Source organism: Rhodococcus sp. TAF43, assembly GCF_052113525.1.
GTDB lineage: Bacteria > Actinomycetota > Actinomycetes > Mycobacteriales > Mycobacteriaceae > Prescottella.
In genome coordinates this window covers 1-57,671 of record NZ_JBFRDL010000016.1, presented here as the reverse complement: position 1 = coordinate 57,671, position 57,671 = coordinate 1, and the positions used below count along the sequence as shown (strand labels likewise).

51 protein-coding genes and 1 pseudogene (1 of these 52 running past the window's edge) are annotated in these 57,671 nt (G+C 67.6%); 17 read left to right on the top strand and 35 right to left on the bottom strand.

Going from position 1 to position 57,671, the window contains the following annotated elements; all coding sequences use genetic code 11:
* The 6 genes from AB4Z09_RS13030 to AB4Z09_RS13005 form a co-directional block, all read left to right on the top strand.
* A protein-coding gene (locus AB4Z09_RS13030) for a coniferyl aldehyde dehydrogenase (protein ID WP_442239894.1) crosses the window boundary here: on the top strand, nt 1–1,405 show its 3' portion. 41 nt of this gene lie to the left of the window's left edge; the window shows 1,405 of its 1,446 coding nt (coding positions 42–1,446); its start codon lies beyond the left edge, outside the window; the stop codon is at nt 1,403–1,405.
* 67 nt (nt 1,406–1,472) lie between these two features.
* Entirely contained in the window at nt 1,473–1,925 is a 453-nt protein-coding gene (locus AB4Z09_RS13025; RefSeq protein ID WP_429516988.1) for a nuclear transport factor 2 family protein, read from the top strand.
* A 198-nt stretch (nt 1,926–2,123) separates the two neighbouring features.
* The gene (locus tag AB4Z09_RS13020) at nt 2,124–2,762 is read left to right on the top strand and encodes a TetR/AcrR family transcriptional regulator (protein ID WP_442239893.1); all 639 of its coding nucleotides are present in this window, start codon (nt 2,124–2,126) and stop codon (nt 2,760–2,762) included.
* 146 nt (nt 2,763–2,908) lie between these two features.
* On the top strand, nt 2,909–3,418 hold the full coding sequence (locus AB4Z09_RS13015) for a nuclear transport factor 2 family protein (RefSeq protein ID WP_442239892.1): 510 nt from the start codon (nt 2,909–2,911) through the stop codon (nt 3,416–3,418).
* 75 nt (nt 3,419–3,493) lie between these two features.
* The gene (locus AB4Z09_RS13010) at nt 3,494–4,018 is read left to right on the top strand and encodes a nuclear transport factor 2 family protein (protein ID WP_114723207.1); all 525 of its coding nucleotides are present in this window, start codon (nt 3,494–3,496) and stop codon (nt 4,016–4,018) included.
* Between the two features lie 8 nt (nt 4,019–4,026).
* On the top strand, nt 4,027–5,193 hold the full coding sequence (locus AB4Z09_RS13005; RefSeq protein ID WP_442239891.1) for an oxidoreductase: 1,167 nt from the start codon (nt 4,027–4,029) through the stop codon (nt 5,191–5,193).
* Nucleotides 5,194–5,252: 59 nt separating this feature from the next.
* Here AB4Z09_RS13005 and AB4Z09_RS13000 read toward each other — a convergent pair whose 3' ends face one another.
* The 6 genes from AB4Z09_RS13000 to AB4Z09_RS12975 form a co-directional block, all read right to left on the bottom strand.
* On the bottom strand, nt 5,253–6,284 hold the full coding sequence (locus AB4Z09_RS13000; RefSeq protein ID WP_442239890.1) for an NAD(P)-dependent alcohol dehydrogenase: 1,032 nt from the start codon (nt 6,282–6,284) through the stop codon (nt 5,253–5,255).
* Complete coding sequence (locus AB4Z09_RS12995; RefSeq protein WP_442239889.1) at nt 6,262–7,233, bottom strand: alpha/beta hydrolase; 972 nt, start codon at nt 7,231–7,233, stop codon at nt 6,262–6,264. The genes AB4Z09_RS13000 and AB4Z09_RS12995 overlap by 23 nt, the downstream gene beginning before the upstream one ends.
* Nucleotides 7,230–7,868 (bottom strand): TetR/AcrR family transcriptional regulator, encoded by a 639-nt coding sequence (locus tag AB4Z09_RS12990; protein WP_442239888.1) that lies wholly within the window; start codon nt 7,866–7,868, stop codon nt 7,230–7,232. Before AB4Z09_RS12990 ends, AB4Z09_RS12995 begins: the two co-directional genes overlap by 4 nt.
* A 38-nt stretch (nt 7,869–7,906) precedes the next feature.
* Nucleotides 7,907–9,256, bottom strand: coding sequence for a flavin-containing monooxygenase (locus AB4Z09_RS12985; RefSeq protein WP_442239887.1), 1,350 nt, complete (start codon nt 9,254–9,256; stop codon nt 7,907–7,909).
* A 135-nt stretch (nt 9,257–9,391) separates the two neighbouring features.
* Nucleotides 9,392–9,787, bottom strand: coding sequence for a pyridoxamine 5'-phosphate oxidase family protein (locus AB4Z09_RS12980; protein WP_442239886.1), 396 nt, complete (start codon nt 9,785–9,787; stop codon nt 9,392–9,394).
* Nucleotides 9,699–10,472: an enoyl-CoA hydratase-related protein gene (locus AB4Z09_RS12975; protein ID WP_442239885.1), complete on the bottom strand. Its 774-nt coding sequence runs from the start codon at nt 10,470–10,472 to the stop codon at nt 9,699–9,701. The genes AB4Z09_RS12980 and AB4Z09_RS12975 overlap by 89 nt, the downstream gene beginning before the upstream one ends.
* A 190-nt stretch (nt 10,473–10,662) precedes the next feature.
* Here AB4Z09_RS12975 and AB4Z09_RS12970 point away from each other — a divergent pair, with 190 nt between their 5' ends.
* Both AB4Z09_RS12970 and AB4Z09_RS12965 read left to right on the top strand, forming a co-directional pair.
* Nucleotides 10,663–11,274: a TetR/AcrR family transcriptional regulator gene (locus AB4Z09_RS12970; protein ID WP_442239884.1), complete on the top strand. Its 612-nt coding sequence runs from the start codon at nt 10,663–10,665 to the stop codon at nt 11,272–11,274.
* A gap of 177 nt (nt 11,275–11,451) precedes the next feature.
* Nucleotides 11,452–12,000, top strand: a complete 549-nt coding sequence (locus tag AB4Z09_RS12965; RefSeq protein ID WP_258558048.1) for a TetR/AcrR family transcriptional regulator — start codon at nt 11,452–11,454, stop codon at nt 11,998–12,000.
* A 53-nt stretch (nt 12,001–12,053) separates the two neighbouring features.
* Here AB4Z09_RS12965 and AB4Z09_RS12960 read toward each other — a convergent pair whose 3' ends face one another.
* The 6 genes from AB4Z09_RS12960 to AB4Z09_RS12935 all read right to left on the bottom strand — a co-directional run bounded on the left by AB4Z09_RS12960 (nt 12,054) and on the right by AB4Z09_RS12935 (nt 17,631).
* A complete protein-coding gene (locus tag AB4Z09_RS12960; protein ID WP_114723212.1) occupies nt 12,054–12,704 on the bottom strand; it encodes a CoA transferase subunit B in 651 nt (216 codons plus the stop codon).
* Nucleotides 12,701–13,447, bottom strand: coding sequence for a CoA transferase subunit A (locus AB4Z09_RS12955; protein WP_442239883.1), 747 nt, complete (start codon nt 13,445–13,447; stop codon nt 12,701–12,703). The genes AB4Z09_RS12960 and AB4Z09_RS12955 overlap by 4 nt, the downstream gene beginning before the upstream one ends.
* Nucleotides 13,444–14,628 carry a fumarylacetoacetase gene (gene fahA / locus AB4Z09_RS12950; RefSeq protein WP_442239882.1) on the bottom strand — a complete coding sequence of 395 codons (1,185 nt, stop codon included), beginning with the start codon at nt 14,626–14,628 and terminating at the stop codon, nt 13,444–13,446. The genes AB4Z09_RS12955 and fahA overlap by 4 nt, the downstream gene beginning before the upstream one ends.
* Complete coding sequence (locus AB4Z09_RS12945; protein ID WP_442239881.1) at nt 14,625–15,572, bottom strand: hypothetical protein; 948 nt, start codon at nt 15,570–15,572, stop codon at nt 14,625–14,627. Before AB4Z09_RS12945 ends, fahA begins: the two co-directional genes overlap by 4 nt.
* Nucleotides 15,545–16,744, bottom strand: a complete 1,200-nt coding sequence (locus AB4Z09_RS12940; RefSeq protein WP_429517009.1) for a homogentisate 1,2-dioxygenase — start codon at nt 16,742–16,744, stop codon at nt 15,545–15,547. The genes AB4Z09_RS12945 and AB4Z09_RS12940 overlap by 28 nt, the downstream gene beginning before the upstream one ends.
* 311 nt (nt 16,745–17,055) lie before the next feature.
* Complete coding sequence (locus tag AB4Z09_RS12935; protein WP_114723217.1) at nt 17,056–17,631, bottom strand: MarR family winged helix-turn-helix transcriptional regulator; 576 nt, start codon at nt 17,629–17,631, stop codon at nt 17,056–17,058.
* A 233-nt stretch (nt 17,632–17,864) separates the two neighbouring features.
* Between AB4Z09_RS12935 and AB4Z09_RS12930 the strand changes: the two genes are divergently transcribed.
* The 4 genes from AB4Z09_RS12930 (at nt 17,865) to AB4Z09_RS12915 (ending at nt 23,466) form a co-directional block, all read left to right on the top strand.
* On the top strand, nt 17,865–18,557 hold the full coding sequence (locus AB4Z09_RS12930) for an IclR family transcriptional regulator (RefSeq protein WP_442239880.1): 693 nt from the start codon (nt 17,865–17,867) through the stop codon (nt 18,555–18,557).
* 314 nt (nt 18,558–18,871) lie between these two features.
* A complete protein-coding gene (locus AB4Z09_RS12925) occupies nt 18,872–21,205 on the top strand; it encodes a cytochrome P450/oxidoreductase (protein WP_442239879.1) in 2,334 nt (777 codons plus the stop codon).
* 40 nt (nt 21,206–21,245) lie between these two features.
* Nucleotides 21,246–22,586 (top strand): MFS transporter, encoded by a 1,341-nt coding sequence (locus AB4Z09_RS12920; RefSeq protein WP_442239878.1) that lies wholly within the window; start codon nt 21,246–21,248, stop codon nt 22,584–22,586.
* Between the two features lie 118 nt (nt 22,587–22,704).
* Nucleotides 22,705–23,466, top strand: coding sequence for an alpha/beta fold hydrolase (locus AB4Z09_RS12915; RefSeq protein ID WP_442239877.1), 762 nt, complete (start codon nt 22,705–22,707; stop codon nt 23,464–23,466).
* 80 nt (nt 23,467–23,546) lie between these two features.
* On the opposite strand, the gene AB4Z09_RS12910 is transcribed toward AB4Z09_RS12915, so the two are convergent.
* The 6 genes from AB4Z09_RS12910 to AB4Z09_RS12885 all read right to left on the bottom strand — a co-directional run bounded on the left by AB4Z09_RS12910 (nt 23,547) and on the right by AB4Z09_RS12885 (nt 29,160).
* On the bottom strand, nt 23,547–24,035 hold the full coding sequence (locus AB4Z09_RS12910; protein WP_442239876.1) for a nuclear transport factor 2 family protein: 489 nt from the start codon (nt 24,033–24,035) through the stop codon (nt 23,547–23,549).
* Between the two features lie 73 nt (nt 24,036–24,108).
* Nucleotides 24,109–25,458, bottom strand: coding sequence for an MFS transporter (locus AB4Z09_RS12905; protein WP_442239875.1), 1,350 nt, complete (start codon nt 25,456–25,458; stop codon nt 24,109–24,111).
* Between the two features lie 46 nt (nt 25,459–25,504).
* On the bottom strand, nt 25,505–26,965 hold the full coding sequence (locus AB4Z09_RS12900; RefSeq protein WP_442239874.1) for an FAD-dependent oxidoreductase: 1,461 nt from the start codon (nt 26,963–26,965) through the stop codon (nt 25,505–25,507).
* Nucleotides 26,962–27,768, bottom strand: a complete 807-nt coding sequence (locus tag AB4Z09_RS12895) for an SDR family NAD(P)-dependent oxidoreductase (protein ID WP_442239873.1) — start codon at nt 27,766–27,768, stop codon at nt 26,962–26,964. The genes AB4Z09_RS12900 and AB4Z09_RS12895 overlap by 4 nt, the downstream gene beginning before the upstream one ends.
* Before the next feature lie 10 nt (nt 27,769–27,778).
* A complete protein-coding gene (locus AB4Z09_RS12890) occupies nt 27,779–28,615 on the bottom strand; it encodes an SDR family NAD(P)-dependent oxidoreductase (protein ID WP_442239872.1) in 837 nt (278 codons plus the stop codon).
* Between the two features lie 77 nt (nt 28,616–28,692).
* Nucleotides 28,693–29,160 (bottom strand): nuclear transport factor 2 family protein, encoded by a 468-nt coding sequence (locus AB4Z09_RS12885; RefSeq protein ID WP_442239871.1) that lies wholly within the window; start codon nt 29,158–29,160, stop codon nt 28,693–28,695.
* Nucleotides 29,161–29,289: 129 nt separating this feature from the next.
* Here AB4Z09_RS12885 and AB4Z09_RS12880 point away from each other — a divergent pair, with 129 nt between their 5' ends.
* Nucleotides 29,290–30,030 carry an IclR family transcriptional regulator gene (locus tag AB4Z09_RS12880; RefSeq protein WP_442239870.1) on the top strand — a complete coding sequence of 247 codons (741 nt, stop codon included), beginning with the start codon at nt 29,290–29,292 and terminating at the stop codon, nt 30,028–30,030.
* A gap of 15 nt (nt 30,031–30,045) precedes the next feature.
* Here the strand turns inward: AB4Z09_RS12880 and AB4Z09_RS12875 are convergent, their stop codons facing one another.
* The 5 genes from AB4Z09_RS12875 to AB4Z09_RS12855 all read right to left on the bottom strand — a co-directional run bounded on the left by AB4Z09_RS12875 (nt 30,046) and on the right by AB4Z09_RS12855 (nt 37,116).
* Complete coding sequence (locus tag AB4Z09_RS12875; protein WP_442239869.1) at nt 30,046–31,272, bottom strand: MFS transporter; 1,227 nt, start codon at nt 31,270–31,272, stop codon at nt 30,046–30,048.
* Nucleotides 31,265–33,190: an FAD-dependent oxidoreductase gene (locus AB4Z09_RS12870; RefSeq protein WP_442239868.1), complete on the bottom strand. Its 1,926-nt coding sequence runs from the start codon at nt 33,188–33,190 to the stop codon at nt 31,265–31,267. The genes AB4Z09_RS12875 and AB4Z09_RS12870 overlap by 8 nt, the downstream gene beginning before the upstream one ends.
* Nucleotides 33,191–33,193: 3 nt before the next feature.
* A complete protein-coding gene (locus AB4Z09_RS12865; RefSeq protein ID WP_442239867.1) occupies nt 33,194–34,528 on the bottom strand; it encodes an MFS transporter in 1,335 nt (444 codons plus the stop codon).
* 164 nt (nt 34,529–34,692) lie between these two features.
* Nucleotides 34,693–35,604, bottom strand: a complete 912-nt coding sequence (locus AB4Z09_RS12860; protein WP_442239866.1) for a LysR substrate-binding domain-containing protein — start codon at nt 35,602–35,604, stop codon at nt 34,693–34,695.
* 81 nt (nt 35,605–35,685) lie between these two features.
* Nucleotides 35,686–37,116, bottom strand: coding sequence for a DUF1254 domain-containing protein (locus AB4Z09_RS12855; protein WP_442239865.1), 1,431 nt, complete (start codon nt 37,114–37,116; stop codon nt 35,686–35,688).
* Nucleotides 37,117–37,303: 187 nt separating this feature from the next.
* On the opposite strand from AB4Z09_RS12855, the gene AB4Z09_RS12850 reads away from it, so the two are divergent.
* Entirely contained in the window at nt 37,304–39,286 is a 1,983-nt protein-coding gene (locus AB4Z09_RS12850) for an acyl-CoA dehydrogenase family protein (protein ID WP_442239864.1), read from the top strand.
* A gap of 13 nt (nt 39,287–39,299) precedes the next feature.
* Here the strand turns inward: AB4Z09_RS12850 and AB4Z09_RS12845 are convergent, their stop codons facing one another.
* The 7 genes from AB4Z09_RS12845 to AB4Z09_RS12815 all read right to left on the bottom strand — a co-directional run bounded on the left by AB4Z09_RS12845 (nt 39,300) and on the right by AB4Z09_RS12815 (nt 46,746).
* Nucleotides 39,300–40,250: a DUF808 domain-containing protein gene (locus AB4Z09_RS12845; RefSeq protein ID WP_442239863.1), complete on the bottom strand. Its 951-nt coding sequence runs from the start codon at nt 40,248–40,250 to the stop codon at nt 39,300–39,302.
* Between the two features lie 260 nt (nt 40,251–40,510).
* The gene (locus AB4Z09_RS12840) at nt 40,511–41,434 is read right to left on the bottom strand and encodes a ketopantoate reductase family protein (protein ID WP_442239862.1); all 924 of its coding nucleotides are present in this window, start codon (nt 41,432–41,434) and stop codon (nt 40,511–40,513) included.
* 208 nt (nt 41,435–41,642) lie between these two features.
* Nucleotides 41,643–42,530, bottom strand: a complete 888-nt coding sequence (locus AB4Z09_RS12835; protein ID WP_442239861.1) for an STM4011 family radical SAM protein — start codon at nt 42,528–42,530, stop codon at nt 41,643–41,645.
* A gap of 2 nt (nt 42,531–42,532) precedes the next feature.
* Nucleotides 42,533–43,897, bottom strand: coding sequence for an STM4012 family radical SAM protein (locus AB4Z09_RS12830; protein WP_442239860.1), 1,365 nt, complete (start codon nt 43,895–43,897; stop codon nt 42,533–42,535).
* The gene (locus AB4Z09_RS12825; RefSeq protein ID WP_442239859.1) at nt 43,894–44,718 is read right to left on the bottom strand and encodes an STM4013/SEN3800 family hydrolase; all 825 of its coding nucleotides are present in this window, start codon (nt 44,716–44,718) and stop codon (nt 43,894–43,896) included. The genes AB4Z09_RS12830 and AB4Z09_RS12825 overlap by 4 nt, the downstream gene beginning before the upstream one ends.
* On the bottom strand, nt 44,702–45,796 hold the full coding sequence (locus AB4Z09_RS12820; protein ID WP_442239858.1) for an STM4014 family protein: 1,095 nt from the start codon (nt 45,794–45,796) through the stop codon (nt 44,702–44,704). Before AB4Z09_RS12820 ends, AB4Z09_RS12825 begins: the two co-directional genes overlap by 17 nt.
* Nucleotides 45,793–46,746 carry an STM4015 family protein gene (locus AB4Z09_RS12815; protein ID WP_429517036.1) on the bottom strand — a complete coding sequence of 318 codons (954 nt, stop codon included), beginning with the start codon at nt 46,744–46,746 and terminating at the stop codon, nt 45,793–45,795. Before AB4Z09_RS12815 ends, AB4Z09_RS12820 begins: the two co-directional genes overlap by 4 nt.
* 126 nt (nt 46,747–46,872) lie before the next feature.
* Between AB4Z09_RS12815 and AB4Z09_RS12810 the strand changes: the two genes are divergently transcribed.
* Entirely contained in the window at nt 46,873–47,646 is a 774-nt protein-coding gene (locus AB4Z09_RS12810) for a hypothetical protein (protein WP_442239857.1), read from the top strand.
* On the opposite strand, the gene AB4Z09_RS12805 is transcribed toward AB4Z09_RS12810, so the two are convergent.
* Entirely contained in the window at nt 47,634–48,053 is a 420-nt protein-coding gene (locus AB4Z09_RS12805) for a hypothetical protein (protein WP_442239856.1), read from the bottom strand. The genes AB4Z09_RS12810 and AB4Z09_RS12805 overlap by 13 nt on opposite strands.
* Nucleotides 48,054–48,575: 522 nt before the next feature.
* On the opposite strand from AB4Z09_RS12805, the gene AB4Z09_RS12800 reads away from it, so the two are divergent.
* Together AB4Z09_RS12800 and AB4Z09_RS12795 are read left to right on the top strand one after the other, a co-directional pair.
* Nucleotides 48,576–49,193: a cutinase family protein gene (locus tag AB4Z09_RS12800; protein ID WP_442239855.1), complete on the top strand. Its 618-nt coding sequence runs from the start codon at nt 48,576–48,578 to the stop codon at nt 49,191–49,193.
* 1,319 nt (nt 49,194–50,512) lie between these two features.
* Complete coding sequence (locus AB4Z09_RS12795) at nt 50,513–51,319, top strand: hypothetical protein (protein WP_442239854.1); 807 nt, start codon at nt 50,513–50,515, stop codon at nt 51,317–51,319.
* A 965-nt stretch (nt 51,320–52,284) separates the two neighbouring features.
* Here the strand turns inward: AB4Z09_RS12795 and AB4Z09_RS12790 are convergent.
* The 4 genes and pseudogenes from AB4Z09_RS12790 to AB4Z09_RS12775 form a co-directional block, all read right to left on the bottom strand.
* Nucleotides 52,285–52,716 (bottom strand): hypothetical protein, encoded by a 432-nt coding sequence (locus tag AB4Z09_RS12790; RefSeq protein ID WP_442239853.1) that lies wholly within the window; start codon nt 52,714–52,716, stop codon nt 52,285–52,287.
* Nucleotides 52,709–54,853 (bottom strand): hypothetical protein, encoded by a 2,145-nt coding sequence (locus AB4Z09_RS12785; protein ID WP_442239852.1) that lies wholly within the window; start codon nt 54,851–54,853, stop codon nt 52,709–52,711. Before AB4Z09_RS12785 ends, AB4Z09_RS12790 begins: the two co-directional genes overlap by 8 nt.
* Nucleotides 54,850–56,682 (bottom strand): hypothetical protein, encoded by a 1,833-nt coding sequence (locus tag AB4Z09_RS12780; protein WP_442239851.1) that lies wholly within the window; start codon nt 56,680–56,682, stop codon nt 54,850–54,852. The genes AB4Z09_RS12785 and AB4Z09_RS12780 overlap by 4 nt, the downstream gene beginning before the upstream one ends.
* Nucleotides 56,679–57,671 (bottom strand): annotated as a pseudogene (locus AB4Z09_RS12775) (hypothetical protein); the annotation flags it as partial. The gene AB4Z09_RS12780 and the pseudogene AB4Z09_RS12775, both read right to left, overlap by 4 nt.

The following is a 57,671-nucleotide window of genomic DNA, read 5'->3' as shown; positions in this document are numbered from 1 at the left end:
TCCCCAGATCCTGGAAGCCCAGAAACGCGCTGCGGCCGAACAGGGAACGCCCTCGGCCGACGTGCGCCGCGACCGGATCCAGCGGATGATCGACCTCCTGGTCCGTCACCACAAGCCGCTCACCGAGGCCATCGACGCCGACTTCGGCGGGCGCCTCGTCGCGTTCTCGATCATGAACGACATCCTCGGTTCACTCACGTCGCTCAAGCACACTCGCGACTCGCTCCAGTCCTGGATGGCCGACGAGGAGCGCCCGCCGTACCCGCCGTACGACCAGCTCGGCGCGAAGGCCTACATCCAGTACCAGCCCAAGGGATCGGTCGGCATCATCGGCACGTGGAACGCTCCGCTGTTCACGCTGCTGAGCCCGCTCGCGTGCGCCCTGGGCGCCGGCAACCGGGCGATCCTCAAGCCGTCCGAGGTGGTGCCGCGCACCGCGCAGGTCCTCGCGGATGCCGTCGCGGAGATGTTCGATCCGTCCGAGATCGCGGTCGTCACCGGCGGCCCCGAGCTCGCCGACGCCTTCACGTCCCTGCCGTTCGACCATCTCGTGTTCACCGGCAGCACCGAGGTCGGCAAGCTGGTCATGGCCAACGCCGCCAAGAACCTCGTGCCGGTCACGCTCGAACTCGGCGGCAAGTCGCCGACCATCGTCGGCCGCAGCGCGGACTTCGACGACGCCGCGAGCAAGATCGCGATCGCCAAGTCCACCAACTCGGGCCAGATCTGCGTGTCCCCGGACGTCGTCTACGTGCCCCGAGAGGAGCTGGACAGCTTCGTCGGCGCCCTGGAGAAGTCGTACGCCGCGCTGCTGCCGACCATCACCGACAACCCGGACGTCGTCGCGGTCGTCAGCGACCGGCACCTGGCACGGGTCGAGGCCCTCGTCGCCGACGCCCGTGATCGTGGCGCCCTGATCGTCGCGACCCCGGTCGAGGAGAGCGAACGGGTCGACGGGGAGCGCAAGCGGCCGCTGCGCCTGGTGATCGCACCGCCGGCCGACTCCAAGATCATGCAGGAGGAGATCTTCGGCCCCGCCATCATCCTGCTGCCGTACGACCAGACCGAAGAGGTCATCGCGGACATCAACAGCAGACCGAAGCCGTTGGCGCTGTACTACTTCGGCACCGATCCGGCGGAGCAGCAGGCGGTCCTGACCCGCACCTGGTCGGGCGGCGTGACCGTCAACGACATCATGATGCACCCGGGCATGAACGACGCACCGTTCGGTGGCGTGGGCGCTTCGGGCATGGGCCACTACCACGGGCGCGAGGGATTCCTCGAATTCAGCCACGCTCGTACGGTTTTCGAGGCTCCCGAGCACGATCCGCGCGGCGAGTGGGGCACGCTGCCACCGCACGGTGACGGCTTCCTCGCCGCGATGGAAGCACAGGTCACTCCGTAGCCGCTCGATTACCGATGAGCGAGAAGTCTTCCTGCCGATCCTCCGATCGACAGGARGAATGCCGGGTATGAGCCGAGAACTCGCAGACCGCCTTGCCCTGTCCGACCTCGTTGCGCAGTACGCGATCGCCGTCGATCGCCGAGACGAGATCGCACTGACGGCACTCTTCGCCACCGACGCCCAACTGGTGCAACCGGCCGGGCTGGTCCGCCGGGGCAAGAGTGCCGTCCTGTCGGGGTCCGGCGCCGTCGCCCAGGGCGTGCTCGGCGCGGTCGCCCACCTCCACTCGACCCGGCACGTGGTGAACCAGCAGATCGTCGACGTGGCCGGCGACCAGGCCCGCGGCGAGGTGTACGGCGAGGCGCACCACGTGTACGCCACCGAGGACGGGCACCGCGACTACGTCGTGGCGATCCGCTACCAGGACGAATACGTCCGGGCGGACGGCATGTGGCGCATCGCCCGCCGCGAGCTGATCGTCGATCTCACCTACGACCGCAAGGTCGAGCTCCTCGCGTGAGCCGGGGCCCGACCAAACGCCGTTAGGGCGGCGCTGGGCGGCGCCACGGCCCCGGGTTCGCACCGAGGATACCGATCCCGTCCCAGGTCTACCCAGTTCAGACACATTTTGCTGAGCGGAACAACTCTTCCCGAAACACTCCGGACGCACCTATAGTCCGACCAATCGATTGTTTGGTCGGTACGGGAGGGCCTCGAAGTGACGGAATCCACCAAACGGCGGCGCGAGATCCTCGACGCGGCCGCCGAGTTGTTCGCCCGCAAGGGCGTGGGGGCCACGACCATCCGGGAGATCGCGGATCGCGTCGGGGTCGTGGCGGGCGCCCTGTACCACCACTTCCCGTCCAAGCGGGCCATCGTCGACGAGTTGGTCACGGGCTATCTCGAGGGGCTGCACGAGCGCTACCGCTCGATCGAGACCCGGAATCTGACCCCCAGGGCGCGGTTGCAGGCGATCGTCGACGCCTCACTGGACGCGGCCCACGAGGAGCCGCACGCGACCGCCGTCTACCAGGACGAATACCCGCATCTGCGCGAGGAGGCGAACCTTTCCCGCGCATCCGAACTCGCCGATGCGGTCCAGCGTCCGTGGCTGGACGCGATCGAGGACGGCAAGCGGCAGGGCGCTTTCCGGGACGATCTGCCGGCGGGCGTGTTCCACCGATTCATTCGCGACTGCGTCTGGCTGTCGATCAAGTGGCACCACGCCGACGACTCGTACCCGACCGCTCGCCTCGCCGAGGACTGCGTGTCGATCTTCCTCGACGGCTTCGCGGTCGACCACCGCTGCTCCTATGCGGATTCGCTGCCCGCGACCTCCCCCTCGGTCGCGGCCTGACGCGCAGATCGGCGGCGGATCGGGGACGGGTGGAGGAGGAACTTCCGCTGCCCGGAAATCCCGCCGATTCCGGCACAGATCCTGGATATGCTGAGAACCGATCAACTGCTTGTTTAACCCACTTCGCCCGCCCTGGAGGTTGAACCATGAGCACCACCCACGAATCCACCCCGACCGTGACGCTCGCTGCGGCCGAGCAACTACTGGCCATCGAGGAGATCAAGCGGGTGTTCGCGGCGCGACTGCGCATCATGGACACCAAGCAGTGGGACCTCTACGGCACCTTCCACACCGACGACGTGGTCAGCGAGTCGTGGGGCGCCGGCTCCCGAGTGGTCGGCCCGGAAGCGCTCACGGCCGCGATCCGGAACACACTGGACGGCAACACCTTCGTGACGACGGTGCATCACGGCCACACCCCCGAGATCACCCTCACCTCGGACACCACGGCCACCGGCATCTGGGCCATGGAGGACGAACTGTGGTGGACCAACGGCGACGACGAGGAACACCTCCACGGCTACGGCCACTACCACGAGGAATACCGCAAGGTCGAGGACAAGTGGCTGATCAGCTACCGCACCCTGACCCGCCTGCACGAGATCCACACCCCCAACTTCTTCGACTACCGCCAGGCAGCCAAGCCCGGCCGCTAGCTATGCTGTGCCCCACGTCACCAAAGCAATCGCTTGATTGACTGTTTGAACCGTTTCGACAGAGAGGTCCACGCCATGGCTGAGCCCACCGGTGCACTGACGATGACCGCAGCCGAGCAGCTGCTCGCTATCGAAGAGATCAAGCGGGTGTTCGCGGCGCGACTGCGCATCATGGACACCAAGCAGTGGGATCTCTACGGCAGCTTCCACACCGAGGACGTCGTCAGCGAGTCGTGGGGCGGGCTGCCCGACGACAAGCAGCCGCAGACCGACGGCGCGTCGGGCCGCGTCATCGGCCGCGAACCGCTCACCAAGGCGATCAGCGGCATGCTCGGCAACTCCACCTATGTGACCACCGCGCACCATGCGCACACCCCGGAGATCACCCTCACCTCCGACACCACGGCCACCGGCATCTGGGCCATGGAGGACGAACTGTGGTGGACCAACGGCGATGTCGAGGAACACCTTCACGGCTACGGGCATTACCACGAGGAGTACCGCAAGGTCGAGGGCAAGTGGCTGATCAGCTACCGCAAGCTCACCCGCCTGCGCGAGATCCACACCCCCAACTTCTTCGACTACATGGCAGCACTGTGACCACTGAGATGACGGAAACGACGGAGTCCACGGAACCCGCAGCCTTGACGGCCGCACTGTTCGAACCGATCACCATCCGGTCTCTGGAGCTGCGCAACCGGATCGCGATGTCCCCCATGACCCGTCACGGCTCGCCCGGCGGCGTGCCCACCGATGAGGTCGTGGCCTACTACCGTCGGCGTGCCGAGGGCGGCACCGGCCTCATCGTCACCGAGGGCACCGCGATCGAGCACCCCTCGGCCGTGGACGCCGACACCGTGCCGGTGATGTACGGCGAAGCGGCACTGGAAGGTTGGCGCAAGGTCGTCGACGCGGTCCACGGTGCCGGCGGCAAGATCGTGCCGCAGCTGTGGCACGTCGGACCGCTCTTCGGTGCGATGGGCCCGGTCGGTGACGTCCACCCCATGCGTCCGTCGGGACACTGGGGATCGGTCGGCAACACCATGTACTCCGACGAGTACGTCGAGCGGATGCGTCCGGTGACCGCCGCGATGACCGAGCAGGACATCGCCGACGTGATCGCCGCCTACGCGGCGGCGGCCCGCAACGCGATCGACGTCGGCTTCGACGGCATTGCCCTGCACGGCGGCCACGGTTACCTGCTCGACGCGTTCCTGTGGGAGCCGAGCAACCAGCGCGACGACGAGTGGGGCGGAGATCTGCAGCGCCGCACCCGGTTCCCCGCCGAGGTGGTCAAGGCCATCCGGAAGGAGATCGGCGACGACTACCCGATCATCTTCCGGTTCTCGCAGCACAAGCAGCAGGACTTCGCGTCGAAGATCGCCCAGACGCCCGAGGAGCTGGGCGTGGTCCTGAACGCCCTCGTCGACGCCGGCGTCGACGTGCTCGACGCGAGCATCCGCCGGTTCTACGCGCCGGCGTTCGAGGGCAGCGACCTGTCCCTCGCGGGATGGGCCAAGAAGCTGACCGGCGCCACCGTGATGGCCGTCGGGAGCGTCGGACTCGACAGCGCGCTCAACGTGCGGGTCATCGTCGGGCTGCCGACCATGACGGACAACCTCCCGGACCTGATGCGCCGGAAACACGAGGGCGAGTTCGACCTCGTCGCGATCGGCCGCCTCCACATGGCCGATCCGGCGATCTCGCGGCGACTGCGCGACGGCGATCCCATGCCGGAGTTCGATCGGGCCCTGCACGAGGGCCGGCTGTACTGAGCCTCTCGATGCCGAATGCCGCGTCCCCCTTGCGGGAACGCGGCATTCGTGTGTCGGCCTTACGGTACGAGGATCGCCCGACCCTTGATCTTCCCGGCCTCGAGCGCGTCGAACGCCGCCACCCCGTCCTCGAGCGGGAAGGTCTCGGTCTCGATCGTGACGAGTCCGCGCTGCGCCAGAGCGATCACCGCGCGTTGGTCGGCGCGGGTACCCGCGTAGCTGGTTCGCAACGTGGCTCCCCACGGCAGCGCGAAACCGGTCCACTCGATCCGGCCGCCACCGAGCCCGAGGACGCGCACCGCACCGTCACGACCGACCACCTGCGCGGCGATGTCGACGGTCTCCTGCACTCCGACGCAGTCGAACACGGCGTCGACACCGATGCCGTCGGTGAGCTCGAGGATCTTCGCGGCGCAGGAGCTGTCGCTGACGAACGCGTGATCCGCTCCCAGCGTGGTCGCCAGCTCGAGCTTGTCCTCCGCCGAATCCACCGCGATGATGCGGGCAGAGGTTGTCGCGGCCAGGATCTGGACGGCCGCGTGCCCGAGTCCGCCGATGCCGAGCACGACCGCAGTCGAGCCCGGGCCCAACCGGTCCCGCGCGCCGTCGATTGCGTGGTAGGTGGTGAGCCCGGCGTCGGCGAGCGGCCCGGCGGTCACCGGATCGAGGTCACCGAGCGGCTCCACGAACCTCGCGTCGACCTTCATGAACTCGGCCATTCCACCGTTCGCGGCCAGACCGGGACACAGCGGCACGCCCTGCCGACCGCCCGGTGAACGCTCACAGGAGTTCTCGCGACCCTGCACGCACGCGCGACAGGTGCCGCAACTCCACACCAGGAACACCAGCACCGCGTCGCCCACCGACAGGGACTCGACGCCCTCGCCCAGCGCCGCGATCCGCCCGGCGGTCTCGTGCCCGAGGGTCATCGGCGGCGGAAGCATCGAGATCGGCGAGTGCCGGACGTGAACGTCCGAGTGGCACAGCCCCGCACCGGCAACCTCGACGAGCACCTCGCCCGGACCGATCTCCGGGACGTCGGTGTCCGTGACCGCGATCCGGCCGTGCTCAACCAGCTGCAACGCGCGCATGTGCGTCCTCCTCGATCGTTGCCGCGGTCGCCACCGCGAGATGCCTACGCAGGAAAAGAATCTGATGTTCGAGCGCGCGGTCGTGCCACCGCTTGCCCGGATACACGTCGAAGTGATCGCACGGGTAATGCCGCACGTCGGCCCGGCCCTGCTCCGCCGCCTTCGCCGCGGCGTGCGGCGGCGCGCTGCGGTCGAGGTCGCCGATCTGGACCAACAGCGGTGCGGTGATCTTGTCCGCGTCCTTGATCGGTCGGTACGAACCGATTTCGAGGAACGATCGCGCGCTGACCTCGTTGCGCCACGTCGGACCGGCGATGGACAGGTAGTCCTCGTAGACGCCGGGCAGCGCGAGCGCGGCGACCTCGCCGGGCCGTCCCGCCAGGCGAATCGTCACACCGGCGCCGCCGCGCGCCGCGGCGGCCTTGTCCCGGATCGCGGCCCACCCGCTCTTCGCCAGATGGCCGGCGCTGTACTGGCGCATCGATGCCGTGGACGCCGCTCGTGCGTCGACCGCCGGGGTGAGCGCGATGAGCGCGGCCAGGCGCGGATCGCTCGCGCCCAGGCTGAAGACATGACCGCCGGCCAGCGATACGCCCCACGCGACGATCCGGGTGGGATCGACGCCGTCGGTTCCCCGGGCGGTCGCGATCGCGGCGGCGTAGTCCTCGAGCTGGCCGCGGATCGAGACCGTCTGGCGCATTTCGCCACCGCTGGAACCGAATCCGCGGTAGTCGAACAGCAGGACGTCGAGTCCCGCGCGGGCGAAGCCCTCCGCGAATCCCTCGAGACCCGAATCCTTGGTACCACCGAATCCGTGCGCCATGACGACGCAGGGACGGCCCGCCTCGGTGCGGAAGTCGTCGCCTTCGCCCCGGTAATGCCACGCCGAACAGGTACTGCCCTGCACCGCGAAGGTCACATCGGTGCGTGTCACATCGGTTGGTGTCACAGTTTGCTCCCATAGATGGTGTTGAGCCACACCGAGACCAGAGCCTCGTGAGCGGTTTCCGGATCCAGAGATCCGGGGCCGCCCCGAGAGAGGCTCTCGACGGCGCGGTCGTTCATGTCGAGAAGGACGACGGCGAGTGCCCGACTGTCGGTACCCTCGGCCGCGCGCCCCGCTTTGCGTTCGGCGTCGATCATGGATGCCACCGGATCGACGAAACTCCGTCGGTCGCAGTCCCACATCTCGCGGACGGCGGGATCGGAGTCGCGTGCGTCCCGCAGCGCCCGGTAGAGATTGGGATGACGGGCCCACGACGCGATCAGTTCAGCGATGAGGCCGTCGACCATCTCGCGCGGGCTACCCTCGCGGGCGAGATACATCCCCGTGCCATCGCTTATCTCGCCGTAGAGGGTCCGCGACAACGCCGCCACAGCCTTCGCCTTGTTCTCGAAGTAGAAGTAGAACGCCGAACGCGTCACCCCTGCTGCGCGCGAGATGTCGACGATTCCGATCTCGTCCAGGCTGTGTTCGTTGAGCAGCGTCTCGAGCGCATCGAGGATCGCGGCTCGTCGCTCCTCGCCCTTGTTCGCCTTCCGGTTCTGGACGGCGGAGGTTGGGTTTGCGCTTCGACTGCTCATGTGTCGCTTTCGGGTCGGCTACGGCGTACGGGTGGCCATCATGCCGGGACCAGGTTCCACCGCACCGGCCCGTCCCTCTGTACGCGCTGCAGACCGGCCGGCAACTCCTTGGTCCGCATCTCGTGCTCGTAGATGTAGTAGTCGACCTGCTGCGTGTGACGGGGGCGATTGTTGAAGTGCCCCACGAACCGCTCCTCGTCGGCCTTGATGACGCGCTCCATCTCGGGGGCCGTCGGCGGCCGGTACGTCCCGGCGAGGTAGGCCGCGAGCGTGCGCGCCTGGCACTCCACGAAGGGGAAGAGCGTCGGCGCCGACTGTGCGAACCCGATGAACGCGAGATCGTCGATGCCCGGCTTGAACATTCGCTTGTAGAGCGGGAACTGGTTGCTGGGTGCGCTCAGGAAGTCCTCGTCGAAGAACGGGAACGTGATGTTGTAGCCGGTGGCGTAGATGATGACGTCGTATTCCCGGCTGGTGCCGTCGACGAAATGGACGTCCGAGCCGTCGAGGCGTTCGATGTTGGGCTTGACGTCGATGTCGCCGGATCCCAACCGCACCAACAGTTCCTGGGACTGCGTCGGATGAGCCTCGCCGAAGTGGTGGTCGGGCGTGGGGAGCCCGAAGTTCTCCGGACGACCCGACAGGAAGATCGGTCCGCGACGACCCAGGCGCCGCTGCCACGACAGCGGAATCTGCGGGTACGTCTGGATCAGCGTGTCGGCGGGCACGCCGAAGGCGTACTTCGGCACGATCCACGCACCGGACCGGGTGGACAGCGTCACCTTGTTCCGCTGGGAACGCTGAGACAGTTCGACCGCGATGTCGGCCGCACTGTTACCGATGCCGACGATCAGGATGCGCTTGTCCCGCAAGTGAAGAGGAGTCTCCGGATCGATGTACGCGTGCGAGTGGATGGACTCGCCTGTGAACTCACCCGGGAAATCCGGCAGGCGCGGATCCCAGTGGTGACCGTTGGCGACCACCAGGAAGTCGAAGCGACGGCTCTCCCCGTCCTGGGTGAGAACTTCCCATCCCCCGCCGGGCAGGTGTTCAGCATGCTCGACGCCGTTCTGGAAACGAATCCCGTCGAGTAGCGAGAACGCCGACGCGTAGTCGTCGAGGTACCGCTTGATGTCGGTGTGGTGCGGAAAGTCGGGAAGGTCCTCCGGCATCGGAAAGTCCTTGAACGACAGGCGCTTCTTGGACGTGTCGATGTGCAGGGACCGGTAGGCGCTCGAGTGGCCGTTCGGGTTTCCGAACGCCCAGTTGCCACCGATCCGATCCGAGGTCTCGAAGCACTCGTAGGGGATGTCGTAGTCGGTGAGCATCTTGCCGGCCGTCAGACCGCTGATGCCGGCTCCGATGATGCATGTCGTGGGGTTGGCCATCGTGCTCCGTTCGATGTCGATCTGCTGCGCGGGGACGCGGAGAGCGCCGAATGTAGGCGCTCACCCCCGAAGATCGTGAGGTGGCTCACACGCTAGGCGCGGAATTGACACGTGTCAATAGTTATTTGACACGTGTCAATAGCCGGGAGGGAGCGTCGACGACCAGGGGCGGACCCCTAGCGTGACCACTGCTGCAACGCAGCGTTCTTCCGGAAGTCCCAGCTGATCGGCCGCGATCCGCAGCCACGCGTGCCGGCCGTCGGCCGTGAAGTGATCGCCACCCATGTATTTGCGCGCGAACAGCAGTTCCGCGGTCGCGACCCGACTGTCGGGCGTGGCGGTTCGCGGAACCTCGCCCACCACCTCCGCGACACCGCTGATCTCCACGCCGCGCAGTTCGTGGAACTGCTCGCCTCCATCGATCACCACCGCGACCCGCGGATCACGACGCAGATCGGACCAGCGCTTGCTGCGCACGATCGAGTTGAGCCACAGGGATTCTCCGTCCCACACGAACCAGAGCGGAGCCACGTCGGGGTGCCCGTCCGGCGCTGTGGTCGCGACCCGGCACGTCCGCCGCCGCGCCGAGCGCCTGGACGGCCCGCAGGCTCTCGCGGACCGCAACGGGAGACGCGTCGCAGATCTCGTCCGCCATCACGAGCGCCTCCCGCAGTGCCGCACCGGGTTCGGTGACGGCGTTGACCACCCCCAGGTGGTATGCCTGCTGCGCGTCGAGCGTCCGGCCGGTGATCAGCAGCTCGCGAGCGACGTTGACGGGCAGCGCGCGTGGGGCGCGGAACAGTGCGCCGGAACTCGCGACGAGGCCCCGTCTCACCTCGGGGAGACCGAAGCGTGCGGCAGCCGAGGCGACGATCAGGTCGCAGGCCAGCGCGAGTTCGAACCCGCCTCCGAGCGCGTACCCCTCCACCGCGGCGATCAGCGGCTTGCTTCGCACCCGACGGATCAGTCCGTACTCGCCGCCCCGCGGCATCCGCAGGTCTGCGCGCTCCCTGATGTCGGTGCCCGCCGAGAACACGGTCGGGGTACCGGTCAGGACGCCGGCCCAGAGTTCGGGGTCGTCGTCGAGAAGGTCGAACGCCGTTTCCAGCCCCATCGCCGTCTCACGATCGATCGCGTTGCGCCGGCTCTCGCGCTCGATGCGCACGACCAGCACCGGCCCCTGCCGCTCCCACGACACCGTCGGCGTTCCGTCCACCCCGACCACCTTCGCTCACAAACTTGGACTCGAAGCTAAAGATAGATGTGGGTCTAGATTTTGGAGGACGATTCGGCGATATTCGAAACCGGTCGGTCGCACGACGGCACGGAGCGGTTGCCGTGGACCGAAGCCGCAGGCAGATAGGGTCGAAGTGGAGCAACAGCGGACAGCGGGGTCACGGAAGTCGATGAATCAGGACCAGAAGATGTCCCGCCGCGAGCGGAACAAACACGAGACGCGCGAACGTCTCCTCGATGCCGCGAGCACCCTGTTCGCCGCGCGCGGGGTGATCGACACGACCGTCGAGGAGATCGCCGATGCCGCGGGCGTCTCCCGAGCGACGTTCTTCAACTACTTCCCCGGCAAGGACGTGATGCTGGCCGGACTCCACACCCGGCACATGGATCTGCTGTCCGCCGTCATCTCCGATCTGCTCGCTCGGGATCTGACGACCGAACAACGCATCCACGGCCTGTTCGAGGACTTCGTCGCCGGCACCGAGCAACTTCCGGGGTACCTGCGCGCGGTGACGGGCGAACTCGAACGAGACCTCGCGACACCGGAGATCAGCGTCGGGCGGACGGAGCGTTTCAACGACGAGATCCTGCGCATCCTGGAACCGGGCCTGGCTCGCGGCGAGGTCCGAACGGACTACCCACCGCGATTCCTCGCACAGATGATCGCCGCCGTCTACGTCTCCACCATCCGGTACTGGCGCCAGGACCCCGAGTTCGACCTCACCGACGGATTCCGGAAGGCCGCGAGCTACGCGGCGGAGTCGCTCGTCCCGCGAGACTGAGCAACACGCATGTCGGATTCGCGAAGTTTGTCCACGAAAACCATCCGGCCGGTAGATTCTCGAATGTCGGGACTTGTCGATCAACCAGTCGAGGTGGGGACGCGGGGGACAGCGATGATGGATGACCGGGAAATCATCACACGCCGTGAGGAACGGAAGCGGCAGACGCGAGGTCGATTGATCGAGGCGGGACGGGCACTGTTCACGCAACAGGGCTTCGATCGGACCACCATCGACGACATCGCGATGGCGGCACACGTGTCCCGCGGAACGTTCTTCAACTACTTCGACAGCAAGGACGCGGTGCTGTCGGCGCTGCACCAGGGACACATGGACAAGCTGCCGGGGATCATCGACGATCTGTTGGCCCGGGATCTCACCACCGCCGAACGAATCCACTCGCTCTTCAACGACGTCGTCGAGGCCGCCGTGACGCTCGAGCAGTACTTCCGGGCGACCACCCGGGAGCTCGATCGGGACCTCGCGACACCCGCGATCAGCTCTGCCCGCACCGAACGGTTCATCGTCGCGTTCGGCCGGATTCTCGAGGCCGGCATCGACAAGGGCGAGGTCCGACAGGACTACCCGCTGCGCTTCCTCTCGCAGATGGTGACCGCCGTGTACGTGACCACGATCCGCTACTGGCGCCAGGACACCGTCTTCGACATGGAGTTGGAGTTCGCACGCGCCGCCGCGTTCATCGCCGAGGCCGTCGCCCCGCGCTGAGGAGAACCCGTCCGACCCGAGGGGGGTTCGGGCCGGACGGGCGATCGGGGGTACTAGGCGGCGTCTTCGGCCAGTTCCACGACCAGCGCGGCGCCGGTCTTCTCCTGCACCTCTTCGACGGTGACATCGGGTGCGAGTTCACGCAGCACCAACGTGCCGTCCGCGACGTCGATGACCGCGAGGTTGGTGATGATGCGCTGCACCACCGCCTGACCGGTCAACGGCAACGAGCACTGGTCGACGATCTTGGCGCCGCCATCGCGGTCGGTGTGTTCCATGACCACGATGACGCGCCGGGCACCGTGCACCAGATCCATGGCGCCGCCCATACCCTTGACCATCTTGCCCGGCACCATCCAGTTGGCCAGGTCCCCGTTCCGGGAGACCTGCATGCCACCGAGGACCGCGGTGTCGATGTGTCCACCGCGAATCATGCCGAACGACAACGCCGAATCGAAGAACGCCGCACCCGGGTTCACCGTTACTGTCTCTTTGCCCGCGTTGATCAGGTCGGGATCGACCTTGTCCTCGGTCGGGTAGGGACCGGTGCCCAGGATGCCGTTCTCCGAGTGGAGAACCACCTTCACCCCTTCGGGCAGGTAGTTGGGAATCAAGGTCGGCAGGCCGATCCCCAGGTTGACGTACTCGCCGTCGATCATCTCGGCCGCAGCGCGCGCGGCCATCTGCTCACGTGACCAGCTCATGCCGACACCGTCCGCTTCTCGATTCGCTTGTCCTGCAGACCCGTATGCACCACCCGCTGGACGAACACGCCCGGCAGGTGAACCTGCGCGGGATCGAGTTCGCCCGGCTCGACCAGCTTCTCGACCTGCACGATGGTGGTCCGGCCGGCCATCGCGGCCAACGGGTTGAAGTTCATCGCGGTCTTGTTGAACACGAGATTGCCCTCGGTGTCACCGATCTCGGCGTGCACCAGCGCGTAGTCCGCGACGATGGACTCCTCCAGCACGTACGTCTTGCCACCGAACGTGCGCGTCTCCTTCGGCGGCGACGCGATCGCCACCGAGCCGTCGGCGTTGTAGCGCCACGGCAGACCGCCCTCGGACACCGGGGTGCCCACACCGGCCGGCGTGAAGAATGCGGGGATCCCGGCGCCGCCGGCGCGCAGACGCTCGGCGAGCGTGCCCTGAGGCGTCAGCTCCACCTCGAGCTCACCCGACAGGTACTGCCGCGCGAACTCCTTGTTCTCACCGACATACGACGCAGTCACGCGCCGGATCTGACCGGCCGACAACAGGATTCCCAGACCGTGGTCGTCCACGCCGCAGTTGTTGGAGAACACCTCGAGTCCCGTGACACCGCGGTCGGCGAGACCGGCGATCAGGTCCGTCGGGATGCCGCACAGACCGAATCCACCGACCGCGAGCGAAGATCCGTCGACGATGTCGGCGACGGCCTCGGCTGCCGTTGCGAAGACCTTACTCATCGGGCATCACCGATGGCGGGCAGAATACGAGCACGGACCTCGCCGAAACCGATGCGTCCGCCGTTCGCGCCGGGCGCGGTCGCGGAGATCGAGATCTCGTCGCCGTCCTGGATGAACGTGCGCTGCTCGCCAGCAACCTCGACGGGTTCGGCTCCGCCCCAGGTCAACTCGATGAAGGCGCCTCGTTGATCCTTCTCGGGACCCGAGATCGTGCCGGAACCGAACAGGTCACCCGTGCTCGCGGCGGCACCGTTGACGGTGGTGTGCGCCAGCATCTGTGCGGGCGACCAGTACATCTGGGCGTAGGGCGGACGGGACACGACGTCGCCGTTCCACTCGACCTCGAGATCGATGTCCAGGCCCCACTTCTCGTCGCCCTGCAGGTACGGCAGCGGTGTCGGATCCTGGACCGGGGTGTCGACGCGGGCGGCCTCGAGCGCCAGCAGCGGAACGACCCACGGGGAGATGGACGTCGCGAAGCTCTTGCCGAGGTTCGGGCCCAGCGGGACGTACTCCCACACCTGGATGTCGCGGGCCGTCCAGTCGTTGAGGATCACGGCGCCGAAGCAGTGCTCGGCGAACTGGTCCGGGGTGATCGAGGAACCCAGCGGCGAACCCACACCGACGATGAAGCCCATCTCGGCCTCGATGTCGAGGCGGATTGACGGACCGAACGACGGCGCGGCATCGGCGGGAGCCTTGCGCTGACCGCACGGACGCACGATGTCGACACCCGACACCACGACGGTGCTCGAGCGGCCGTGGTAGCCGACCGGCAGGTGCTTCCAGTTCGGCATCAGCGCAGCCGAATCCGGGCGGAACAGCTTGCCCAGGTTGGTCGCGTGGTTCTCCGACGCGTAGAAGTCGACGTAGTCGGCGACCGCGATCGGCAGGTGCATCGTGACGGCGTCGACCGAGAGGACGGCGTCGTCGGCGATCTCGCCGGACACCAGTTCGGTGATCTGCGCGCCCACTGCGACCCAACGGTCCCGGCCCTGGGCCATGAACGCGTTGAGGGTCGGCTGGGCGAAGGTGTCGTCGCCGAGTGCCTTCGCGAGGTCGACGACGCTGTCGCCTACGCGCACACCGACCCGCGGGTCCGTATCGGCGGTCGAGAACACGCCGTAGGGCAGGTTGTCGAGACCGAACAGGGAATCGGCAGGAATCGAGATGACGGTCATGCGAGGGGTCCTTCGTCGATCGAGATGAAATCCACCGGACCCGTAGGCGCGGAGGGCCCGGTGGATGATTGAGGCACCAGGCCGAGGCCGACCAGTTCGGTCAGCGGGTCACTGATGCTGCAGGTGCCGAAGGACAGGAAGCGCGCGCGCAGCGCGTCCACGTCCTCGGCCGACAGCCCGTCCAGGTCGGCTGCCACACGTGCACCGTCACGCTCGGCGAGCGTCGCGGCGATCTCCTCGACGCTCGCACCGGCGGCGGCCCGATGGGTCGCCAGCATGACGTTGAGGAAGCCGTGCTGCTCGAATCCCGTGTCGGGGTCCGTGTTCCGTACCGCGTGATGCAGTCCGGCGGTCGCCTTGAAGCGCACGCCCGACGTCGCCACGGTGCGGATGGCCGCGGCCAGTTCGGCCTCGTCCGGGTACGCGGTCGCGACGACACCGCCGGTGCGGAACTTCGCGGCGTACGGCGTGCCGGCCAGGCCGGCCAGGATCTCGGCGCGGCGGTCGTCGCGCGGAACCTCGACGAAGATGTCGACACCCGGTGCGGTGGCGGCGATCTCGTCGAGCGCCGCGAGCAGTGCGGCCGCGGACTGTCCCTCGGGCACGGCGATCTCCATCGCGACCAGCTTCGCGCCGTCGATGGCGCGCAACTGCTCGAGCGCGGCGGGGACGGCGTCGGTGCCGCCGGGCACGGTGAGGCTCAGCGCGAGCTCGCCGTCCTGCCCGGCAGCCTTCTCGCCGAGGATCGACGGTAGCTCGCCGAGCCGCGGGGCCGGAAAGACGAACGGCCCCACCAGTGCAGCGTGGTCACTGCGCTCGTGCGCGAGGTGGGCGGGCACCGCGGCGTCCATCGGCGCATTCCCCGGAGGGAACAGCGCCGCGTCGTCGCACAACCCTGCCAGCAGCGGAGAGATCGTCACTTGCCGGGCCCCCGTCCGGACCATGACCAGGGGTAGGCCTCGTCCTCGCACGCGAGGGCGCCCTCACCGAGCTCGAGCGGACGGAACGTGTCGACCATGACCGCGAGCTCGTCGAAGAACTCGACGCCGATGCTGCGCTCGTACGCGCCCGGCTGCGGGCCGTGGGCGTGGCCGCCGGGGTGGATCGAGATCGACCCCTGGCCGATGCCCGAACCCTTGCGGGCCTCGTAGTCGCCACCGCAGTAGAACATGATCTCGTCGGAGTCCACGTTCGAGTGGTAGTACGGCACCGGGATCGCCAGCGGGTGGTAATCGACCTTGCGCGGCACGAAGTTACAGATGACGAAGTTGTTGCCCTCGAACGCCTGGTGCGCCGGCGGCGGCTGGTGCACGCGGCCCGTGATGGGCTCGTAGTCGGAGATGTTGAACGTGTACGGGTACAGGCAACCGTCCCAGCCGACGACGTCGAACGGGTGGTTCGGGTACACCATGCGGGTGCCGACGATCTCGCCACCGGCGCGGTGCTTCACGAGCACCTCGACGTCCGTGCCCTCGGCGACCATCGGCTCGGTCGGTCCGTGCAGGTCACGTTCGCAGAACGGGGCGTGCTCGAGTAGCTGCCCGTACTTGGACAGGTAGCGCTTGGGCGGAACGATGTGGCTGTTGGCCTCGATTGCGTACGCGCGCAACGGCTCCGGACCCTGCGGCACCCAGCGGTGCGTGGTCGACATCGGGATCAGGACGTAGTCGCCCTGGCGCGCGTGCAGCGCACCGAAGACGGTCTCGACGATCGCCTCGCCGGACTCGACGTACACCATCTCGTCGCCGAGCGAGTTGCGGTACAGCGGCGACTCCTTGGCCGCGACCACGTACGACAGCCGCACGTCGGCGTTGCCGAGGATCAGCCGGCGCCCGGTGACCACGTCGGTCTCGGCCCAGATCTCCTCGGGGAAGAGGTCGTGGAGCTTGAGGTGCCGCGGCTTGAGCGGGTGGTTCGGGGTGGTGCCCTGGTCGCGCAGCTCCCACACGGTCGCATCGACGATGGCCGACGGGATGTGGCGGTGGTAGAGCAGCGAGGAGTCCGAGGAGAAGCCCTCCTCGCCCATCAGCTCCTCGAAGTAGAGCTGGCCGTTCTCGTCCCGGTGCTGGGTGTGACGCTTCGGCGGAATGTTGCCGAGCTGTCGGTAGAACGCCATGACCGGCCTCCTGAGTGCTCGCGCCCGGATCACTGCCCGGGCTGTGGTCGTCACCTTCGGTGGAACAGCAGCGCGGCATCGATCACCGCCGCCGGCTCGCTCCGAGGTTAGTAAACAGATTAACTAGTTTCGAGGCGTGAGCGCAACCACACGAGCGGTCTCGTCTCGGCATCCCCGCTCTCCCCGGCATCCTCCCGCTCCCCCCGAGTACCCCTCCCCCGCGATTTGCGCACTTATCGGCCCCGGGACGGCGTCGCGGACACCGATAAGTGCGCGAATCGCGAAGGGAGTGGGGGGGTGACGCGCGTGTGTCAGTTGCGTCCGCGAACGTCGAACTGGCTGCGGTTGGTTATCAGCTTGTCGAGCAGCATCACGAGAATGTGCTGTTCGGCCTCGGTGAGAACGCTCGCCCACGCGTATTCGCGCTCGTTGTGCTCGCGGTAGGTGGCGGCCATCTCGGCGCGACCCTTCTCGGTGAGCGAGAGCTGGACCGAGCGGCCGTCGTGCTCGTCCGGGGACCGATCGAGCAGACCGCTCGCCACCAGGGTCTTCGTCAGATTCGATACGGCGGCGCGGCTCATCCCGGTGAGCTTGGCGGCGCTCTTGGGTTCGATCGGACCGGCCAGCCACGTCACGAACAGCAGGCGGAAGGTCGACCACGACAACCCGCGCGGACGGTGCACCGACGACTCGAGGTCGTACGTCACCACATTCGCGGCCCGGTTGAGGGTGAGTAAAACCTGCGTGGCGAGTTGATGGGTGGAACCGTACTCGGTGCTCAGGCGCCGATTCGCGAGATCGATGAACGACCAGAAGTCGAGATCGCCGGCCTCCGGCTCCGCAGCGTCCCCCGCAGCCCGGCCGTTCCGCCCGTCATCCCCGCTCATGCGGTCACCCTATCGCGGCGGGCAGTCGTCGCCGTCAGCTGCGACAGTCGTCGAATCCTCACCAAATTAGTATATCTGTTAACTATTTGATCAGCGCTTCCCTGACCGAGTGCCCACCCCGTGGATCGGGTCCGCCGCGTTCGACCACCTGACCCGTAAAGTCGGCGCAAAGGCCCCGGAGCACGGGGTCGAGCCCGCACGACAGGCCCCGACACCCCCCGGACAGGACGGATATGAGCACGCTGCAGACCCTCGATCGTGGGCTGCGCGCGCTCGACGTCGTCGCCCAGTCGCAGGCCGGCATCTCGGTGGCCGACCTGGCCAAGGAACTCGATGTCCACCGGGCCATCTGCTACCGCATCGTCGCGACGCTCGAGGCGCACTCGCTGGTCACACGCACCGACGACGGACGCATCCGGCTCGGCGTCGGTGCCGCGATCCTCGCGTCCCGCTTCGAACCGCAGTTCTCCGGCGACGTGCAACCCCTGCTGTACGCTCTCGCGAACGAGACCAAGGCTACGGCGTTCGTCTCCGCAGCTCAGGGGCAGAACTGCGTCGTGATCATGGTGGCCGAACCGGAGGGCACGCTGCTGCGCGTCGGGTACCGCGTCGGCAGCAGCCACCCCCTCGACAAGGGCGCCGCGGGTATCGCGATCCTCGCGCTGCGTCCCGAGCAGTCGAACGACCCCGACCCGGTGCGTCAAGCCCGCGCCGACGGCTACAGCCTCACCCGCGGCCAGCTCGAACACGGCGCGGTGGGCATCGCGTCGGGCATCGCGCTGCCCCCGGGCTTCGGGTCGAGCACCGGCCTGGAACGCAGCGTCGGCGTCGTCGCGATCGACGGCCTCGACACCGACGGCGCCGCCGCCGCGGTGAGGCGCACCGCGCGCGAGATCGAGACCCGCATCAGCGTCCGGGGCGCCTGACCGCCGGGGCCTTCCGGCCCCCACCCACCCCGCACCCGCGCGTTTCGCGCACTTATCGGTCCGACGCAGGCCCTCCCGAGACCGCCAAGTGCGCAAATCGCGAACGGGGGCGGGGTCGCGTACCCCCCGCGACCGGCGATTCCGGGGTCGCTCGCCCTACCACAGAACAGACCACTCGCGTCGTTATTTGAGGCCTACTTGACCCCGAATGTGACCGCACTTACTCTGTGCGGAGTTCGCTCACCGATACACGATGTGCGTTATTAGTAACTTCGCAGATGAGCGCAGTTTTCAGACAGACGGAGATGCCAGTCATGAGCGTGTGCCCGATCGACCACACAGCCCTGCAGAACGCCGGCCGCGCTGCGGCCATGTCCAACACCGGGTGCCCGGTTTCCGCGAATGCCGCCGCCTTCGACCCGTTCACGGGCCCGTACCAGGTGGACCCTGCGGCGTCGCTGCGCTGGTCGCGCGACGAGGAGCCGGTGTTCTTCAGCCCCGAAACCGGCTACTGGGTCGTCACCCGGTACGAGGACGTCAAGGCCGTGTTCCGCGACAACATCCTGTTCTCGCCGTCGATCGCGCTCGAGAAGATCACCCCCGTCTCCGACGAGGCGACGGCGACGCTCGCCAAGTACGACTACGCGATGTCGCGCACCATGGTGAACGAGGACGAACCCGCGCACATGCCGCGCCGCCGAGTTCTGATGGATCCGTTCACCCCCAAGGAACTGGTCCACCACGAACCGATGGTCCGCCGCCTCACCCGCGAGTACGTGGACCGGTTCATCGAGACCGGTCGGGCCGACCTCGTCGACGAGATGCTGTGGGAGGTCCCGCTCACCGTCGCGCTGCACTTCCTCGGCGTGCCCGAGGAGGACATGGACGAGCTGCGCAGCTACTCGATCGCGCACACGGTCAACACGTGGGGCCGGCCCGCACCCGAGGAGCAGGTCGCGGTCGCCGAGGCGGTCGGCAAGTTCTGGCAGTACGCCGGCCAGGTACTCGAGAAGATGCGCAAGGATCCGTCGGGCCACGGCTGGATGCCGTTCGGCATCCGCATGCAGAAGGAGCTGCCGGACGTCGTCACCGACTCCTACCTGCACTCGATGATGATGGCGGGAATCGTTGCGGCACACGAGACCACGGCGAACGCCTCGGCGAACGCGTTCCGCCTGCTGCTCGAGAACCGCAGCGTGTGGGAGGAGATCTGCGCCGATCCGAGCCTGATCCCCAACGCCGTCGAGGAGTGCCTGCGCCACTCCGGTTCGGTCGCCGCCTGGCGCCGCCTGGTCACCGCCGACACCACGATCGGGGGCATCGACATCCCCGAGGGTTCGAAGCTGCTGATCGTCACCTCGTCCGCGAACCACGACGAGCGCCACTTCGACAATGCCGACGACTTCGACATCCGGCGCGAGAACTCCAGCGACCACCTGACGTTCGGCTACGGCAGCCACCAGTGCATGGGCAAGAACCTCGCCCGCATGGAGATGCAGATCTTCCTCGAGGAGTTCACCAAGCGTCTGCCGCACATGGAACTCGTGCCGGACCAGGAGTTCACCTACCTGCCCAACACGTCGTTCCGTGGACCGGACCATGTTCTGGTGCAGTGGGATCCGGCGAAGAACCCGGAACGCACCGATCCGTCGATCCTCGACAACCGCCAGCCGGTGAAGATCGGTGAACCGTCCAAGACCAACATCTCCCGGACCGTGACCGTCGACGCGATCACCCCGGCCGCCGACGGCGTCGTGCGCGTGACGCTGTCGGATCCGTCGGGCAAGGCGCTGCCGAAGTGGACCCCGGGTTCGCACATCGACATCGACCTGGGCGACCTGTCCCGCCAGTACTCGTTGTGCGGCGATCCGAACGACCTGTCCACGTACGAGATCGCGGTGCTCGAGGAACCCGAGAGCCGCGGCGGGTCGCGCTACGTGCACCGCACCCTCGAGGCCGGCCACACGCTGAAGATGCGCGGACCGCGCAACCACTTCAAGCTCGACCCCGACGCCGAGCGCTACATCTTCGTCGCGGGCGGCATCGGCATCACGCCGATCATCGCGATGGCCGACCATGCCAAGGCCACCGGCAAGGACTACGAGATCCACTACTGCGGGCGCGATCGCTCCACGATGGCGCTGCTCGACCGGCTGATGGCCGATCACGGCGACCGCACCACGGTGCACGCGAGCTCCACCGGCAACCGCCTCGACATCCCCGCCCTGCTCGACGTCCCGGTCGACGGTACCCAGATCTACTCGTGCGGACCGGAACGCCTGCTCACCGCGCTCGACGAGGCCAGCGCCCACTGGCTCGAGGACTCCCTGCACGTCGAACACTTCACGTCCAATCTGGCCAAGCTCGACCCGGCCAACGAGCACGCGTTCGAGGTCGAGCTGCGTGACTCGGGTTTGACCCTCCAGGTCGCCGCCGACCAGACGGTGCTCGACGCCCTGCGTGCGTCGAACATCGACATCCAGAGCGACTGCGAGGAGGGGCTGTGCGGATCGTGCGAAGCCCCCGTCCTCGACGGCGAGGTGGATCACCGCGACATGGTGCTCACCAAAACCGAACGGGCTCAGAACAAGTCGATGATGACCTGCTGCTCTCGCGCATGCGGCACCAAGATCAGCCTCGCGCTCTGACCCACCTCCCCCTCTTCTTCAGCACCCGAAAGGATCCGTAATGGGATCACCGACAGTCTCTGCGCCGGCCGGCCCGGCCGGTAGCGACCAGCCGCCCAAGTCAAGCTTCAAGCGCGTCCTCACCGGCAGCATGGCCGGTGCCGTGCTCGAGTGGTACGACTTCGCGATCTACGGCATCCTCGCCGCGACCGTCCTCGGCCCGCTCTTCTTCCCCGGCGACGACGGCGTCGCGAAGCTGCTGCTGGCGCTGGCGACCCAGGGCCTCGGTTTCATCGCCCGTCCGTTGGGCGGCATCGTCTTCGGCCATCTCGGCGACAAGTTCGGCCGCAAGCCGATGCTCGTCACGACGTTCATCATGCTGGGCACCGCGACGGCCGCGATCGGCCTGCTGCCGACCTACGACCAGATCGGCATCTGGGCCACGGTCGCACTCGTCGTGCTGCGCATGATCCAGGGCTTCGCGCTCGGTGGCGAGTTCGGCGCCGCGGTGCTGCTGGTCAGCGAGTACGGCGAACCGAAGAAGCGTGGCTTCTGGGCGTCCTGGCCGCAGGCCGGTGCACCGATGGGCACGGTCCTCGCGACCGTCATCGTCTYGGTCCTCGGCTTCTTCCTCACGGACGAGGCGTTCGACCAGTGGGGCTGGCGTGTGGCCTTCCTGTTCGCGATCCCGCTGCTGATCGTCGGCTTCTGGGTGCGTCGCGGTGTCGAGGAGTCCCCGGTCTTCAAGGCCGCGCAGGAGCAGGCCGCCAAGGCCCCGCAGGCCGACGAGCGTTCGAGCATCCTCGAGGCGCTGCGCCGGCCGCGCGCCGTTCTGATCGGGCTCGGCATGCGTCTGGGCGAGAACATCGCGTTCTACGTCTACACCGTGTTCGTCATCGCCTACGCCACGACGTACTTCGACTTCCACCGCGGCGACATCATCATGGCCGTCACGTTCGCGTCGCTGTTCCAGTTCGTCGGCATGATCGGCGGCGGCGCGTGGTCCGACCGCATCGGCCGCCGCAAGGCGATGCTCGTCCCCGCGATCATCCTCGTGGTGTGGGCACCGGTGTTCTTCTGGCTGGTCCAGCTCGAGAGCCTGCCGATGCTGTGGCTGGGTGTGTGCGTGGGCGCGTTCTTCCACGGCATGCTCGCCGGCCCGGAGGCCGCCTGGATCACCGAGCTGTTCCCGACGCGCTACCGCTACGCCGGTTCGTCGCTGGTGTTCCAGGGCTCGTCGATCATCGCCGGCGCGCCGGCCCCGTTCATCGCGGTCTGGCTGATCGACAACTACGGCGTCGGTATGGTTATCGGCTACCTGGTGATCACGATGGCGATCACGGTGATCGCGCTGTTGTTCAGCCGCGAGACCAAGGGCGTGGATCTCGACGAGGTCGCGTGACCGATGAGAATCGGTCGGTGACGCCGACCTAGACATCCGGGCCCCGGCCCCGATCCCGACAGGGGTCGGGGCCGGGGCCCGGCCCGTTCATCACACCGCTACAGACAGGAGAAGTCGAATGACCATCGCTCACAAGCTGGTCGGACACGGCCCCGTGAAGGTGATCGCGCTGCACGGCTGGTTCGGCACGTCCGAGGGCTGGGGCATGCTGCCCGAGTTGATCGACACCGACGCGTACACCTACGCCCTGATCGACTACCGCGGCTACGGCGCGCGACGCGACGAGGCGGGCGAGTTCACGCTCGAGGAGATCTCCGCGGACACCCTCGCGCTGGCCGACGAGCTGGGCTGGGACCGCTTCGCCCTCATCGGGCACTCGATGGGCGGCGCCGCCGCGCTGCGCGTGCTCGCCGACGCCCCCGACCGGGTCACCGCGGTGATCGGCATCAGCCCCGTCCCCGCGTCGGGCGTGCCGTTCGACGACGACAGCGCGGCACTGTTCGGCGGCGCCGAGAACGAGGACGGCAACCGGTACGCGATCCTCGACTTCACCACCGGTAACCGGCAGTCCGCGACGTGGCTGCGGCAGATGACGCAGTTCTCGGTGGACTTCACCACCCGCCCGGCATTCGGTGCGTACCTGCGTTCCTGGGCCGGGGCCGACTTCGCCGCGGAGCTGCCGCTGACGTCCATCCCGGTCAAGACGATTGTCGGCGAGCATGATCCGGCGCTAGGCGCCGAGACCATGAAGGCCACCTGGATGACGCAGCTGCCGCAGTGCGAGCTGGACGTCCTCGCGAACGCGGGCCACTACGCGATGTTCGAGGCGCCGGTCGCGATGATCACCAGCATCGAGGCCGTGCTCTCCGAGCTGAAGTGAGCTGACACCACCCGTGGCGACGCCGGCACCCCGCAGACGGGGTGCCGGCGTCGCCGTGTCGGATCCGAACTCGTTGCCGGTCAGGGCTTGCCGGTGAAGACCGGATCCGCGCTGGACCGTCGCGATCGGACCCAGGAGGGGTCCAGGCCGTCGTCGATCGCCTCGGTCACGGACTCGTCGAACACCACGATGCGGTCCGCGATACGCCACTGTCCGTCGCGCCGCTCGAAGCGATCGACGTAGCGGCACTTGATGGTTGCGCGAGCCTGCGGCGCCCCCGGGGTCTCGGGAACCTGACGCAGGTAGCACAGGCAGTACGACTCGACGTGCGCCGCATCGCCGTCGAGGTCGATCAGCACGTTGGTGATGTAGTGCATCGACGAGTCGATCGTCGCGTGCCGGGACTTCATGTCCTCGATCAGGCCGTCGACGGTGCCGATGTAGCCGCCGTGGTTGTCGATCGCGTCGAGGAAGTAGCAGTCGGCCACGCGGTCGAAGTCCTTGCGGTCCACCGCCCGCGCGTAGCGGTACAGGACCTCGGTGATCTCCTGCTTGTCGAGCAATGACATTGGGTCTCCTGTCGGATTCACCAGCGGGCCCCGCCGACGTCGTTGTCGGCGGGGCCCGTGGTCGGTCGTGTGCCTAGTCGACGCGCAGTTCGATGCCCTTGGTCTCCTTGACGAAGAAGATCGCACCGAGGGTGAGCAGCGCGCAGAACACGAAGTAGAAGGCCGGCGCCAGGTTGTTGCCGGTGACGTCGATCAGCCACGTCGCGATGAACGGGGCCGTACCGCCGAGGGCCATGTTGGTGATGTTGTTGCCCAGGGCGAGACCGCTATAGCGGACCGACGCCTTGAGCATCTCGACGTACGTCACGTACGACGCACCGTTGACCACCGACACCGCGATGAACAGCACCGACTGGCCGACGACCGCCTGCCAGATGCTGCCGCCCGCCATGAGCATGAACATCGGGACGCCCAGCACGACCGCGGCGACGRTGCCGGTGAACAGCACCGGCTTACGCCCGTACTTGTCCGCGAGGTAGCCCGCGATCGGCAGCGTGATGACACCGAGGACCAACGCCAGCGACGTGGACAGGAACGCGACGGTGGACGACTGCCCGCCGGCCTTCTGCAGGTAGGTGGCCGCGTACACGGAGGCGATGTAGTAGCCGCCCGTGATGAGCGCACCCAGGAAGATGATCTTCACGAGCGAGCCACCGGAGGTGGTGAGCAGCTCCTTGACGGGCACCTTCGCCGTCTCGCCCTTGTCCTCGAGCTCCTTGAACTGCGGGGTGTCCTCCATGTGGTTCCGGATCCAGATGCCGACCACGCCGATGACGACGGAGAGCAGGAACGGGATACGCCACGCCCACGACAGGATCTGGTCATGGGTGAACACCGAGGTGAGCGCCAGCGCGGTCAGGGACGCGACGAGCGAACCGATGTAGGTACCCGAGTTGACCATCGACGTCTGGAAGGCGCGCCACTTCGCCGGCGCGGACTCCGACACGAACGCATTGGCGCCGCCCAGCTCGCCGCCGGCCGCGAAGCCCTGCAGGCAGCGCGCCAGCACCAGGATCGCGGTCGCCCACACACCGAGGGTGACGTAGGTGGGCATCAGGCCCATCGCCGCCGTCGCGACGACCATCAGCAGGATGGTCCAGGACAGGGCGTTCTTGCGGCCGTACTTGTCACCGATGTGGCCGAAGAAGATGCCACCGGGCACCCGCAGGAAGAACGCGACCGCGAACGTCGCGAACGTGCCGAGCAGCGCGGCGGTGTCGTTCTCCGAGACGAAGAACAGCGACGCGATGATCGTCGCCATGTAGCCGTAGATACCGAAGTCGTAGTACTCGACGACGGTGCCCACGATCGCGGCACGAACCACCTTGACGGTGGACTGCGGGGGCTTGGCCTGCACGGGGTCGGGTCCTCGGGCGGGCTCGGAGCTACGAACCTCGTGCTCCGCAGTGTCGTTTACAGGCATGGGGGGTCCTTTGAAAGTCTCTGGTGTGCAACACGCTTGACCGGTGTCAGATTCCTGCAGTTGTCATTGCCGTGGACGTCTCCGACTCGCCGCGGGCGGTTCGCGCCGCGTTGATGCCGGCGAGTCTGCCCATGGTGAGGGCGTTGGCCACGGCGTTTCCGCCGCCCACGTACCGGAGTCCGAGAATTCCGGCCCCGGCCTCCCCCGCGGCGTACAGCCCGTCGATCGGTCGACCCGTCTGATCGAGGACAGCGGCGTCGCTGTCGATCTCCACGCCCGCGTGTGTGCACACGAGCTCCGCGGGAAGCATCCGAACGGCGTAGAACGGACCCTCGTCGATCGGGTCCGGGTGTGCGGTCGAGCCCTTGTTCGCGAGCGTGCGATGACGCAGGAAATCGTCGTCGACGCCGTTCGGGAGTTGCTCGTTCCACCGCGAGACGGCCGCCTCGAGGGCATCGGCCGGCACGTCCATCGCCCCGGCGAGTTCCACGAGGGAGTCGGCCCGGAGCGTGCGCCCGGAGTCGGCCTCGTCGAGAACCCGCTCCGGAATCCAATCAGTATATCCCCCAGGCAGATTCACGCGAGCCTTTTCGTCGAAGACGGCCCACGCACCGCCCTCCTGCGCGTCGATGATGCCGGTCGAGACCGCGTACGACGCGTCCTCGTCCATGAAGCGTCGACCGTGGCCGTTGACGTAGATCCGCGACTTCGGCGGGAATCCCGACTGCCAGTGGTGGAACCGCTGGAAGTACGCGGTGGGCAGCATCAGTCCCCAGCCCTCGCCGGTGACGGCCGCGGACACCTGCTCGCCGAACTGCAGGTGATCGCCCCGGCTGCCGGGTGCGGCCACGACGAACAGCGACTGTCCGGCCCGGTTCGCGATCGGGTAGAAGCGCTCGACCAGCTCCGGGTTCTGCGCAAACCCGCCGGTCGCGATCACCACCGCGCCCGCCCGGACCTCGATGTCGTCCGCGACCACACCGACCACGCGGTCGTCCTCGACGATCAGCGACTGGACGCGGGTGTTCAGGATCGCCTCGACGCCGTGCTCGCGGCGAGCCTTGTCGAGCACCTGGACCAGCCCGTAGCCCTGATCCTTCGGCACGTGACCACGCCAGACGTCCTCGACGCCGGCCTGGCACAGGCCGGGCATGTGGGCGTTGGCGGACTCCCGCGCCGGGATCTCCACACCCAGATCGATCAGCCACTCGAGCGTCGGGCCCGCGTGCTCGCAGAACGCGCGGACCAGGCCCGGCTTGAGCATCCAGTGGTTGAGGTCCATGTAGTGCTGGAAGAACTTCTCCGCCGTGTCCTCGATCCCGAGGCCGCGCTGGACGCTGGTCCCGGCCGCGGTGAACAGACCGGCCGACAACTGCGTGGAACCACCCAGTTCGGATTCGGACTCGAACAGCAGCACCGACGCGCCCTGCTCGGACGCGGACACCGCCGCCGCGAGTCCCGCTCCGCCGCCGCCGATCACGACGACGTCCCAGTTGTCTTCACTCATGAGAGGACACCTCCCGATTCTTCGAGGATCCGGTGGTACAGCCCGTTGGAGACCAGGCCGCCGTCCACCGTCACCTCGCTGCCGTTCATGTACGTGGATCGGTCGGACAGCAGGAACAGCACCGCGTCCGTGATCTCGTCGACCGTGCCCATGCGGCCGGCCGGAATGCTCTGCAGCGACGCCTCGATGAAGGCATCCGCTCCCCCGACGAGAGCGGTGCCGACCAGGCCGGGGTGCACCGAGTTGACCCGGATACCCCACTTCGCGAACTGCCCGGACGCCGACTTCGACAGTCCCGTCAGCCCCCACTTGCTCGACGCGTACGCGGGCGAGAAGTAGCCGACCTGACCGGAGATCGACGAGATGTTCACGATCGATCCGCCGCCGCTGTCCCGCATCAGCGGGGCGGCGGCCTTCATGCCGTAGAACGGGCCGAACAGGTTGATTCGCATGGTCAGCTCCCAGATGTCGTCCGGGGTGTCCATGAACTCGAGCCGACGGCTGATGCCGGCGTTGTTGACCAGACYGCCGAGTTCACCCTTGCCGGAGCGGATCTCGTCGATCACCCGCGTCCAGGCCGCGGGGTCGGCGACGTCGAGATGGTGCGCCGACGCGCTGCCGCCGGCGGCCTCGATCTCGGCCAGCACCGCGGAGGTGTCGGCGACGTCGGCGAGGCAGACGTGCGAGCCCCGCGCGGCCAGCGCCCTGGCGTGGTTGGCACCCATGCCGGCGGCGGCGCCGGTGACGAGGACGAGGACGACGCCCGGGTACGTGGCAGGAGTGGAGCCTGCGGAATGACCCATCGACCCTGCATCAGACATGGCGCGAGCCACCGTCGACGGCGATGGAGTGACCGGTGACGTAGCGGGCGCTGTCCGAGAGCAGGAACAGCAGCGGTCCGAAGACCTCCTCCGGCGAGCCGAGGCGGTGCAGCGGCACCACGTCCAGGGCGTGCGCGAGCGCCGCGGGATCCTCGCGGACCCAGCGGGTCATCTCGGTGTCGATGTAGCCGGGTGCGATCGCGTTGACGCGAATGCCCTTGTCGCCGAGTTCCACCGCGAGCGACTCGGTGAGGTGCGCGACGGCGGCCTTGGACGTGCAGTAGGCACCGCGGCCGCGGCGGATGCGCAGCGCGGACACCGACGACATGTTGACGATCGCGCCGCCGACCTCCATGTGCCGCGCCGCGGCCTGGGCGCCGAACAGCACGCCCTCGACGTTGACGTCGAGCGTCGCCGCGATCTGCTCGGGGGTGATCTCCTCGACCAGTGCGAACGGGAAGATGCCCGCGTTGTTGATCCAGAAGTCGATGCGCCCGAACTCCTTCAGCGCGATCTGCGCGAGGGCCTCGTGCTCGTCGGCCTTCGTGACGTCGATGCGGGCACCGACGACGCGACCCGGCTTGTCGGCCAGCGACTTCGCGGCCAGCTCGTCGTTGATCTCCTGCGCGGTGGCCGTCATCTGATCTTCGTTGATGTCGGCGCCGACGACGTTCACGCCGCGCGTGGCCAGACCGGCCGCGAAGGCGGCGCCCATTCCGCGGGCCGCACCGGTGACGACTGCGACCTTGCCCGCCATCTCCGGGTACAGCGCCAGCATCTGCGTGGCGTCGGTGCGTCCGGGGTTCTGGGTATCGGCGTTCTCGGTCATGATGTCTGGATCCTCCAAAGCAAATGTCTACAAAAAGATTTCGAGGCGCGGGCGCCCCTGATGTTCGAACCGAACGGTCAGGCTGCTGTGTCGCCGCCGGCACCGCGGCCGCCGCTGTCGTCCCTTCGGACGGCGCGACGCGCGATACGCCACTGCCCGCCCGCACGCACCACCCGGTCGGTGACGGTGGTGAACCGCACCAGGCGGGAGTCCCCGCCGATCCGCGTCGCGATGATCTGCAGGTAGGCGCGGACCGCGAGTTCGTCCTCGCCGATCCGGTCGATGAGGATGTTGGTGAGCACGTGGCGGTGGGCTTCGCCCGCCGTCGACGCGGCCGTGAAGAACGCCCGGGCGAACTCGGTGAGCGCCGCGGTACCGACGACCGGCGCGGGGTAGCTGGGCGAGTGGAACTCGCCCGTCTCGGTGAACGTGGCCGCCCACTCCGCCGCGAACCCCTCGTCGATGAGGTGGCTCTGCCGGCCGTACAGCTGGTGGATCTCCACGAAAGCCACTGCACCGACCTCACCGTTGCCAGTTCCGCTCATGACACGAACTCCTTCGGCAGTCCCCTGTCGGGGATTGCACCGTCTACCAATGTGTGCGATAATCGAACGCGTAGTGCGATTAAGGTGAAGCGTAGGTGGCTCGCCTCACGCACGTCAAGGGAGGGATTCATGGCATCGGTCCGATCCGATGAGAAAACGAGCGAAACCCCGGGAACGACCAGCGGTGTCCAGCTCGATTCACGGATGTCGAAGACGCTGCACAACGGGCTCGAGATCCTCGAGCTGCTCACGCAGCACAAGTACGGGCTGACGGTCACCGAGATCGCCGACGGAATCGGCGTGCACCGAACCGTCGCGGACCGGCTCGTGCGCACCCTCGAGGCACACCGCCTGTGTCGGCGCACCGCGAACAAGCGCATCCTGCTGGGCTCGGGGCTCGTCTCGCTGGCGAGTTCGGTGGAGCAGGATCTGCGCGAGCTGGCGCGGCCGATTCTCGAGGAACTCGCGGACGCCGTCGAGGCCACCGCGCACCTCGCGGTCCGGGACGGCGAGGACCAGGTCCGCGCCCTCATGGTCGTCGAGCCGCGCAATTCACGCGCCCACGTCGGATTCCAGGCGGGTCAGGTCGATCCGATGAACCGCGGCTCCGCGGGCCTGGCCATGCTCGCGGCGATGCCGCCGCGGGAAGGGGAACGCCCGGAGGTCACGCGTGCGCGCCAACGCGGATTCGCGGTGACGTCCGGCGAGGTGACCCACTCGGTCACCGGCATCTCGGCCGCGCTGCCCAATCGTCGGCCGGACGACCTCGTCAGCATCGGCGTCTCGGTGTTCGATTCGTCCGAGGAACAGAGGCTGGGCGAGGCCGTCATGGCCGCGGCACGACGGCTCTCAGCACTGCTGCTGCGTTGAGAGATCCGGTGCGGGTCAGCGAGAGTCCCTGGCCCGCACCGCAAGTCCCGCGATCAGACACACCGCGGCGACACTGCTGAGCACCAGTGGGCTCAGCGACCAGCCGCCCGTGTGGGTCGCGACGGCCGCAACCAGCGGCGGACCGATGATCGACCCCGCGTTGGACACCTGCACCACCAGGCCGTTGACGGGCCCGATCTCGCGCGGACTCCGGGCCGCGCCGGGTACCGCCGCGAACACCGCGGCCGGCAGCAGGCCGCCGAGGAGCGCGAAAGCCACTGCCGCAGCGTAGGACAGGCCGAACGGCGCCCATCCCGCGTAGATCACGACGGAGGCGGCGCCCATGGAGGCGGCTGCGACGGCGATCAACGATCCGGGGCGCACTCCGCGATGCAGCAGCACCCCGGCACCGATGTTGCCGACGATGTTGCCCAGCACCACCAGCGCCGTGAGCACCGCGGCCGAGCCGTCGGACCGACCGCCGGCGGCGTACATCGTGGGCAGGAAGCCGATCACCGCGAGGTACTGCAGCGAGTAGGTCCCGAAGGCGAGCGCGATCAGCATGGCGGTCGAATTGCGCCACACGCGTGACGGTTTCGACTCCGGGTCGGCACCGGACGAAGACTCACCGCTGGACGTCTTCGGTACGACGGCGAGTACCAGCACCGCACACACCACCAGGGCGGCCGCGTTGACGCCCCACAGCCCGCGCCAGCCGATCGCGCCGATCACCCACGGCCCGGCGACGATCGCCACGAACTGGCCCAGCGGCATGTAGATCCCCCACATGCCCAGCGCCAGTCGGCGATGCTCCGCCGCCGCGGCCGAGGCGATCAGTGCCGGCGCCGACACCGCGACGCCCATGAATCCCAAGCCCTCGAGGATCCGGGAGAACAGCAGCACCGGGGTGGACGGGGAGACCGCGCCGAGCAGCGCTCCGGCCGCGAGCACGGTCAGCGCGAGCGTCAGCATGCGGCGTCTGCCCCACCGGTCGACGAATCCGCCTGCGGCACTGCCGAGCAGCGCGCCCACGAACGTGTACGACGACAGGAGCACCCCGGCCGCGGTCAGGCTCATGCCGAGGTCGTCGCGCACCGTCGGCAACGCGACGATGACCTTGCCGACCTGACTCGCGGCGAGCACGCCCGCGAGCAGCGCGATCACCACCACACCCCACGCAGACGAATCCAGCGCCGCCGGCTGCTGCCGGACGGCGCTGGATTCGGAGACTTGCTCAGGCACCGACGGCGGCGTCCGCGTTCTCGTCGGCGGGCACGGTCAGCGACGGATCGGTGGCGGCCGCGATGGCCTCCTCGAACTCGCGCTGCCCCACCTGCGAACCGAGCACCAGCGCGAGGCGGGTCAGGAAGCCCTCGCGGTCGTTCTCGCCCACCTGGTCGAGCGCGTCGGACAGGCCCATCCACACGTTCTCGCGGCGCAACTCGGCCGGGTCGATCGCGGGCCCGTTGTCGACGGCAGCCGACGCACCGGCCGGGGCGGTTCCCAGGCTCAGGTGGCGCACGACGTCGTCGATCCGTCCGACACCGTCGACGCGGCACAGCAGCACGCCGTCGGGACGGATCACGAACACCTCGCCGTCGCGGGCACCGAGCGCGGCGACCGTCTGTCCGTCGGCGTCGGGAACCACCGCAACCGACACGGCGGATTCCTCGGGGGTATCCGAGCCGATCAGGATCGCGCGCACCGACTCCGGTGCCAGCGCACCGGCCAGGGTCGCGGTGGCGGCGGCCAGCGCCGCGGCGTCGACACGCACGCCGAGGACCGCGAAACCGGTGCCGCGCAGGATGTTCAGCGACGTCTCGGTGCCGTCGGCCGTCTGCACCCGACGGTCCTCGACGGGATCACCAGCGGCGACTCCCTCGGCGTCGGCCGGGGTGGGCCACGTGAGCGGCGAGATCCGCGCGTCGGTGGCGCTGGACTGGCGCGGGTTGATCAGGTGGCTGAACTCGGGGCGGGTCACCGACAGCGCGAGGATCGCGTCGCGCGTCGTCTGGTAGCCGTGGCTGCCGGGCGACATGATGAGCGTGCTCTTGCCGGCGTTGGCGACGTTCTGCCGCCACGCGTCGTGCCGCTCCACCGAGTACGCCTGCAGGAGTTCGGGAGTGGCGCTTCCGTGGATCACGGCGGCCAGCTGCCACGCAAGGGTCTCGGCGTCCTCCATGCCCGAGTTGAGGCCGCGCACACCGAAGATCGGCACCAGGTGCGCCGCGTCGCCGGCGAACAGGATGCGGCCGTGCGTGAAGTCCTGCAGCGCGAGCGCGCGGGCGCTGTAGAAGCCGTGCCACTCGAGCGTCCACGGCAGGTCGTTCTGCAGCCATTCCAGGTGCCGGGTGATCCGGTCGCGGATCCGGTCTTCCTGCGTCTCGAGCTCGGCGTCCTCCGACGGGTCGAGCTGGTAGTCGATGCGCCAGATGTTCTTGGGCTGCTTGTGCATGATGATCGTCGAACCGGGGTTGCTCGGCGGATCGAACCAGACCATGCGCTCGGCCGGCAGTTCCGATTCCCAGTGGATGTCGGCGATCACGTAGCGGCCGTCGTAGTTGTTGCCCTGCATGCGGAGACCGGCGAGCTCGCGCATCCGGCTGCGGCCACCGTCAGCGGCCACGACCCAGCGGGCACGCAGATGGCGCTTGCCGAACGCGGTGTCGATCTCGAGGGTCACCTCGTCGTCGGCGCGGAGCACGCCCGCGATGCTCGCGGACCAGTGCAGCGTGATGAGCGGGTTCGCCTCGAGCGTGTCGACCATGATCTGCTCGAACTCGGACTGCGAGACGTTGATCATGGGCGGGCGGACGTCGTGCTCGGCGTTGCGCATCTGGAAGTGCAGCACCTGCCGATCGCGGTAGAAGCTGCGACCGCCGACCCACGGCAGCACGATCTTCTCGAGCTCGGCGCCGAAGCCGAGGCGCGCGGCGGCCTCGAGGCTGTGGCGGGAGATGCAGATGGCGCGGCTGCCGAACGACACCTGGTCGGCCGCTTCGAGGATCGTGACGGGGATGCCGCGCTGGGCCAGGCCGAGGGCGACGGCCATGCCGACGGGGCCGGCGCCGACGATGACGACCGGGAGGGTCTCGTCGGCGGCGGTCATGGACTCGAAGTTCGAGGCCGGGTACTTCGGGGGCTGGTAGTAGGTCGACATGGTCTACACAACTTCCTGCGGGGACGGACGGGAGGACTGGGTACCGGGCACCTTCAGCAGCAGGATGCTGGCGAGGCTGATCAGGGCGATCAGCACGAAGTAGCCGGTGATCGCGAGCGATGTCTCGAAGCTCGCGTACAGCGCGGTGGCGATGATCGGGGCGAGGCCGCCGCCGAGGATGGCGCCGATCTGGTAGCCGAGGGAGGCGCCCGAGTAGCGGATCGCCGGGGGGAACAGCTCGGCGAACAGCGCGGACTGCGGGCCGGCGCAGCAGCCGAGGGTGAAGCCGAGGCCGATCATCGCGACGACCATCACCGGCAGCACGGCGGTGTCCATCAGCGGGAAGAAGACGGCGGCGGCGATCACCAGCGCGATCGAGCTGCGGACGTAGACCGTCCGGCGGCCCAGGGTGTCGGACTTCCACGCGCTGAACGCCATGCCGGCCATCCAGAACGGGCACGAGCTGATCAGCAGGAACAGCATCGTGGTCTTGCTGAAGCCGAGTTCGGACTCGCCGTACTTGAGGACGTAGACCATGTACGCGTAGGCGATGCCGTTGGTGGCGATGAACGTGCCGCCGGCCAGCAGGACGGTCTTCCAGTGCTTGGTGAGGACCTCGACGATGGGCAGCTTGTCGGGCTTGCCGTCGTCCTTGGAATCCTTGGACTCCTGGAACTCGCTGCTCTCCTCGAGGCCGAGGCGAATCCACATCGCGACCAGGACGAGGACGGCACTGAGCAGGAACGGGATGCGCCAGCCCCACGCCTTGAACGTCTCGTCGCTCATGAACGCGGTCAGCGGCAGGTACACGAGGTTTGCCACGAGGACGCCGGCCGGCACACCGATCTGGGGTGCGGCGCCGTAAAGGCCCTTGCGGCCCTCGGGGGCGTTCTCGGTGGCGACCAGGACCGCGCCGCCCCACTCGCCGCCCACGCCGAGACCCTGGATGAAGCGCAGCGTCACCAGCAGGATCGGGGCGAAGACGCCGATCGCGTCGTAGTTGGGGAGCACACCGATGCCGACGGTCGCGAAGCCCATGAGCAGCAGCGAGATGACGAGCATCGACTTGCGTCCCACGCGGTCACCGAAGTGGCCCATGACGACGCCACCGATGGGGCGCGCGATGAATCCGACGGCGAGGGTCGCGAACGAGGCCAGCGTGCCGGCCAGATCCGACGAGTTCGGGAAGAACTGGTGACCGAGTACCAGGGCGGCAGCGGTGCCGTAGATGAAGAAGTCGTACCACTCGATCGCGGTGCCGACGAAGCTGCCCAGCGCGGCCTTGCGGGCCTTGCGGTGCAGCACCTGCGGCGGGGTCGCCGTCATGGTTGCCGTCATGAGTTCGGTGCCTTTCACATCTGGAAGCGCAGGGAAGGAACCACCCGCACGCGCGCCGACGAAGCGGCCTGCAGGACATCTTGACCTGGATCACATCGCGTGAAAAGCGCAAGAAGTCGGGGTGAATACCCACAAAACCTGTGGTTATGGGTGGGTGACGCCGATCAGTCGGCCTCGGCGAACTCGACGAACGCGCGGGCGGCCCGGCTGAGCAGCGCGTCCTGCGACCACACCAGCAGGATGTCCACCTCCGGCACCGGCGGCTCCACCTCGGGCCGCACCACCACACCGAGACCCTCGTACGTGACGTCGAGCTGGGGCCGCTGGATCAGCAGCGTCCAGCCGAAGCCGCGCCCCACCAGCGCGCGGGCGGTCTCGAAGTTCTTCGGCCGGAACCGCACGCGTGGGGTGAACCCGGCATGGCTGCACATCTGCAGCGCGTGGAACGAGCTGGGCGGGGCGTCGAGCAGCACCATCGGCTCGTCGGCGAGTTCGGCCAGCTCGACGACCGGGGCGTCGGCGAGGCGGTGGTCGGCGGGCAGCAGGATCGCGGGCTGCCGGGTGTCCATCCGGGCGCGACGCAGCGCGGGCGACAGGTCCAGGTCGTAGACGATCGCGAGGTCCAGCTCCCCCGAGACCAGGCGTTGTTCGAGCCGGTCCTGGGTGTCCTCGACGAAGTCGACGGTGACCCCCGGATGGAGCTGGTTGAACTCGTACAGCAGCCGCGGCAGCAGCGTCGGCCCCAGTGACGAGTAGCAGCCGATCGCGAGCGGACCGGTGAGCACACCCGTGGCGCCGGACGCCTCCGCGGCAAGGTCACCGGCCTGCTCGAGCAGCGCCTTCGCCCGCATCAGGACCCGTTCGCCGGTGGGGGTGAGCTGCACGCCGTGCGCACGCCGGCGCACGCACAACTGCGACTTGAGTGCCCGTTCCAGTTCGGTGATCGCGAGGGACACCGCGGCCTGCGAGACGTGCAGCCGATCGGCGGCGGCGCGGATGGTGCCGGTCTCGGCGACGGCCACGAAGACGAACAATTGGCGCATCGTGTACGCCGGCGGCCTCGCCGAGCTGACCATGATGGTTATTACCTCCCAGGCACCGATTCTCGCACCCCGCCGAATGGACGAGCCGGGTGGGAAGTCGGGCACCGGGCCTGCTCAGCCCCGTCCCGGCGCGGCCTCCACGATCTCGCTCGGGGCCCACGCCCCGTCGAACCACGGCTGCAGGGGCCCGTACAGCCGGAGCACCGGGAACCAGCTCTTGTCGGGGAGCGTGCGGATCCAGTTCGTCTCCCGGCCGGGCGGCGGATTCGGCCCGAACCACAGCACGAACGAACCGTCCTCCTCGGGCACGACGGTGCCGGTCAGACTCATGACGCTCGGATAGGGATTGTCGGTCTGGATCAGCGACCGCGTCTGGGTGTCGTACACGTCGACCGACCAGAAGTTCTTCGCGGGCSGGTTCGGCGGGAGGGTGAGACGGTAGGTCTTGCCGCCGTCGAGGATCGCGCCGTGGGCGTCCTCGGCCGTGTAGGTGTACGCGGACCCGGCCCCCACCTGGGCGTGCGCCATCGCCGGCGTGATCACGGTGGCGAAGTAGTGGAACTGGGTTCGGGCGTCGAGCAGCCGGGCGTGGTCGCGCAGGAACTCGTAGCTGCCGCCGACGAACGCCTGCTTCCACGAGGAGCCGGGGTGCAGAAAGCTCTCCGGGTCGCGCGGGAAGTACACCAGTGCCCGGCTGATGCCGGCGGCGGTTCTCGCGGCAGCGTCCAGGATGCCGCGGAGTCGCTGGTCCGGGGTGAAGGGGCTCCCGTGCCGGATGCCGATCGCCGCAAGCTGGCCGGCCCGTTCGGGATCGAGTGCCTCCGCGGGCTCCTCCTGAACCAGTTCGTCGATCTCCTCGAAGAAGGAGAAGTCGTTCGCATGCACGGTGTTGAACTTTTCGTCGGCGATGTTGACGAAAGCCATCTCCGGCGGGTTCGCGGCGTCGGCGAGCCGGTAGACGCGGGTCTGCTTGACGGACTCGACCCCGCCGAGCGCGCGGAAGATCGCCCAGTTGGTGAAGGTGGGGGTCCGGTAGACGAAGTAGCCGTCGGGTTCCTCGCCCTGGTAGCCGGGCGGAAGGAAGAGGTACTTGCCGCCCTTGCCCCGGTCCGGCCCGGCGATGCCCATGTCCGCGACGTAGCGGAACCAGAAGTCGTCCACCACGCACAGCGAGTCGGTGGGCGGCTCGACGACGACGGGGCCGTCGCGCAGATCGAGGAACATCGTGGCGTAGGTGGTCTCGGTGTTGGGAGTCAGGAACAAGCTGCCCGAGTTGGCTCGCGGCTCGGTGTAGGCGATCGTGCCCAGGCCGTCGATGCCCACGCTGCGGAACCCCCGCCGCATCGCGACGAGCGAGGCTCCGGGAACCGCGCCCAGGAACACCTCGACGCCCCGCAGGAAGTCGAGCCCGTCGTACAGACTCTTCGTGGTCTCGGGCAGGGGCACCCCGTCGAAGAACTCGAACGTGCCGATCGGGGTCTGGACCCGGTCCGGCATGCCGACCCCTGCGAGAGCCTGCGCGAGGGCGTCACTTGAGTCGTTCACCTGTGCCTCCTGGTGGGCGTGGATTCGTCGGCGTGCAGCGCCGACGGTAGGTGAGGGCAGGTCCGTCCACCTCACCCGCGCGAGGTGATCCCTTTCGCCGGCGCCCGCCGAGGGGAATACTCGCCAGTAGCTTTGTCAGTAGCTTTGTGGACAGGTTCTCCGATCGCTCTCGTCTAGGAGGCAGATCATGGTGACACCGACCCAGGTCACGGAAGAACAGGCACGAGAACTAGCCGAAGAGTCCCGGGAGAGCGGCTGGGACAAGCCCTCCTTCGCCAAGGAACTGTTCCTCGGGCGATTCCGGCTCGATCTGGTGCATCCCTTCCCCAGGCCCGGCGCCGCCGACACGGCGCGGACCGAAGCGTTCATCGCCGAACTCGAGGAGTACTGCCGCGACCTCGACGGGTCGGTGATCGAGCGCGAGTCCCAGATCCCCGACGAGTACGTCGCGGGCCTGACCGAACTCGGCTGCTTCGGACTCAAGGTCCCCACCGAATACGGCGGGCTCGGCCTGTCCCAGGTGGCCTACAACCGCGCCCTCATGGTGGTGTCGTCGGTGCACCCGAGCCTCGGTGCGCTGCTGTCCGCGCACCAGTCGATCGGAGTGCCGGAACCGCTGAAGCTGGCCGGCACCCCCGCACAGAAGGCGGAGTTCCTGCCGCGCTGCGCGAAGGGCGCGATCTCGGCGTTCCTGCTGACCGAACCCGACGTCGGCTCGGATCCGGCCCGGATGGCGTCGACCGCGACACCGACCGAGGACGGCTCCGCCTACATACTCGACGGTGTCAAGCTGTGGACCACCAATGGTGTGGTGGCCGAACTGCTGGTGGTGATGGCACGGGTGCCGCGCAGCGAGGGGCGCCACCCCGGCGAGCCGGGCAGTCATCACGGCGGTATCAGCGCGTTCGTGGTGGAAGCGGACTCGCCCGGCATCACCGTCGAACGCCGCAACGCCTTCATGGGTCTGCGCGGAATCGAGAACGGCGTCACCCGACTGCACCAGGTCCGGGTCCCGGCCCGGAATCTGATCGGGCGCGAGGGCGACGGCCTCAAGATCGCGTTGACCACTCTGAACGCCGGCCGGCTGGCGATTCCCGCGATGTGCACGGCGGCCGGCAAGTGGTCGCTCAAGATCGCGCGCGAGTGGTCCGCGGAGCGAGTGCAGTGGGGTAGACCGGTCGGCGAGCACGGCGCGGTCGCCGCGAAGATCTCGTTCATCGCGGCCACCACGTTCGCGCTCGAGGCAGTGCTGGAGCTGTCCGGCCAGATGGCCGACGAGGCCCGCAACGACATCCGTATCGAGGCCGCGCTGGCCAAGTTGTGGGCCAGCGAGATGGCCTGCCGCATGGCCGACGACCTCATCCAGATCCGCGGTGGGCGCGGCTACGAGACCGCCGCGTCGCTCGCCGCGCGCGGTGAACGCGCGGTGCCGGTCGAGCAGTTGATGCGGGACCTGCGCATCAACCGGATCTTCGAGGGCTCGAGCGAGATCATGCGACTGCTCATCGCCCGCGAGGCCGTCGATGCGCACCTGACCRCTGCCGGCGACCTGGCCGACCCCAAGGCCGACCTGCAGCACAAGGCCAAGGCGGCCCTCGGCGCCAGCGGCTTCTATGCCAAGTGGCTGCCGCACCTGGTCTCGGGCAAGGGGCAGCTGCCCAACTCCTACAGCGAATTCGGTGCGCTGGCTACACATCTGCGGTTCGTCGAGCGCAGCGCCCGCAAGCTGGCACGGTCCACGTTCTACGGCATGGCGCGCTGGCAGGCCGGCATGGAGAAGCATCAGGCCTTCCTCGGCCGGATCGTCGACATCGGCGCCGAACTGTTCGCGATGTCGGCGGCGTGCGTGCGCGCCGAGATGGACCGCACCGAGGATCCCGCCCGGGGCGCGACAGCCACCGACCTGGCCGACGCCTTCTGCCGGCAGTCCCGGCTGCGCGTCGACCGACTGTTCGCGGCGCTGTGGGAGAACACCGACGACACCGATCACCGGATCGCCCGCGACGTCCTCGGCGGCGAGTACACCTGGCTCGAGGCCGGCGTGCTGGATCCGTCCGAGGGCACCGGACCCTGGATCGCCTCCTGGGCGCCGGGCGCCTCCACCGAGAAGAACCTGGCCCGGCGCTACCCGGCGGTGACCGACGCGAACGCCGAGGAACCGGCCAACTAGAGCCGCAATTCCGTCAGTGCGCCGCGCTCTTCTTCCGCTTCGGAATCAGGTGCTCGATCAGGACGACGAGCGCGCCGACGACGAGTCCGACGAGGGCGGACGCCACAGTGCCCGCGGTCCAGGACAGGACGCCGCCGAAGCCGCCGTGCGCGAGGTCGCCGAACCAGTGTTCGAGGTCATGGAGGCGATCGGCCGGCCAGTGGAATCCGGCCTCGCCGACGTTGACGATCAGGATGTGGCCGCCGACCCAGAGCATCGCGGCGATTCCGACGACGGTGAGCACCGCCATCACCTTCGGCATCGCGGCCACGAGGCCTCGGCCGATCCGCTGGCTGACGGACGACGTGCGCCCCGCAAGCGCGAGGCCCACGTCGTCCATCTTCACGATCAGGGCGACGACGCCGTACACCAGGATGGTGATGAGGATCGCGACGACGATGAGCACCATCAGCCGGGTGAAGAACGGTTCGTCCTCGACCGAGGACAGGGAGATCACCATGATCTCGGCGGACAGGATCAGGTCGGTGCGGATCGCACCGCTCACCATCGTCTTCTCGCGTTCGGGTCCGCTCAGCGCTTCCGCCGCGCCCTCGTCCTCGTGATGACCACCGGTGAGCGCCTCGTAGACCTTCTCGGCGCCCTCGTAGCAGAGGAACAGGCCACCGGCTATCAGTAGATAGGGCAGGGCCTGTGGCAGGAACTGACTCAGGATCATCGCCACCGGCAGGATGATCAGGAGCTTGTTGCGGATCGACCCGATCGCGATCTTGCGGATGATCGGCAGCTCCCGCTGCGGCGAGAAACCGTGCACGTAGCGAGGCGTGACCGCGGTGTCGTCGACGACCACCCCGGCCGCCTTGATGCTGGCCTTGCCGGCCGCGGCGCCGATGTCGTCGATGGACGCCGCGGCCGCTTTCGCGATCGCTGCGACGTCGTCCAACAGGGCCACAAGACCACCAGCCACGGGAACCTCCCAGTTCGAATGTGCAGAGCCGGTCGAACAACGCGCGGTCGCGGGCCGACAGAGAACGGTACCGAACCGGTGATCACGGGCGCGCGCGAGACCGATCCTGAGGCGCCATGCAGCCCGCTCCGGCCGGCCGCCGTTCCGGCGTGCTGGACCCGAGTGAGGGCACCGGACCCTGGATCCCTTCCTGGGTGCCGGGCGGCTCCGGCGGTCGGCAGACCGGGTAGACACCGCGGCAAGCGATCCGGAGCATGGAGTCACGACAATTCTCGGGTGAGCAGGTCGAGATCGGGCGTCGCGCGACCCGAGCTGTGAACGGCCGTCAGCAAGCCGCCGACCAGCAGCCGCATCTCGTCGGAGGCGGCGCGGGTGTGCGCTGCGAACCAGAGCTCGCCACGCGGGCCGGCGAACACTCGCCGCCAGTACGAAACCACGAACACGTTCGGCATTCGGTAGAGCGCAGACAGATTGGCTGGGATCTCGGTGTTCCCGCCTGCGCGTAGCGCCGCGAATCCTTGCCGCGTGGCCCGCACCATCATCCGCAAGACCGGCCGATCGGCGGCGAGTCGCGCCGGGTCGGTGCCGACTCTGAAGAGTGCGAACGCGATAGGCACAACGAACGCGGCGTGCGCGAGGAGCCAGCCCGCTATGTCGGTACTGGTCGCGGTGGAGAAGCCCGCACGGTTCAGTTCGGCACGGATCTGTCGGATTCGCGGTGTGATGGTGCCGTTGGCCTCGCCGAGCATCGTCTTCTGCCGGCCGATCATGACGTACTCGACGACCGGGCCGGTACGCGTCCCGCCGACCGCGGGGAAACCGAAGAACACTCGATCACCAAGTGCAGCGATGATTTCCGACTCGCGGCCCGCAGTGTTGCCGAAGAACAGCACGTCGGTCCCGTCGGCCATGGCGGCCAGCACCGGCAGCGTGTCCACGAGCTGCTCGGCGCGAACCGCCACCAGCACGAGGTCGTAGCGCTCGCCCTCCGGCGTACCTGTGTAGCGGACGTCGAGCGCGACTCGGTTGCCGTCGGCACCGCGGTCGTCCAGGATCAGACCGTTGCTCCGCAGCTCGCCCAGGCGTTGCCCACGGGCCAGCAGCGATACGTCGTGACCTGCCTGCAGCAACTTGCCGGCGTACACGCTGCCGATGACACCTGCCCCGAACACCAGGACGCGCATCCGATCACCCCTCACGCCGATGCCGCGGCACATCAGCGCCGCAGCGCCGCCATGCGACGAACGTCTCGACCAGTGTGGTCCTTCCTCGAGCTCGCATACCCGTATCCCGCCCTACTTATGCACGCATCGCGGCACGCCGGATCCCCGGCGGCCGAATGGTCCCGTGAGCACGTTGTCGGCGAGCGCCATGGCCCTGCTGCAGCTATGCTCACCGGCGCCCATCTGCGGGGGTGCCGAGCGAGGCGAGCGGCAGCCATACCGCCTCGGACGGGATCCGCTCCAGCACACCGCCGGCGAAGACGTCGTACAGCGGAAGCTGCTCGGCATGGACGTACCCGATGTGGCAGTCGCACACGTCCAGCGGACAGGGCCGCGGTCGCAGCGCCTGCTCGAAGGAGCCGTCGTAGAGGTTGCCCAGTTCCTCGGGGACGAAATGGCAGCGCCGGACGGTGCCGGCACCGTCGACGGACACCACCGTGTCCCCGGTACGGCACGCGCGCCCCCGCGTCGGATGCGGATGCCGGCTGAACGCGAAGAGCGGGTCGATCCCGATCCAGTCGGCCGCGTCGGCGTCGGTGTACTCGTGCCCCTCGGCGGCGTTGACCCACAGGTACACCGAATCGGGCAGCTCGGTGCGCAGCCGACGGGCGGCCTCCAGATGTTCCGGTAGTCCGACGACACCCACGCTGAACCGCACGCCGAGCGCGGTCAGTTCGGTGGCCTTGGTGAGGAACCGGTCGTGGGGCGTCTGGCCGGGGTGGTACGTGCACCACAACGCGACCGCGTCGCGGTCGGCGTCGGCGAGCCAGCCGGTGCGGCAGCTGAGGTTGGTCTGGATCGCCACCCGGCGAACCTGCGGCAGCCGGGACAGCGTCACCAGGGCCCGCCGGTACCAGGACCGGACCAGGCCCTCACCCCACGGCGTGAACAGGATCGACAGCTCCCGGTCCTGGCCTTCCACCCATGCGCAGAAGCGCTCGAGCGCGGCCCGGTCGGCGCGCAACTGCTCGGGGGTGTCCCGGCGTTTGGCGAACGGGCAGTACGGGCAGTCGTAGTCGCAGGACGCCAGCGGTCCGCGGTACAGGATGGTCAGCACCGTCAGCGGCCTTCGTACTCGGCCATCGCGTCCCGCACCTGGGGGGAGAACAGTTCCGGACCGAGGGCGTCGGAGTACGCCAGGCCCAGCTCGGTCAGCCGCAGTCGGCCACCCTCGAAGAGCAGCCATCCGCGTTCGGTCCACCGGTCCAGCTCGGCGCCGAAATGCTCGCGCGGGTCGGCCACGAATCGGGAACGGTAGTCCGCCAACGGCATTCCCGTGGCCTGCAGCACCGACTGCAGCAGGTGCCGGCGTCGGGCCTCGTCCTCGGTCATCGTGTGGCCCACCACGGCGCGGCGGAAATCCGAGGTGGTGCCCGCCACGTAGTCGTCGATGATGGCACGCACCTCGTGCGCGCCCACCGCGTAGTCGAAGGAGTAGTGCAGCTCCCGGGTGTACGACCTTGCACCACAACCGAGTCCGATCATGCCGTCGGTCTGGCAGGCGTAGTCGTTCGGACCGAGATCGGGCGCGTCGGCGCGGCGGAACATGCGCATCGACTCCTGGATGTAGCCCGACGCGAGCAGGTGGTCGCGGCCGCGGCGGTAGAGGTCCAGGCGGTGCGCGTCCCATTCCGGATCGGGACCGGCGCCGCGGCGGGCCAGACCCGTCAGCGGCCGCACGTACAGTGGGTACAGGTACAACTCCTCGGGACGCCAGGCCAGCGCGGCGTCGAGGGAGGCGGCCCAGGATTCCGTTGTCTGGCCGTCGATCCCGTAGATCAGATCGATGTTGAGGACCTCGATCGCGGCGTCGCGGATCCGCTGCAGGGCGGCCTCGACGTCCGAGCGTCGCTGCGGTCGGACCGCCGCCCGGGCCTCGGTGTCGTCGAAACTCTGCACGCCGAGGCTGAGCCGGGTGACGCCGCGCTCGGCCAGTACCGCGAGCCGGTCGGCGGTGGCCGTCGCCGGGGACGCCTCCACCGACAGGGGGGCGGCTCGCAGGTCGGCGCCCAGGCCTTCGGCGATGTCGCACAGGCGGTTCAGTTCCGCCGCGGTCAGGTAGGTGGGGGTACCGCCGCCGAACGCCGCGGTCGCGAACCGGGCCGACGGTGCCAGGGCCTCGCGGACCGCCTCGGCCTGCCGCTCGAGGGCGTCGAGGTATCGGGTGGTCAGCTCACCCGGCGCGCCGACGCGGGTGAAGAGGTTGCAGAATCCGCAGCGCACCTCGCAGAACGGCACATGCAGATACAGCGACAGTGCGTCCTGCGGTTCGCCCGCCCACAGCTCGGTCAGGGCGGGACGCGGGCGCAGCGGCCGGTATGCGGTCTTGTGCGGGTACGCGTACACGTAGTTCTGGTACGGCGGAACGTATCCCGTCGGCGCCACACCCGGCGACATCGGCAGGGGCAGGTCGATCGCGGTCATCGTGGTCCCTCGAGGAAGAAGTGGGCGTAGGGCACCGTCCACACCGCGGGATGGCCCAGCCGGTGCCCGGTGTAGCCGTCCTCGCCGTACGTGGTGCCGTGGTCGGAGCACACGATCGCGAAACACCGACGCCTGCTCGACATTGCCGCGAACAGCCGCCCGATGTGCCGATCCACGTACTCCAGCGCCGCCGCGTGGGTCTCGCGACTGTCGCCGTGATCGGCGGTGGCCCCCTCGGCGTGGAACCAGTTCGGTTGGTGCAGTGCGGAAACGTTGACGAACAGGAACAGGCGGCGCTCGGCGGGAAGCCGGTTCACCACCCGTGCCGCGAGGTCCACCTGCGCCTCGAACGACGTCGGCGACGTCACCCCGAGTTCGGGTGACCAGTGCGCCTCGTCGAACATGTCGGGCAGCACCGAGCCCAACGCACCCCGGCGGTTGAAGAAGCCGACACCGCCGATGCACACCGTGTGGTAGCCGACGGCGGCAAGGCCCGCAACGAGATTCGGCTCCGCGAACACGAATGTGCCGTCCGCGGTCGATTCGCTGYCACCGAACTCGGCCGCGAACAGTCGCGGGTGCGGCCCCTGCCCGACCGGTGTCGGGAGGAACCCGGCGAACATCGCCTGGTGCGAGGCGTAGGTGAAGCTGCCGGGGGCATGGCGTTCCTCCCACCGGCCACCGGGCAGGTGCCGCGCGAGGTTCGGGATCCGACCGGCCGCCGCGAGTTCGCAGGCGACGTCGTAGCGCAGGGTGTCGAGCGTGATCAGCAGGATGTCGTCGGAGCCGACGACGGTGTTCATGTCAGGCTGCTGCAGCATCGGCCCATCCTTCGATCGCGGCCAGTTGCGTCGCATAGGTGTCGAGCCCGTCGGCGCGGCCCGGAAGGCCGGTCAGGCCCGGGAGTAGGTCGCCGAACGCATTCACCTCACCGACCGCGGCACCGCCCCAGTTCGCGGCGGGCAACAGATCCACCCCGACACACAGGCTGCGCGGGAAGCAGGCGGCGGCCCGTTCTGCGACGGCGAGCGCGCTGTCCCAGCCGTAGCCCGCGGCGTCGAAGCCCGCCCGCGCGGTCTCCAGGTCGCCGCGTTGCCCGCCCAGGTGCAGGTTGGTCATGGGGTGGGCACTGGTACGCAGCACCGCATGGGTCGCCCGCCCGGCGATCACCACCACCCGCAGATCGGCGGCGCGACCCTGCCGCGACGGCTTCGGCAACCACGCCTCGATGTGCAGGCGTTCGCCGGCCAGCGCGTCGATCAGGGCGCCGACCTCGGCTTCGCTCGTGAGTCGGCGCACCCGCAGCGAGTTGTAGACACCGTCCGCCGCGATCTCCACGCTGCTGCGCGCCTGCACGCGACCACCGGAGGCGGTCTCGACGGCGACCACCCCGGCTGCGGAGGATCCGTGCGCGGGCTTGACGAAGAACCGCCGCAGCCCGGCCGCCGCGGCCAACTCGCGCACCTCCGACCAACTCCGCGGCACCGGCGCGTCACCGCCGGATGTGGGTGAAATCGGCACCGGCACATCACTGTTCGCGAGGGCGGCGTGGCACTGCCGCTTGTCGAACAGCACGGCCAGATCCTTCGGATCGGTCAGTCGGCGCCCGCCGCGCAGCGTGCCGACCGCGGCGAGCAGCGACGCGTACCACCGCGGGCCGTCGGCGATCCGCGTCGGATCTCCGGCGCCGCGCAGCAGTGCGTCGACATCGGGGTCCTCGCCGGGCGAGTCGAGACGCACCCACTCGTCGGCGTCGAACCGCGCCCCGCGCTCGGTGAGTACCTCGCGCCAGGACACCACCCGCGGGGTGGGCATGCCGGAGCGGGCCGCGGCGTCCAGCAGCATCGTCACGCGACGGTTCTCCGGATTGCCCACGACCGCCAGTCGAGGACGGGTCATTCGCTGACCGCGACCGACCGGTAGATCGTTCCGTCGTACTCGTCTTCCTCGGCATCCTCACCGTCGAGGTTCAATTGCACTCCGGACGGTTCGAGTGCCGCCCGCAGACGCTCCCGCATGCCGGCGCTCAGGTAGTTGTGGTGCAGGTCCAGCGATTCGAGGTGGGTGAGCGACTGCCCGGCGACCAGCGCCTCGGCGCCCGTGTCCTGCAGGATGCCCTTGGACAGATCCAGGGCACCTAGCTGCGGAACGATCGGAGCGGTCGCGACGGCGGCGGCGATGTCGTTCTGATACTCGCTGTTCGACAGCGCGAGGCGCGTCAACCGGGGGAGCTTCTCGCCGGTGAGGATGGGCGCGAGGTCCTCGACGGTCGAGTCGGCGCCGTATTCCTCTGTGCCCAGCCACAATTCCAGGTCGGTCAGGGCCGGAAGATCCGACGCGGCCACGGCCCGGACCACGTCGGCGGGCAGGCCGCCCGTTTCGATCACCAGGCTGCGCAGGTTCTCGTGCCGGACCGGGGTCAGTTCCAGTTGGGTGCCGCCGCGGACCCCCAGGTGCTCCAGCCGAGGAAACGCCGTGAGCAGGGCGGTGACGTCCGACTGCACGATCCACGAGATCTCGCAGTCCTCGCCGGTCATGTCGCCGAGGAACAGGGACCGCAACGCGGGGAGTTCGTCGGCGGCCGCGACGAGAGCCGCCACGACGTCGGCCGAACTGACGTCGTACGGATCGGCCCAGCTACCGACGACGATCGCCTGCACGGTCGACGGATCCACCGCGGCACGGAACTTCTCGAATGCCTCCTGCCACTCGATCTCAGCGTCGTACGAGGCCACCGAGATTCGCCAGGCGACCGGGCCCTGTGTGGGCACGGTGGGGGCGGTGTCGGTGTCGATCGGGAACTCCTCGACGGGAAGGCCGTGAAACTCGTTCTGCAACTCGCTGATCACCGGGGGGCGCTCCTGATCTCGGGTCGGTTCGATGGGCATTATGCCCGACTTCGGTTGTTGGTCCGGCCGAGGTTAACCCGGCGGTCCGACACCATCGTGTCGGTGCCGTCCCGCACACTGGTCTGCGTGAGAACGGTGCTGGTACCCGACGGCGACGGTGCCACGCTGATCCGGACGGACGAGTCCGGCCGGGCACTGGGCCAGCCGCTGCGCCTGAACGACGTTGCTGCCGCGGTCCGCGAGATCGAGGCCGCCGAACACCCACGCTGGGTGTGGGAGGACACCGCGCGGGTGTACTCGCCGCTGCTGGCGGCGGGGGTGCGGGTGCAGCGGTGCCACGATCTGACGCTCACCGGCGCGCTGCTCGAGACGCGTGCCGGCCGGTACGTCCCTGTGGCCGAGACCCCGGTCGACGATCGACTGGGCCTGTTCGACGCCGTCCCGTGGACTGCACCGGACGTGATCGTCGAGCGGCACCGGCGRCAGGCCGAGGCGATCGAGGGTGATCCGCGGCTGCGACTGCTGGTGGCCGCCGAGTCCGCGGGCGGACTGACGGCGGCGGAGATGAGCTTCGACGGCCTGCCGTTCTCGGCGGCCGCGCACCGGGCCCTGCTCGAGGAGGCGCTCGGTCCGCGCGTACCGGAGGACATGCTGCCGGACCGCCTGCGCGCGGTCGCCGACGACGTGAGCGCGGCGTTCGGTCGCCGGGTCAATCCGGCGTCGCAGCCGGAGGTGGTCGCGGCCTTCGCGCGAGAGGGCATCGAACTGCACTCCACCCGATCTCTCGCCTATTCACCGTTGTTGCGACGAGGTAGCTCGCTACGGCGGCTGGAAACGACTTGGTTCGGTTCCCACACACATCAGTGGAGCACCAACAGGACAATCGACTACGGCACGTAGACGGTCACGACGCCTGGTGTGTATGGGCCGGCGGGGGAAGTGGCGGCGATGACGACCTGCCCGGTTCCGGTCGGCAGGGTCGCTTCCGGGTAACCGTCCGTTCCGGCCGCCATCTGGGCGGTGCCGGAGGCTCCGGTCGACAGGTTCAGCCAGTGCATGTCGCCCGGGAGTAGGCACGCTCTTATGCCGTCCTTCGGGCCGGTGATCGTCACGGTTCCAGGTTGTTCGCCGACTACGGCCCAGCAGCGGATTGAGGGAACGTCGAGGCTGCCGTTCGGGTTTCCGAACGGCGCCGGGTTGATCTGGAACGGGACGGTGACCGCGGCGGATGCGACGGCAGCCGGTGCCAGCACTGCACCGGCGACGATCGCAGCGCAGGCGACCGATCGGCGAACAAAATCGAGCATGACGACCTCCAAGAACATTCGGGGCCAGGTTTCGTCACTCTACGGCTCACCGCCCATGATGCCCGCCCTGTTCGCGCAGCTGGAGCACACCTACACCCGCCAGCGCACCCCAGGCGACCCAAGATGTAGCTGAGCTGACGACCCGGACCAAGCCTGCGAACCGGGACGCACCCTCCGCGAAGTCAGCGATCCGATTCCGGGTTCTTGAATCGAGTGCACTCTCAATAGATTGGAAAGTGCGCAGCAGAGACTTTGGGAAGCGAATCGGACTACCAATCGCGACGGTCTCCCTTATTGAACTCAATCCGAGCGGAGCGGGAATCAAGCCGGAGCCAAGTCGGGATCGCACCCCATCGATATCGGAAAACTCTGCCGCCAATCTGCATCCAATTCAAGGAAATGGAGGCATATCCGCCTGGGGTTGGATGGCCAGAAAAAAATCGACAGCTCATGACATGCATCGAGCCGCCGCAGGAAATCTAGCGACCGAAGCATGACGAAACCTGAGGGGAGCGGGAAGTCATGAAACGACTCATCTTCGCATTGGCAGCGATGCTGGGGCTACTGGGCGTGTTCACACCCATGGCATCAGCGGAAACTCCGATCAACCAATGTGTCGGCACCTGGTCCGTCGTCGTCGGCGGACTGAACAACAACAATTCGGACGGCTTCTTCAACCAGAACCAGCGCGTCGGCTACAACAGCTACGACACCCGAGCCGGGGTCAACGAATTGAACCGCCTCACGCGGGATCATCGCCGGTTCTGCCCCGGCGACCACATCAAGATGGTCGGCCATTCCGGTGGCGCCGCGGTCGTGCATGTGTGGCTGACGGAGAACGGCACCGGATTCGGCAACATTAACGCCGTCCTGCTCGCAGACCCGAAACGCCCTGCGGGGCCGGGCGGTCCGGGGTTCGCGCAGACCGACTTCCCGTTCAACCTCTACCCGCCACTGGCCGGGGCTGACAACTTCTACAGCGGAGTGCCGGTGTGGACGGTGTGCAACAACAGCGACCACATCTGCAACTCGCAGGCGACCTGGGACGGCTACTTCGTCGGCGGCACACACGACGCCTACGACAAGGACGTCAACCACTACTCCGACTGGGGTAACGGCCAGGACTACCGCTGGTTCTGAGACCGGGCTACGGCCGACGACATCTCGCGCAACGTCGCCGGCCGTAGCTTCCTGGATGGTCGCCCGGCGGCGGCGCTCCATCGARACCTGGCCGAGCCAGTCATGTGGATACGCAGGGAAACTCCTTCGCGTCTGCGTCCAGACCGGGCCCCCGGTCTGATCCGGTGCTGGGGGTTTTGCCTGTTTGGCGGGAAACGAGTGCATCGTCAATACCGTTTGAACATGGGGGCACTACTGCAGGGGTGGAGTCGCGCTTGGACGCGACAACGGCTACGTCTACTGCGTCGACTGTGCCGAGCGCTCAGCAGTGCTGCGGACAAGGTGGCACACCAACTACGCCGCCTGCGTTGCCCTTTCAGCTTCTCGCGACGTTCGATGCCCGATCACCTCGCGATGGTCGCGATCCCACGGACCTGGTCGCCGGCACGAGCCCACACGAAGCGATGGAATCGGCGACACCGCATCCCCAGCGTCACCGACACCAGCCAGGAACCCGAGTCTCTCGAGCGGTGAGCTCGCAGTAGCCGAGCTACTGCGAACTTGCCGCTCTCCGTGTCTCTAACTACCGATCTTCACGGATATGGAGCAAGGACATGGCCACCATCTACATCGATGCCACACGATTCTCCGCAGTCGTCGTCTGCACCTGCGGCTGGCGAGGCATCACCGGAAACCTCGTGACCGCATGGGGCGTCGGAGCAGCCCACTTGAGGATCTGCCACGAAGACCTCCCCTCTGCACGTCGCGCCCTCCCGGCCGCACGCGACGCCCGATACCGACGACAGGCGAAAGCCTCTGGCCAACAAAGAGACTCTGCCGGCGGCAATGGACCTTCCCCGCGCGTAGACCGCACCACCCGGCCACCGCGGCGCCCCGACACGGCCACCACCGGCCCCGAACCCGCCTGACTCCCCGGAACGGTGGTGGCGCTGACCACCCGAATTGCTCGAACATTCGGGAAACGAGTGCACTCTCAATAGATTAAATAGTGCGCACCAACGGCCTACCTCAATGACAGAAAGGTCTCCAGGCCAATTTCATCAGCTCTCGTTCGAGTCGACGAATGCGCGCAAGAAATACATCCGGGCCGAACGGCTCTATTTGGCGTGTCCGCGAATCGCAGATTTGAGGCCGGGAGTTCACCGCGATGGAACGCGCATCAGCAATCCCTCACCGTCACCAAGAAAGAGGAACAAATGATAAGAACACTCGAAGTCTCGCAGTCGGAATCAGCGCATTCCTCACGTGATGGCGCGCCCCGACACGGCCCCACAAGGCCCCGTGATCGGCCGGGGATTCACCCCCGCCTCCAACCGGATATGGCTTCCCAGGCCGTTCGCCCTCCTGATGGAGCAAGCCCCATCGTCCACCAGCCCCCCGAATTCACCGGGATCACCAACAGAAGGAAAATCATGAAACGCATTCTGATCGTCCTCGCATCGATCGCAGCCTTCGTGCTGCCGATGCTGGCCTTCGCTCCTGCCGCCCAAGCCCAGATGCCGACCGGTGTCGTCACCAACGGCATGGCCTGGGTACCGAATCCGAACGCCGTGCCGAATGCGACCGATCCCCCGTACTGCACGCTCGGATTGGTTGGCACGGACTCTTCCGGCAACAAGATCGCGATCTCGGCGCGTCACTGCGTGGAGGCCAAGGGCATGTACTTCGACGGGGCTCCGGTATACCGATGGCTCGCCAACGGCACCGCTGGCGCGCAGTTCGGTACCATCGCACATCGTTCATCGGGCACCCACCTGGGCGGGTATGGCACCGACTGGGTCGTGATCAAGCTCAACGCAGATGCGGATCTGTTCTCGAACGGTCCGGGTGCTCGGATCGACGGCATCGGCAACCCCCCGGCCTTCCCACAGGTGCTCTGCAAGGACGGCGTCACCACGGGCGTCAAGTGCGGCGTCGTCACGGGCACCTCGCCGGGGCGGATCGCCTCGATCGCATTCGCGCTGGGTGGAGACTCCGGCGGGCCTGCATGGATCGACACCAACTACGGCAAGATCGTCGGTCTGGTGCGGGGTCCGGGTGAGTTCATCTCGATTCACGCAGTGCTGTCGGAGATCAACTCCGGGACCAACCCTGTAGGTAAGGGGCTGGTTGTCACCAACAACTGATCACAGACGACAGCGGGTCAGCGGAGATCGGGAATCGCTGGCCTGCTGTCGTTTCTGGGTCAGGAGCAGTAGCCGCCCAGCCAGCAGGGCACGTTATCCAGGGCCCACTGTCGCTGCTCCTCGTTGAAGAACGGTGGCCACAGCAGCCAGTAGATCAACGGGAAGTCGCCTCCCATATCAATCGCCTCCTTTAGGGGCAGTGTCTGCCGAGCTCGCACGGGATCACGGCCCAGACCGTGCACCGCCACTTCCACAGCAGTGGGAGTTCCCACATTCAGCTACTAGGGATGATGTGCAATCCCAGGCGCCCGACGGTACCGACCCTGTCTCTGGCCAGGCTAGACCTTGGTGATGGCTGAACGGAAGGTTTTGAACGGGCATCCGCTCCGCCTACCAGTGGAAACAGCTGTCAACGCGCCTCGGATCGAACTTTCGACACCAAATACTGTCTCGCCATCACCGTCACCCGACGTCCACTCGCCGTCGACGCCATGGCGTGCGTCGACCCGGCGGTTCTCGAAGCCGCGCGGATTCTCGGGCTGCTCGCAGAATGCCGGCGAGTGAAGGGACAACCCAAGAGCGACCACTGCGGATTCCGGCGGTAGCCACCACAGGCCCGATCGCGAAGCTGGGGTCAGCGCGAATGTCCCGCCGACAGCTGATCTCGCATGCGCAGCTTCTCGATCTCCGGCCACCCCACCGCATCGGCGCCTCGGGGGTGCCGGGCTCCCGCTCCATCGGCGCAGCCTGTAGACGGAGCACCGAGAGCATCACGCGGGTTTCCCACTCAGGTATGCATGCCTTCTCCATGAGCTGTGCGGCCGGGTAGAGCTGTTCCCGCTCGATGCGGTGCACTTCCTCGGCGCGTCAGCGTTCGCCGTCGCTGGGGTCCGGCTCCCCGAAGACCTCGGGTAGCTGCGACGTATCGCATCGCTACCAGGGCGTTGACCGTGCCGAACGGCAGCTCAGCGGATCCGATCAGGTCTGTGATCCCTCTCGCTCGGTGCACTTTGTTGTGAAAATGCCCGCACGTTCGATTCACGAGCCGCGAACCTGCTCCGTTCGATGTGGAGTTCGTGGATAACTTGGGCGTAGTGGTTGATCTGCTCGCGCAGTCTCTGATTCTCGGTTCTCAGCCTTCTGTTGTCGGCTTCGGCCTTCTTTGCGCGTTTGTCGAGTGTTTGGAAGGCGGTTGGCACTTCGTCGGCCGCGGCCGCCTGGCGGCGGAACTCGGCTGCGAGGTCGGTGTGTTTATGGGTGAGGAGCCATCGTTTGACGCCGGCCTCAGCGGCGAGTTGAAGGATGGTTAGTGCGCCGGTCGAGCGTTCTGGGGTGCCATCGAGGAGGCGGCACATGGCTGCTTGGATTGCCGCGCGTTCGGCGGCACTGTCAGCCACCTCCGTTGCCTTCCCGCTGGTTGTGTCGGGTGACGATCGCCTCGAGCCGTTCGAGTTCGTGTCTCTCGCGGGCGAGTCGCAGCGGTGGGGCCAGAGGGTCGTCGACGAGTTCGCGCAGCCGCTGGGCCTCGGTTCGGAGGTGGTCGATGTCGCGGTCGGTTCGGGCGATATTGCCGCAGTTGGGGCGGCAGTCGGACAGGTCGGGTGTTCGGCGTGTGTTGGTGTCGTCCGAGGCCAAGCGGCACGCTGCGCGGTTCGGATCGAAGACACAGGTCATGCCCATACCGGGGTAGATCTGCAGATCGGGATTGGCGAGCAAGGCCCGGGCTTCTCGATTAGTGCGCAGCGCGCGGCCGGAGAATCGTTGCGCCGCCTCGAGCCGATGGCGGTAGAGGTCGGCGGCGGCACCGCTGACCTGTTCGCCGGCCTCGAGTCGTCCGTGAGCGTCGGCGAGGACGTCCAAGCGGGCCAGCCATTCCTCAAAGGCGAGGTCATCGGGAAACCCCGACGCGTATGTTCCGGCGTATCCCAGGGTCATCTGCACCTTCAGGTGCCCGTATTGGATTGCGGCAGCGACCAGCCCCCGGGGTTTGCGCGCGATGAACCAGGCGAGGGTGCGACGCAGACGACGCCCGGTGATGTTGGGGTGAATGGGATCGGTGGGTATCGAATCCGTGCGGTCTCGGTCGGCGCAGTAGACGTTCACCCAATCCACCAGTTCGGCGATATCTGAGCTGATCTTGGTCGAGGTGCGGGCCTGCCCGGTGCGGAACTGGCGTGCACCAGGCTGCAGCTGTGTGGCGTGTTCGCCGAGAAGGTGAGGGAAGAGAAGCTGATGGTCGTGCAGGGACTCCAGGCAGGCGACCGCGGTGGCCACTGGTTCGGCAACGACCCACGGGTCCGGGCGTACCCGCCCTTCGGGCAGTGAGTTTCTGGACGCGTCGTGGACGCCTTTCCAGTGCCGGCCACGGAGCAGCAACAGGCCCGTCACGGCATCGCGTTCGAGGCATCCTCGTTCGAGTGTGAGGACTTCGCCGGTTCTCATTCCCGACAGGTAGCCGATCGTGATGAAGCAGGCAGTGCCCAGATGTCGTGCGAGACTGCGCGCTTCATCCTCGTCGATGGGGGTGTCCCGCCATGGAAGCCCGTCGATCGTTCCTGAGACCGGCACGAGCAGATTCGCCCCCTCTCGGATCGGAAGTCCGGAGGTCGCGAGAACCTCGAAGTTGGTGGGCCTTTGCAGAGCCGCCGCACTGCTGTCCAACAGTCTGCCGAGGTACGCGAGGTTGTAGGTCAATTCGCAGTCGGGGGTGCGACGTCCAGGCAGTGGCAATCCGAGGCGGCGGTAGGCGCGGAGGAGGTCACGAACGTCGGCGGCAAGTTCACCCGATGCGCGGCGGTACCGGCCGGGCCGATCGCGGCTCGGCCGCGTACGGGCGTGGAGGCGTTCGTACTCGTGGAAGCCTGCGGTGATGTCGGCGGCGAGGTCCTCGACGAATCGCAATGACCACGCGAGAAGGGCGTTCATCGTGTCTGGGTGGATACGCGGGGTTGTCAGTTCCTGATTACGGGTGTGTCCGAGGAGATGGTGGAATCGTTCGCCGTTCCACGGCGGGGCTGCGGGCAGCCGGTCGTGCTCGGGGAGAATGGCGCGATAGGCCCAGATCTTGACGACGGCCGCCAGGAGATCTTCACGGATCGAGTGTGTTGTCTCCGCTGATTTGACGTACGCGAGGTAGTCATCGAGATCGGCGGTCGTGACCTGCGAGAATGACGCACACCCCCGGTTCGCGAGCCAGTCGGTGAACGCTCGAAAGAACCGCAAACCGGTCGCGATTGTCTGGATCGCGGGCACACGCGCGCGGTGGTTGTTGACGACTACTTGCTCGCCATCGTGGTTGATCATCTCCCAGTACAGTCGTTTGAGGGATTGACGGAAGTCCGCGTGTACCGACGCGAAGTCGAGTCTTGCGGCGTCGGAGTGTGGGGCGAGTAGCGCAGGCGTGAGATTCCAGCGGTCGGCTCGAAATCTCGACAGGGCCTCGCGATCCGTGCCCGGTCGGAGTGGGCGATTGAGCAGCACGACGGTCTCTGCTTGGGGAAGCGCTGCGTTGACGTCGCGTGCGGCAAGTGTCATGACATGTCCAATGTGCGCGAGAGGAGTCGGCGAGCGAGGTCACGCTGTTCGCTCGTCACCTGTATGCGCGCGTCCTCTATCGCGATTTCCGGGTATCGGCTCATCAGGTCCGAGAGTTGCGCGACCGGACCGGCGAATCGTTCGACCCATCGCCGTGGGGTCATCTCGGATGATTTGCGCTGCAACTCGTCGTGAACCTCGACGATGATGGGCAAGTGCGCCGGTGTGGCCCGGGCACAGGGGCATGACAGGCACAGCAGGAACGACGCAGTGCACGACTGGCCAGCAGGGGTGTGGGGCCCATGGGTGTTGTCAACGCATCCGGCGAGGACTGTGTCGAGCCGACCGTTGACAAGCGCTGTGAGCACGTTCGGTGTCACACCTGTTTCAGCGGCGACTGAGTTCGCGTCGAAGCGAACTCGATCTACCTGATCCGAGGTCAGGGTCCGCATCAGAGTATGCCGCCGCGCAGCGGTCACTTGTTCGTCGAGCGTGGTGGCCACGATTTGTTGGTACTCGGCGAGGTTGCCGCGATGCCGCGCGAGATACTCGTTGGCCAACGTTTGCTCGGTGTGCGCGACGGGCCGCTGATGCTGCTCCAGCCAGTTCATCCGAAGTCGGCGGCTGTCCAACATCAATGGAATCTTCTGACCCGCCGCATCGATTGTGTCGCTGAACAGGCCGGCCGACCGTCCCCACTCTCCGATCACGTTCCGCCGCAGGCCGGGAAGGAACTTCATTCCTCCCTTGGGCGTGAAGTAGGCGAACAGCATGTCGGTTCCGACACGGTCACGCACAGGGCCGGTGATGTCGAGGATCGCCTCGTACACGGCAAGAGCGGTTGATAGGTCGAGGCGGTCGGTGCGGCGAGGCCCGGGGTCGTGCAGGGGGACGTTCATGTGGGCGTGCGCGCGACCGCGACGCGCCTTGACCATGTCGACGATCGCAGTGCGGGTCTCACTGGCGCCACCGTCGGGTCGATGGTGCACGGCTGGCATCTCGCGTACCGACGACAGGTTGTGCCCGGTCAGGCAGATGAACAGCGCTGCTGCGGCACCGAGGTCCTGTGGCGTCGGATACAGCTGGGCGAAGAGGGCGGCTGTTCCCCCGTGAGCGGTCGATACATGGTGTCGCGATCCACCTGGATAGCGCGGCACCTCGTCGTGTCGGTCGATGTGATCGAGCAGCCAGCCGAGTTCCCACCGATGCGTGTCACTTTCCCTTTCGATCTCATCGGCACGCCAGCTGGTCAAAACCGCGCGGCCTGCGTGTATCCGGCGCACGCATCCGCGCAGGTGGGCCCGTGCCGCGGCAGTGACGCGCGTGAACTCCGCTTCGGTGTAGGCCGGGATCTTCCTGGGTTCCCGGATGATCTGGGTGCGCTGCATTCGTGCGCTGAAGTCGGACGAGACACCCGTTGCGTGCCGTATCACGGTGCGCAGATTGATCATCAGTGATCTGCGGTTCGACTCGCGCTGAGCAAGCAGGTAGCCGTCCCAGTGAGTGCCGCGCAGCTGATCCGGAGCAGCAGGTGGGGAATCGAGAGAATCGAGATACCGCGCGAAGGACCGGATGGCACCCAAAAGGCTACGCGCGGAAGTGAGCGTCCGGGCGCTGCCGCTCGGTCCGGTGCCGGCAGCGAGGGCGTCGGCGAACCATTCACGCATTGCGTTCGACACCGGCAGATCGGAAAGATCGAATTCGGTCCGCTTCCCTCCGCGCTCCGGGTAGAACGCAACGCGAAAGCCCATATCGCCGCCCAGATCCCAGCCGACAGCAGGTCGATATCCGGCGGCGGGGAGCGCGGCACGACGGCCGGGGACCGTCACGCGAGCGGATCCGTGAGGACACGGGGATCGGTCCTGAACAGTTCGGCCAGCAGGCCCTCGATGACTGCGCCTTGCGCGTGTTCGATCAGCAGTGAGACGTCCAGATCGCGGAATGGCTCGAGGTACGTATTCATCGTCGTCGCAACGTCCGCGTGCCCCAACAGTGTCATCACGAAGTACCAGGTGTCGCCGAACTGGGCGCGATAGTCTCGCAACTCGTCCCCACTGAGATGAGCGAACCGTCTCTCGTAGAGCAGTCTGCCCACCGAGAACCAGCGCAGCGCGAATGAATGCCGCAGCATGTGCGCAGTCACGGTGAGCCCGATCAGGCCCGCACGCGAGACACGCTGGTTCGCGGTCGCGAAAGTGTGCTGCCAACCGTGCGGGCTGCGTGGCAGGCCATCCTCGTTCAGCCACACAGACAGCGGCATCAAGCCACCACGATCCTCGCGGAACAACCGAAGTCGCGAGTTGGGACCGAGCGCGTCGAGCGAGACAGTTGACCCAACGCCCTTGCGGTCACGAAGTTCGATGCGCCGGCCACCGAGTACGCGCTCCACGATGCGACGGTCCTGCACTCGCTCGTAGCGGCCGGCTTCACGCGCGCGACGAACCGCCTCCGCTCGCTCCCCTTCGAGGTACGCGTGCACGTCGCTGAGGGTTTGTAGCGGCATCCAGTACCGCCGTCCACGGCTGCCTTTCGCGCAAGCTGAGGCCAACCGACACGTCGTGAACCCCCGGGTAGCGTCGTCGAGCGGCAGCTCGACCTCCAAGACACTCGCCCATTCGGTCAGCCGCAGACCTGTCCCGTACAGGCCATCCGCGAACGCACAGTCAGGTTGCGTCCATGAAGATGGTGTACGAACCGGAGCCGATTGAGATGGCCGGCGTGTCGTAGCCGAACGAAAGACGGTCACCGCGTGATTCTTCGAGAGACCTACCAAGTCGACTCGAGACAGGACCACACGATGACCACTGCCCACGATGAT

What these genes read in the sequence shown, in the direction of transcription:
- AB4Z09_RS12870 (WP_442239868.1), bottom strand. Translation starts at nt 33,190, where the DNA reads ATGTCGACCTACTACCAGCCCCCGAAGTACCCGGCCTCGAACTTCGAG.
- AB4Z09_RS12925 (WP_442239879.1), top strand. Translation starts at nt 18,872, where the DNA reads ATGAGCGTGTGCCCGATCGACCACACAGCCCTGCAGAACGCCGGCCGC.
- AB4Z09_RS12865 (WP_442239867.1), bottom strand. Translation starts at nt 34,528, where the DNA reads ATGACGGCAACCATGACGGCGACCCCGCCGCAGGTGCTGCACCGCAAG.
- AB4Z09_RS12935 (WP_114723217.1), bottom strand. Translation starts at nt 17,631, where the DNA reads ATGAGCGGGGATGACGGGCGGAACGGCCGGGCTGCGGGGGACGCTGCG.
- AB4Z09_RS12795 (WP_442239854.1), top strand. Translation starts at nt 50,513, where the DNA reads ATGGCTTCCCAGGCCGTTCGCCCTCCTGATGGAGCAAGCCCCATCGTC.
- AB4Z09_RS12805 (WP_442239856.1), bottom strand. Translation starts at nt 48,053, where the DNA reads ATGCTCGATTTTGTTCGCCGATCGGTCGCCTGCGCTGCGATCGTCGCC.
- AB4Z09_RS12940 (WP_429517009.1), bottom strand. Translation starts at nt 16,744, where the DNA reads ATGGCGTTCTACCGACAGCTCGGCAACATTCCGCCGAAGCGTCACACC.
- AB4Z09_RS12900 (WP_442239874.1), bottom strand. Translation starts at nt 26,965, where the DNA reads ATGAGTGAAGACAACTGGGACGTCGTCGTGATCGGCGGCGGCGGAGCG.
- AB4Z09_RS12880 (WP_442239870.1), top strand. Translation starts at nt 29,290, where the DNA reads ATGGCATCGGTCCGATCCGATGAGAAAACGAGCGAAACCCCGGGAACG.
- AB4Z09_RS12990 (WP_442239888.1), bottom strand. Translation starts at nt 7,868, where the DNA reads ATGAGCAGTCGAAGCGCAAACCCAACCTCCGCCGTCCAGAACCGGAAG.
- AB4Z09_RS12885 (WP_442239871.1), bottom strand. Translation starts at nt 29,160, where the DNA reads ATGAGCGGAACTGGCAACGGTGAGGTCGGTGCAGTGGCTTTCGTGGAG.
- AB4Z09_RS12890 (WP_442239872.1), bottom strand. Translation starts at nt 28,615, where the DNA reads ATGACCGAGAACGCCGATACCCAGAACCCCGGACGCACCGACGCCACG.
- AB4Z09_RS12860 (WP_442239866.1), bottom strand. Translation starts at nt 35,604, where the DNA reads ATGGTCAGCTCGGCGAGGCCGCCGGCGTACACGATGCGCCAATTGTTC.
- AB4Z09_RS12985 (WP_442239887.1), bottom strand. Translation starts at nt 9,256, where the DNA reads ATGGCCAACCCCACGACATGCATCATCGGAGCCGGCATCAGCGGTCTG.
- AB4Z09_RS12910 (WP_442239876.1), bottom strand. Translation starts at nt 24,035, where the DNA reads ATGTCATTGCTCGACAAGCAGGAGATCACCGAGGTCCTGTACCGCTAC.
- AB4Z09_RS12830 (WP_442239860.1), bottom strand. Translation starts at nt 43,897, where the DNA reads ATGACCGCGATCGACCTGCCCCTGCCGATGTCGCCGGGTGTGGCGCCG.
- AB4Z09_RS13010 (WP_114723207.1), top strand. Translation starts at nt 3,494, where the DNA reads ATGGCTGAGCCCACCGGTGCACTGACGATGACCGCAGCCGAGCAGCTG.
- AB4Z09_RS13015 (WP_442239892.1), top strand. Translation starts at nt 2,909, where the DNA reads ATGAGCACCACCCACGAATCCACCCCGACCGTGACGCTCGCTGCGGCC.
- AB4Z09_RS12960 (WP_114723212.1), bottom strand. Translation starts at nt 12,704, where the DNA reads ATGAGCTGGTCACGTGAGCAGATGGCCGCGCGCGCTGCGGCCGAGATG.
- AB4Z09_RS12800 (WP_442239855.1), top strand. Translation starts at nt 48,576, where the DNA reads ATGAAACGACTCATCTTCGCATTGGCAGCGATGCTGGGGCTACTGGGC.
- AB4Z09_RS12945 (WP_442239881.1), bottom strand. Translation starts at nt 15,572, where the DNA reads ATGGTCCGGACGGGGGCCCGGCAAGTGACGATCTCTCCGCTGCTGGCA.
- AB4Z09_RS12785 (WP_442239852.1), bottom strand. Translation starts at nt 54,853, where the DNA reads ATGACACTTGCCGCACGCGACGTCAACGCAGCGCTTCCCCAAGCAGAG.
- AB4Z09_RS12930 (WP_442239880.1), top strand. Translation starts at nt 17,865, where the DNA reads ATGAGCACGCTGCAGACCCTCGATCGTGGGCTGCGCGCGCTCGACGTC.
- AB4Z09_RS12955 (WP_442239883.1), bottom strand. Translation starts at nt 13,447, where the DNA reads ATGAGTAAGGTCTTCGCAACGGCAGCCGAGGCCGTCGCCGACATCGTC.
- AB4Z09_RS13005 (WP_442239891.1), top strand. Translation starts at nt 4,027, where the DNA reads ATGACGGAAACGACGGAGTCCACGGAACCCGCAGCCTTGACGGCCGCA.
- AB4Z09_RS13000 (WP_442239890.1), bottom strand. Translation starts at nt 6,284, where the DNA reads ATGCGCGCGTTGCAGCTGGTTGAGCACGGCCGGATCGCGGTCACGGAC.
- AB4Z09_RS12915 (WP_442239877.1), top strand. Translation starts at nt 22,705, where the DNA reads ATGACCATCGCTCACAAGCTGGTCGGACACGGCCCCGTGAAGGTGATC.
- AB4Z09_RS12820 (WP_442239858.1), bottom strand. Translation starts at nt 45,796, where the DNA reads ATGACCCGTCCTCGACTGGCGGTCGTGGGCAATCCGGAGAACCGTCGC.
- AB4Z09_RS12840 (WP_442239862.1), bottom strand. Translation starts at nt 41,434, where the DNA reads ATGCGCGTCCTGGTGTTCGGGGCAGGTGTCATCGGCAGCGTGTACGCC.
- AB4Z09_RS12970 (WP_442239884.1), top strand. Translation starts at nt 10,663, where the DNA reads ATGAATCAGGACCAGAAGATGTCCCGCCGCGAGCGGAACAAACACGAG.
- fahA (WP_442239882.1), bottom strand. Translation starts at nt 14,628, where the DNA reads ATGACCGTCATCTCGATTCCTGCCGATTCCCTGTTCGGTCTCGACAAC.
- AB4Z09_RS13025 (WP_429516988.1), top strand. Translation starts at nt 1,473, where the DNA reads ATGAGCCGAGAACTCGCAGACCGCCTTGCCCTGTCCGACCTCGTTGCG.